At 48.8% G+C, this 57,671-nt stretch carries 28 protein-coding genes (2 of these 28 cut by a window edge); 3 read left to right on the top strand and 25 right to left on the bottom strand.

The window, feature by feature from the left end; all coding sequences use genetic code 11:
- Window positions 1-229, bottom strand: the start of a protein-coding gene (gene cysD / locus V8F51_RS19395) for a sulfate adenylyltransferase subunit CysD (RefSeq protein ID WP_337102044.1). Its footprint begins 668 nt before the window's first position; only the first 229 of its 897 coding nucleotides appear in the window; the start codon lies at window positions 227-229; its stop codon lies off the left edge, out of view.
- A 331-nt stretch (window positions 230-560) separates the two neighbouring features.
- On the opposite strand from cysD, the gene V8F51_RS19390 reads away from it, so the two are divergent.
- A complete protein-coding gene (locus tag V8F51_RS19390) occupies window positions 561-1,598 on the top strand; it encodes a LacI family DNA-binding transcriptional regulator (protein WP_337102043.1) in 1,038 nt (345 codons plus the stop codon).
- A 672-nt stretch (window positions 1,599-2,270) separates the two neighbouring features.
- On the opposite strand, the gene V8F51_RS19385 is transcribed toward V8F51_RS19390, so the two are convergent.
- On the bottom strand, window positions 2,271-2,804 hold the full coding sequence (locus tag V8F51_RS19385) for a hypothetical protein (RefSeq protein ID WP_337102042.1): 534 nt from the start codon (window positions 2,802-2,804) through the stop codon (window positions 2,271-2,273).
- 421 nt (window positions 2,805-3,225) lie between these two features.
- Between V8F51_RS19385 and V8F51_RS19380 the strand changes: the two genes are divergently transcribed.
- Window positions 3,226-3,456 carry a hypothetical protein gene (locus V8F51_RS19380; RefSeq protein ID WP_337102041.1) on the top strand — a complete coding sequence of 77 codons (231 nt, stop codon included), beginning with the start codon at window positions 3,226-3,228 and terminating at the stop codon, window positions 3,454-3,456.
- 165 nt (window positions 3,457-3,621) lie between these two features.
- On the opposite strand, the gene V8F51_RS19375 is transcribed toward V8F51_RS19380, so the two are convergent.
- The 9 genes from V8F51_RS19375 to V8F51_RS19340 all read right to left on the bottom strand — a co-directional run bounded on the left by V8F51_RS19375 (window position 3,622) and on the right by V8F51_RS19340 (window position 13,358).
- Window positions 3,622-4,467, bottom strand: a complete 846-nt coding sequence (locus tag V8F51_RS19375; RefSeq protein ID WP_337102040.1) for a carbohydrate ABC transporter permease — start codon at window positions 4,465-4,467, stop codon at window positions 3,622-3,624.
- A 21-nt stretch (window positions 4,468-4,488) separates the two neighbouring features.
- Window positions 4,489-5,391 (bottom strand): carbohydrate ABC transporter permease, encoded by a 903-nt coding sequence (locus V8F51_RS19370; protein WP_337102039.1) that lies wholly within the window; start codon window positions 5,389-5,391, stop codon window positions 4,489-4,491.
- 106 nt (window positions 5,392-5,497) lie between these two features.
- A complete protein-coding gene (locus V8F51_RS19365; RefSeq protein WP_337102038.1) occupies window positions 5,498-6,877 on the bottom strand; it encodes an ABC transporter substrate-binding protein in 1,380 nt (459 codons plus the stop codon).
- A gap of 148 nt (window positions 6,878-7,025) precedes the next feature.
- The gene (locus V8F51_RS19360; RefSeq protein WP_337102037.1) at window positions 7,026-8,294 is read right to left on the bottom strand and encodes an ABC transporter substrate-binding protein; all 1,269 of its coding nucleotides are present in this window, start codon (window positions 8,292-8,294) and stop codon (window positions 7,026-7,028) included.
- A 37-nt stretch (window positions 8,295-8,331) separates the two neighbouring features.
- Window positions 8,332-9,309 carry a substrate-binding domain-containing protein gene (locus V8F51_RS19355; protein WP_337102035.1) on the bottom strand — a complete coding sequence of 326 codons (978 nt, stop codon included), beginning with the start codon at window positions 9,307-9,309 and terminating at the stop codon, window positions 8,332-8,334.
- Window positions 9,309-11,108, bottom strand: coding sequence for a cache domain-containing sensor histidine kinase (locus tag V8F51_RS19350; RefSeq protein WP_337102034.1), 1,800 nt, complete (start codon window positions 11,106-11,108; stop codon window positions 9,309-9,311). Before V8F51_RS19350 ends, V8F51_RS19355 begins: the two co-directional genes overlap by 1 nt.
- Window position 11,109: 1 nt before the next feature.
- Window positions 11,110-12,747 carry a response regulator gene (locus V8F51_RS19345; protein WP_337102033.1) on the bottom strand — a complete coding sequence of 546 codons (1,638 nt, stop codon included), beginning with the start codon at window positions 12,745-12,747 and terminating at the stop codon, window positions 11,110-11,112.
- 177 nt (window positions 12,748-12,924) lie between these two features.
- The gene (locus V8F51_RS31610; RefSeq protein ID WP_442956463.1) at window positions 12,925-13,092 is read right to left on the bottom strand and encodes a type II toxin-antitoxin system VapC family toxin; all 168 of its coding nucleotides are present in this window, start codon (window positions 13,090-13,092) and stop codon (window positions 12,925-12,927) included.
- Window positions 13,093-13,124: 32 nt separating this feature from the next.
- Window positions 13,125-13,358: a hypothetical protein gene (locus V8F51_RS19340; protein WP_337102031.1), complete on the bottom strand. Its 234-nt coding sequence runs from the start codon at window positions 13,356-13,358 to the stop codon at window positions 13,125-13,127.
- 253 nt (window positions 13,359-13,611) lie between these two features.
- Here V8F51_RS19340 and V8F51_RS19335 point away from each other — a divergent pair, with 253 nt between their 5' ends.
- On the top strand, window positions 13,612-13,950 hold the full coding sequence (locus V8F51_RS19335) for a hypothetical protein (RefSeq protein WP_337102029.1): 339 nt from the start codon (window positions 13,612-13,614) through the stop codon (window positions 13,948-13,950).
- A gap of 69 nt (window positions 13,951-14,019) precedes the next feature.
- Here V8F51_RS19335 and V8F51_RS19330 read toward each other — a convergent pair whose 3' ends face one another.
- From V8F51_RS19330 to V8F51_RS19265, 14 genes are all read right to left on the bottom strand, one after another.
- Window positions 14,020-17,763, bottom strand: a complete 3,744-nt coding sequence (locus V8F51_RS19330; protein WP_337102028.1) for an S-layer homology domain-containing protein — start codon at window positions 17,761-17,763, stop codon at window positions 14,020-14,022.
- A gap of 206 nt (window positions 17,764-17,969) precedes the next feature.
- Window positions 17,970-26,687, bottom strand: a complete 8,718-nt coding sequence (locus tag V8F51_RS19325; protein ID WP_337102027.1) for an immunoglobulin-like domain-containing protein — start codon at window positions 26,685-26,687, stop codon at window positions 17,970-17,972.
- A gap of 785 nt (window positions 26,688-27,472) precedes the next feature.
- A complete protein-coding gene (locus tag V8F51_RS19320; RefSeq protein ID WP_337102026.1) occupies window positions 27,473-34,651 on the bottom strand; it encodes an immunoglobulin-like domain-containing protein in 7,179 nt (2,392 codons plus the stop codon).
- A gap of 596 nt (window positions 34,652-35,247) precedes the next feature.
- Window positions 35,248-39,720 (bottom strand): S-layer homology domain-containing protein, encoded by a 4,473-nt coding sequence (locus V8F51_RS19315; protein ID WP_337102025.1) that lies wholly within the window; start codon window positions 39,718-39,720, stop codon window positions 35,248-35,250.
- 124 nt (window positions 39,721-39,844) lie between these two features.
- Complete coding sequence (locus V8F51_RS19310) at window positions 39,845-40,978, bottom strand: response regulator (protein ID WP_337102024.1); 1,134 nt, start codon at window positions 40,976-40,978, stop codon at window positions 39,845-39,847.
- Window positions 40,953-44,093 carry a hybrid sensor histidine kinase/response regulator gene (locus V8F51_RS19305; RefSeq protein WP_337102023.1) on the bottom strand — a complete coding sequence of 1,047 codons (3,141 nt, stop codon included), beginning with the start codon at window positions 44,091-44,093 and terminating at the stop codon, window positions 40,953-40,955. The genes V8F51_RS19310 and V8F51_RS19305 overlap by 26 nt, the downstream gene beginning before the upstream one ends.
- A gap of 184 nt (window positions 44,094-44,277) precedes the next feature.
- Window positions 44,278-44,658: a (deoxy)nucleoside triphosphate pyrophosphohydrolase gene (locus V8F51_RS19300; RefSeq protein WP_337102021.1), complete on the bottom strand. Its 381-nt coding sequence runs from the start codon at window positions 44,656-44,658 to the stop codon at window positions 44,278-44,280.
- A 79-nt stretch (window positions 44,659-44,737) separates the two neighbouring features.
- Window positions 44,738-45,667 (bottom strand): hypothetical protein, encoded by a 930-nt coding sequence (locus V8F51_RS19295; RefSeq protein ID WP_337102020.1) that lies wholly within the window; start codon window positions 45,665-45,667, stop codon window positions 44,738-44,740.
- Entirely contained in the window at window positions 45,660-47,621 is a 1,962-nt protein-coding gene (locus V8F51_RS19290) for an AAA family ATPase (RefSeq protein WP_337102019.1), read from the bottom strand. The genes V8F51_RS19295 and V8F51_RS19290 overlap by 8 nt, the downstream gene beginning before the upstream one ends.
- 31 nt (window positions 47,622-47,652) lie before the next feature.
- Window positions 47,653-51,102: an AAA domain-containing protein gene (locus tag V8F51_RS19285; RefSeq protein WP_337102018.1), complete on the bottom strand. Its 3,450-nt coding sequence runs from the start codon at window positions 51,100-51,102 to the stop codon at window positions 47,653-47,655.
- A 175-nt stretch (window positions 51,103-51,277) separates the two neighbouring features.
- A complete protein-coding gene (locus V8F51_RS19280; protein ID WP_337102017.1) occupies window positions 51,278-51,664 on the bottom strand; it encodes a (deoxy)nucleoside triphosphate pyrophosphohydrolase in 387 nt (128 codons plus the stop codon).
- A 49-nt stretch (window positions 51,665-51,713) separates the two neighbouring features.
- On the bottom strand, window positions 51,714-52,547 hold the full coding sequence (locus tag V8F51_RS19275) for a hypothetical protein (protein WP_337102016.1): 834 nt from the start codon (window positions 52,545-52,547) through the stop codon (window positions 51,714-51,716).
- A gap of 390 nt (window positions 52,548-52,937) precedes the next feature.
- Window positions 52,938-55,346, bottom strand: a complete 2,409-nt coding sequence (locus V8F51_RS19270) for a restriction endonuclease-like protein (protein ID WP_337102015.1) — start codon at window positions 55,344-55,346, stop codon at window positions 52,938-52,940.
- On the bottom strand, window positions 55,318-57,671 hold the 3' portion of the coding sequence (locus V8F51_RS19265; protein WP_337102014.1) for an MrcB family domain-containing protein. Its footprint extends 412 nt past the window's final position; 2,354 of the gene's 2,766 nt are visible here — the last part of the coding sequence; its start codon lies off the right edge, out of view; its stop codon occupies window positions 55,318-55,320. Before V8F51_RS19265 ends, V8F51_RS19270 begins: the two co-directional genes overlap by 29 nt.

The following is a 57,671-nucleotide window of genomic DNA, read 5'->3' as shown; positions in this document are numbered from 1 at the left end:
CTCTGCGATCACGGAACTCGATCATTTCGCGAAATTTCCAGCTCGTATCGATTTGAAGCAGTGGAAATGGCGGCTTTTCAGGGTAAAAGGCTTTCATCGCCAGATGAAGCATGACCGATGAATCTTTGCCTACCGAATAAAGCATAACCGGACGTTCACATTCAGCGGCAACTTCCCGAAAAATGTAGATCGCCTCAGCCTCAAGTTTATCCAAGTGTGTCAGCGACATGTGTATCACTCCTATAATGCCCATAAAAAAATCAGCACAATTTTCATACTATTATAAGTTTTTTCGATTTGGAAAACCAGCACTCATTACGCAAACGTTTTACTTGAATAATCTCATAAGATTGCGTTCGCTTTACGCAAATCGACTTTTATTTTGCGCAAAAACGAGCTATCATAATGAGAAAAACTCCTATCGGAGTATCTCGAGGATGAGCGACCGCGTTTAAGCGGAAGTTTTTATCGCCAATCTGAATGATCTACTTTACGCTTTATCGCTGTAAAGCACTTAAACATTCTGATGTGGTCAAATAATAATAAAAGGGGGATGTCGGATGACTTTAAAGCAGATAGCAGCTATGGCAGGTGTATCTATCTCAACCGTATCGCGCATTTTGAATTCCCCTGACAATCGCTTTGCCACAAAAGAAGTGCGCGACAGAGTTTGGATGTGTGCGAGAGAAATCGGCTATATTCCGGACCAGAATGCCAGGGAACTCAAGCTTGGCAAACGTTCTTCCCGCAAGGCGTCCCCTCCTTCCATCTCGTGTATATTGGGCCGTACCAGACAATTGGACGATGATCCTTTCTTTGCGCAGATGTCTCGCGCCATCGAACAGCAAGCGCTTGATTTGGGTTATGCCATTCATCTTTCCTATTCTCTCTTTGATATCGAGACCGATGCACTGCTTGATCAGATTGAATCCTCCCATACGGGTACGGACGGCGCGATCATATTGGGCCGCTTCAGCAGCGACAGCATGAATTTTCTCGAGAAACACTACAAAAATCTGGTCTATGTAGGGCGAAACGTCATTGCGGCCAACTGTGATCAGGTCATATGCGACGGATATGAAGCTACGCAAATTGCGATTATGCATCTGATTGCGAACGGACATAAACGAATCGGTTATATTGGGGAGACGTTAAACGAGGTAAGGTATGAAGCCTACCGCGATACCCTTCACAAATACGGACTGGAATGCTCGGAAACCTTGGTGAGCAACTGTCCGCAGAACGGCCCTGGCGGCTATCAAGGTGCCGAGGAGCTTCTGGCGAAAGCCTCCCCGATTCCGACTGCCGTATTTTGCGCAACCGACATTGCGGCAATCGCCGCGTTGCGACGATTTACGGAGGCAAAAATCAAAGTGCCTGAGCAGCTGTCCATTATTAGCATGGACAATATCGAGCTGTCCGGTTACGTATCTCCGATGCTGACGACCGTGGGAATGCCCATTGTCGAGATGGGGAACTGGGCGGTGCAGCTCTTAATCGATCGGATGAACAAGCGTCACAAACTGCCTGCCAAAGTGCTGCTGCCGAACAAGCTGATCATTCGGGAAAGCGTCGCAAAGATATCGTTTACTTCTTAAAAAACAAAACTCCCGCCCCGATTAATCGAATCGGGACGGGAGTTTTTGCGTTCTTGGGATCCGAAGAAAAGAAAGTATAAGACTGGCATTCGCTGATTACGCTAACGGGTAGGATAGTTACACAAATGCAAACACCATACCTACAATAATTATTTCTAATATTTTCATAATATCTCTCCTAAAAGTAGCTATTAACGAAGAAGTGAAATCGATTGTTATGGGATGTTTTAACATAAGGATGTGGCGTCGGAGGACAACAACATATATGGATAAGAAGACTTGCATAGCAAGGCTTTTTTATTTTACCCATACAAATTCTTGTCTTTTACTCAGGACAAGAATTTGTATGGTTAGCCGATTTATTCAAGTAGAGAACCAGGAACCCATTTCAAAGACACGCGATGAATTCGACGCTGCTATTCAAGAAAACGAAGAAACAAATCAAAAATATGTGATCATGTATGAGTACCGGTTGTTTAAAACGCTTGATAAATGGGATGCATACCCTAAGCAAGTAATACTAGACGAGCTAGAATGCTTCTACGTAATGAAGTTTATCAATAAAGAAGTATATCTGATACATAAAGCAAGTATACTATTATTTCAATAAAGGCATAAAAAAGGTGTTTCTCCATTAGGAGAGACGCCTTTTTTATTGTAATATCAAACAATTTAATTGATCTTATTAATATCTAAATATTCAGCTAGATCAGGACTAGAAAGAACCGCAGCATACTCTTCTAATAGTGACCTTTTTCTTTCTTCGTACTTATCATATAACATCCCAACTTCGTGCATCTCAATTAAGAATAACAGGTGTTTCTCTAAAACATCATTAAGCATCTTAGATGTTTTACCGTCGAATAGAAGTCTTGATTCTCTTAGGAGAGACACAATTTCAAAATTCATTTCAATATATTCATCAGCTTCTAATTGAGGTTCTTTCTCAATGACAGAATTCTGTTCTATTAGAGTTTCTAAATCATTATAAAACTGAAATCTGTATTCATATTGTGCTAATTTATTCGCATCTGATGCAATTTTAGTCTGTTTATCTGCAATTTCAGTCTGTTTATCTGCAATTTCAGTTTGTTCTACTGTTATGTAATACTGTTTTACTGCAATTATAACTAATGCTAAAGTAAACAGCAGCGTTAATATAACATTCCAGTTCCAATTTTTTAACATACTCCAAAAACCATTCATTATTTTTCCTCCGTTCTAGTTCTATATGTATTCTCTCGATAAATACGTATAATATGTCAATGAGATTCATAAAATTTCTTTTATAGCAAATAAAATCTATTAGTTTGCACGAAATCAGTCGGTTCTTGCACAGACATTACATGACTATTACACAAAATGATGATAGTCTATTCGTAATCATAATAGATAGAAAAAAAACAATATGTCGCAGTACTACGAAATTGTTTAATAGAAGATAGCGCCCTTATTGAACTAACTGGGTATTTAGCGGGTTTATTAAAGAAAGAATAATAAAAAAATTAATTGAAGAAAAAATTCCAGACTACGATGGGGTTAAACTATCGGAGAACATTAGTACAAAGAATAATGAGGCGGTTAGTCGCCGTTTTCGAAGTAATTGCTATTTAAAATGAGGTGACCAATGTTGAAGCTCATAAAGCATGAACCTGAGTTTCCGCCAATCGAATTTTTTTTAACTCGTTTCTTTGTTGGCGATAATTGCTTGTTTGAACAGGAAACAAAAGTTTCATTGCCTACCTTAATAACTGGTGATGTCATTGACATTTTCGATGAAAGCTATGTCATTGTAAGCAGGCAGTTTGGTTTTAATGAGGATGCTTTTGTTACAGTTTATGATATTAAGAAACGTTAATTAGGACATTTAAACATTACACTAACGGTAGTTTAACGCCAATGAACCATCAGTGACGTTAACAGGATCGTGTAAGGCGAACGCTTAACTCCTGTCGTAGAACGTTCAATAAAACAGCGACAACCATGGACTTTATTTTCAAGTCCATGGTTGTCGCCGTTTCTGCTACTTGACCGCTCCAGCCGTAATTCCGCTGGCGATTTTCTTCTGGAAAATGATATAGACGATTAGCACCGGAACGATCGTCATGAGAAGCGCCGCGAACAGCGGACCCCATTCCGTGCGGTATTGCATTTCGGCCTGCATAATCCCAATTTCGATGGGCAGCGTATACTGCGTGGGATCGTTGATCAGGATCGTACCGACGATATATTCGTTCCAGATGTTCAGGACGTTCACGATGCCGACCGTGATCAGCCCCGGCTGGGATAGCGGCAGCATGACGCGGAAGAACGTTCCGTAATGGGAGGCTCCGTCGATAACCGCGGCTTCCTCGAGCTCCTTCGGCAACGACTTGAAGAAGCCGACCAGCACGAACACGCCGAACGCGATGACGCTGGACGTATAGACGAAGATAAGTCCGATTTTCGTATTGATCAAATTCATGGAATCCATGAGGAAAAACAACGGGATAAGCGCCAAAATAAACGGAACCATCATCGACGAAATGTAGAGCAAATATAACCCGTTGCTTCCTTTGAATTTGTACCGGGCGAGCGCATAAGCGGTCGTAGCGGACAGCAGCAGCCCGAGCAGCGTCGAGCCGCCCGTCACCACGATCGAGTTGATAAAGTACTGGTCGAAATGATACTTGTTCCAGACATAGGAAAAATTCGACCACAGCAATGGAAAATCGGGCAGCGCCCACGGCGCGTTAAGGAAAAACTGCTCGTTGTTTTTCAAGGCGTCCAGCAGCGTCCACAACAGCGGATACAGCACGGAGATGCTCCATATGACAAGAATAGCGAAGAATATTAGCTTAACGACCGGATTTTTGATCCCCATATTCATTCTTTTGTCCCCCTTTGACCTCTAGCTCAACTCGACAGCTTCATGACGGAGCAGCCGCTGCAAGATAACCGTGGTGATCAAGGACAGTACAAGAATAAGCACCCCTATGGCCGCCGCGTAGCCGAAATGATATTGCCGGAAAGCCATCTGGTACAGGTACGAGCCCATAACATGAGTCGAATTGTCCGGTCCGCCTTCAGTCATGATCCACACGATGACGAAGGAGCCGTTAAGCGTCGTCATCATGATGTTGATGATGGATACCTTCATCTGCTCCCAGATGAGAGGAACGGTGATGCTCTTGAACTGCATCCACTGGCTCGCGCCTTCCAGTTGGGCCGCCTCGAAGTAGGACTCCGGAATATTCTGAATCGCTGCGATCATGAGAATCATATAGAAGCCGATACCTGCCCAGATGGCTGGAGGCAGCAGCATATAAATCGTATGCGAGGTGAAGCCGAGCCAGGCAATCGTCACCTTCTCTTCCGTGAACAGGGAGAGAAACCCGTTCAGGAAGCCGATCTGCGGGTTATAGATGAAGTTCCACAGCACGCCGATGACGACGACGGAAATGACGTTCGGGATAAAAAAGATCGACCGGAAAAAGGCCGCCAGCTTAAAGTTGAAGCGTGTCAGCGCGACGGCGAAGAACGTTGCCAGAATCATGATTCCGACGATCTTGCCCGCGACGAGAAGGTAGTCGTTGCCGATGGCTCTCAGAACGATCGGGTCTTTGAACATATTCGCGAAGTTGTCGAAGCCGATGAAATCCTTCGTATCCGACATCCCCGACCAATCGAACATCGAGTAGTACAGCGCCTGAATGACCGGATAGATGGTGAAAATGAAGAAAAATACGAGAGTCGGAACGATGAACGTGGCGATGAACAAGTTGCGCTGAAGCTTTTCCGATACCGACTTCATGCGGGCCCGCCTTCCTTTCAAGTAAATTCGCGGAGGCATCCTTCAAGCTCGCGCCTTAGGTTTGCCTCCGCTTCCACGGTTTTTCAAATAGATAAGCTAGAGAATATTACTTGACCTTGGCGACGACGTCGGTCACGCGCTTAACCCATTCTTCCGGCGTAATCTTGCCGATCGTCAACGCATCGGTCGCATTTTGCATTTCCGTATCGACGTCCGCGTTGAACGTAATCGTCGGGATGACGACCGTGTTCGGATCCGTCAGATACTTCGCCGCATCCTTAACGAAGCTAGGCGCATTCGAGTTGCTGATGTCGCCCTTGATGTTGGAAGGAGCGCCGCTCAGCTCTGCCCACTGAGATGCTTGAGCCTTGGAGAAAACGAACTGAAGGAACGCCTTCGCCGCTTCTTTGTTCTTCGCATTTTTGGCGATTGCGACAGTAGCGGTCGACGTGTTCGCGACGACCTTGCCGCCCGGCTTCTGAGTAAGCGACGGAATGAAGCCGAAGTCGAAGCCTGCCGGAACGTCCTTCGCCATTTCGTTCGGCAGCCAGAGGCCGTTGGAGATGAACGCGTCCTTATGCTGCAGGAACATCATTTGCGAGTCGGTATGGTTGATTTGGATGGCCGCTTTGTCGATAAGACCCTTGTCGCGCATTTCCGCGATTTGGTTCAGAGCCGCGAGCACAGCCGGGCTTTGGTAAGCTTCGATCTTGTTCGCCGCCATGTCCTGCAGGATCGTGAAGTCGTCGTTATTGTTCGAGACGATCGCCGGATACAGGATCGAGCCGTTGATGTAGTAAGGATATTTGCCGGTATGGATATACGGCGTAATGCCGTCTGCTTTAATTTTCTCGCTGACTTCGAGGAACGATTGGAAGTCGGCCGGTTCGGCGTAACCCTTCTCCTTGAAGAGAGCCTTATCCCAGAAAATGCCCCACGAGTTCAGAACGAGCGGGATATTGTAGATCTTGCCGTCATATTGCTGCGGCTGTTGAGCCAGCGCGTCGAGGATCTTGTCGCCGTCGATGTTCTTAGCATCCTTCAGCCAGTCGGTCAGGTCCTCGAGCTGGCCGTCTTCGACCATCTGGCGGTCGTTCAGGTTCGGACCGTCAATGTAGACGAAATCCGGCGGGTTGCCCCCGATCCAGCGCGGTTTGTTCTGCTCGTTGATTTTCGGACCGGCGCTCTCCTTGATGTTGAGATCCGGATTCGCCGCCGCGAAATCGGCGATGACCTTCTTCCACCACTTGTCGCCATAACCGCCGACGAAGTATTGAATCTCGAAATCGCCGGTCAGCTTCGTCTCGGACGAGCCTGTGCTTGGCTCTTCGGTTGCATTTGTACTTGGCGCTTCCGTTGCATTGTTGCTTGGCGCTTCGGTTGCGCCCCCGTTATTCCCGTTGCCGTTCGAGCCGCAGCCTGCCAGCAGCGCGATCATCATGACAGCGGCAAGGAAAAGCGCTGCCCATTTTTTGTTTATCACCATATTGCAAAAACCCTCCCCGTATATGCTGGTTTGCGCCATGTTCGGCGCCTGTAACCATCATATCGGGGAGGGCTTCGCGTCTCTATCGAATATCTTCCAAATAATCTCTAGTATTTTCTTATTGTGCGGCTGAACGCCGCTCTGTCCGCTATTGCCCGCTACGGGTCTCCGCAAACTTCTGAAGCTGGTCGAGCGCGTCCTGCGGCAATAGGTTGTCGTAGAGGACGGCATCGCCCATTTTGCGGCTTATATCCATAACCGCTTGCCAGGCGGGCTCCTGGATTGGATAGAACTTGGCCTTGCCAAGCTCCTCCAAGTACTGCTTCATCGCCGAATCGGATTGAGACAGCCTGCTTCCGACGGCAGACGTAACCGGGATAAAGCCTTCCCGAACGATCATGTCCTCGTAGTTGTTGTCATCATAGAGAAAATCGAGAAACTTCATGAGCGCCGCCTTGTCCGTATGGTCGGTCTGGAAGGAGACCAGCACATCCTGAACCCCGAATGAAATCGGTGGCATCCCGTCTCTGACCGGGAGCGGACCGCTTCCCCAGCGCAGGCCGGGCGACTCGCGCGTCACGACGGACGCGAAGTAGTTGCCGGAGATCATCATGCCGAGCTTGCCGTCGCCCATGATCCGTTGCTTCTCGTCGCGGGTCGTAACCGTCGGCTCCGAATCGGTCAGTCCTTGACCGTACAGCTCCTTGAGATAGGTCAGTCCCTGCACATTCTCGGGAGAATTGATGACCCACTTGCCGTCCTTGATCCAACCGCCGCCGGAACCGAAGAAGAAGTAAGACAAGTAAGCCTGAATCTCGTCGTCCGTCAAATCCACGCCGAAGCCGTGAGCGGCGCTCGTCTCTTTGATTTTGCGCGCGTCCTCCATCAGCTCGTTCCACGTCTTCGGCGGCGCCGAGATACCCGCCCCTTCGAACAGCTCTTCGTTATAGTACAAGTTGCGAATCGACGCCACATACGGAAGCGCGTACTGCTTGTCCCCGATCCGATCCATCTGCATCAGATTCGGATACAGCTTGGCTCTCAGCTCCGGAGAAATAATTTCGTTCAAATCGTTCAGCTTGCCCGCATTGGCGAAATGGGCGTATACGTTTGTGATAAGCAGATCGGGAGGGCTGTTCTTGCTCAGCATCGACGTGTAGATGCCATCCAGCACGTTCCAGTTGGCGACCTGAAGATCAACGATAATTTCCGGGTTCTGAATCTCGAACTCCCGGACAAGCTTTTCCAGGAACGGCTTGCTCTCCGTGCTGTATTCCGCGGCGACGAAACGGATAACCGACTGCTTCTCCTCCTCGGTGACGATCGGCTGCGACTCCTTGTCCGAGCACGCCCCGAGCAGCGTTGCTGCCGACATTATACATACCAGCAATAACGCGCGAGCACTCCTCCGCTTCATTCCTATCCCTCCCTCTTCATCCCGTATATCCGAACCGCTATCTGAATGGAAACAGCAGCTTCTGGTTTTCCGGAGAGTACATATTGTCTCTCGTCACGACGATGGAATCGATATACGTCATCCTCGGAACCGTCTTGCGGTCGATTAGCTTCAGAGCCGTGCGCACCCCGAGATACCCCATGTTAAAAGGCCGCTGAACGATCATGGCGCTCAAGCTGCCTTCCTCCAGTAGCTTGATCTCGTAGAGCGAGCTGTCGAAGGCGATGAGTTTCACCGTATTCTGCTTGCCCGCTACCTCCACCGCTTTGGCCGCCCCCAGAGCCGCCGGCTCGCTCAGCGCGATGATCGCGTTCATGTCCGGTTCGGAGCTAAGAAGATTCGATGTGAGTACATAGGCGCGATCCTCATTATTGTCGCTATAAAAGGTTCCGACGAAGCTGTTCTCGTTAGCATCGATCGTCTCGCGAATTCCCTTGACTCTCTCTGCCGATACACTGGACGACTCGTAATCGCTCAGAACCGCCACACGCGGGGCTCCAGCCGTTTCCGCAGCGGCGACCTCTCCAGCCTGCCTGCCGGCTTCCGCGTAATTGCTGGATAACGTCACCCCGTCAAAATCCGAACCCATCGGCATATCCATCACGACCAGCTTGATGCCAGCTTCCCGGATGCGCGCAAGTACGCTCCTCACCCCGGCGTCCTCGATCGGCGCGACAACGAGCGCTTCCGGCTTCCGCATGAGGACGTCCTCGAGCAGCCGAACCTGAGCAGCCGCATCGGTATCCTGCAGCGAGCCCATGACCTCGAGCCGGGCACCGCTCCCCTTGACTCCCGCAACCGCACCCTCGCGAACCGTCTGCCAGAAGTCTGAGCGCACGTTGGTGGATTTCAGCATAACCGCGATTCTCGGCTCGCTCGCCGTGCCGCCCTTATAGAGCTGGAAGTAAAAAAAGGTGAATAGAGCGGTCACCAGAACCAGCAATCCCATACCTACCGTAAACCTCTGAAGCCGCATCAGCCCGCACCTCCCGATCCCTCAATCTTAGGGATGCGAATGGTCACGCAGGTCCCCTCTGCCAGCTCGCTTCGGATAGAGATTTCGTAGGCGTGTCCGAAGTACAATCGAATTCTTTCGTTCACGTTGCGAATCCCGATGCCCCCGTTTTTCCACTCTCCGTCCGGCGCTTCCCAGATTTTGTCCAGCTGCTCCTCCGTCATGCCAAGCCCGTCGTCCTCGATCTCGAATACAATGCCGTCAGGCGTCTCCATTCCTCGGATGACGATCGTTCCGCTGTCGGGCTTATTGCGAATGCCGTGATAAATCGCGTTCTCCACAAAGGGCTGAAGCAAAATCTTAAGCGTCTTGTAGCCCAGAATCGAGTCGGAAATGTCCAACCGGTAGTCGAACTTGCTTGAATACCTCATCTTCTGAATGAGCAGGTAATTGGTAATATGCTCAAGCTCGATCCGAATCGGGACAAGCTCTTGCTCCTTCGTAATGCCCGCCCGAAACAGCTTGGCTAGTGCGGAGGTCATTTCAACGACCTCCTCGTGCTTCTTCGTCTCCGCCATCCACACGATCGAATCGAGCGTATTATATAGAAAATGGGGATTGATCTGCGCCTGCAGCAGCTGAAGCTCGCTCTTGCGCTTGTTCTCGTGCGTGTCGAATATTTCCTGCATCAGGTTCTTGATCTGCCCGACCATCATGTTGAACGTTCGCGCAAGCTGGCCGATCTCGTTCATCTGCGTCACTTCGGCCTGCACGTCGAAGTTGCCTTTCTCCACCTTCCGCATGTTCCGCTGCAGATTACGAATCGGCCGCGACAGCCGGCGCGACAGCATAACGGAGATGACGAGCGAGACCGCTACCCCGCCGAGCGTGATGAACAGAAAGTTGATCAGCGTGCTTTTATAGCCGATCAGGTCTTCCGCATAGGCGACCCCGACGATTTTCCAACCGAAGCTCGTGTCCTTGACCGAATAGAAACGTTTCCCCTCACCGTCCTCCACCTTGAACGTCGTCCCGCTTCCCGCTTGTACGACCTCGGCGATCTGCTCGGAGCGCAGGTTGCTGTAGATGAGCTGCTGCTCCGGATGGTAGACGATATTGCCGCTGCCGTCGACAATGAATACGTAGCCTTTTTTGCCAAGGTTGATTTGACTGAGCAAGTCGTTAATGACGCTTAAATTCAAATCGACGAGAAAGATGCCGTCCGCCGTCATCCCGTCCGAGTTCTTCAGCTCCCGGCTCAGCGAGACGACCCAGCGGTATTCGTTCTGAATGATGTTCTGCACATGGGGCTCGGAGATAATCGATTTGCCGCCCGCCTTCTGAGCGTTTACGTACCAGGCCTGCTCCTCCACCTTCGCGTTCGGGTTCAGCGTCGTGATCCGGCGATCGGAAACGAATCGGCCGTTGTAGCCGAATACCATGATGGAAGCAATATCCTTGCGGGTGTAGAGAATGGATTGGAAAAGGTCCGAGATCCGCTTCTCATAAGGACGGCGTCCTTCGTTCCCGATGAAGCTGTTGCCGGAAATGTAATATTTCACGTCCTTATTCGTCATCGCGAGCAAGGAAATGTTCTCCATGTTATCGACATAGGACTGGATGTTCGTGTTCACCTGGTTGATGACTTCCTGAATATAGCCCTTCGAGTTTCTTTCAACGGCGTTGACGGAGAGCCGATAAGCGAACAGGCTCGTCGCCGCGATCGTCAGCAGAATCAGAACGGAGAACGCAAAGGCAATGCTCGATTGAATGCTTTTGAGAGGAAAAAGCGGGAATAACGGCCGGCGTTCTCGGAACATGTCAGCTTAGACTCTCCTTTGCCTGCTTCTCCCGGAAATCCCGCGGAGACGAGCCCGTATGCTTCTTGAACAGGATGCTGAAGTAATTCGGATCCGCGTAGCCTACCTGCGAAGCGATCTCGTAAAATTTGAGCGAGGTGGCAAGAAGAAGCTCCTTCGCTCGCTCCAGCCGTACCCGGGTCAAGTATTCGACGAAGGTCTCTCCGGTATATTGCTTGAAGAGAAGGCTGAAATAGCTCGTGCTCATCAGAGTGTGCCGGCACAGGTGCTGAAGCGACAGCTTCTCCTCGGCATAATGATCTTCGATATATTCGGTCGCTTTGGCAATCTGATTGCTGGCAACCAGATTGCGGTTATCCAGTGCCGACTCCGCTAACTCGCTCGCGATCACCTTCAGCCAGACCTCGATCTCGTCCAGCGTTTTAAAGCGATAAATGTCCGTCAGCCATAGCTGGCGTTTCCTCAAATCCTCCGCCTCATGCGCCCCGAGCTCTTGCATGACGTTCATGAGCGTCAGTACGATTCTCTGCGTCTGCAGAAATACCGCCTCGATCGGCATCCGCGAGCGTCTGAATCCCTCGATCAAGCACTCGATTTGGCGGCACGCCGCTTCTCCCGAGCCTGTCTTGACCGATGCGGATAGCTTGCGTTCCCAGTCGGCGGGCAGGGCAGCCGGGATCGCCCGGCCTTCGCTCCCTTCCAGATCATTAATGCTGAGAATCCGGTTCTTCCCCAGCTGAAATCGATAATCCAGAGCGGATTGAGCGCTCTTGTAGGATACCGGAAGCTGCTCCGGCGACGAACAGGCACGCCCAATGCCGATCGTCACGGTGAACTTCAGGTACCTCTCGATGTGGTGCCTTGCTTCCTCCGCCATTCCGTAGGCCTCAACGTATAGTTCGTCCTCTCCATCGGCTCCGTTCAGAATGACAACAAGCCGCTCCTCCCTCGTACGAAACAGAAGCGCGTTGCTGCGAGCCGAGATGACCTCTTCGAAAATGTTATAAACGGCAAACCGAAAAAATTCCGCGTCGTGACCATCGTCCATCCATGCGTCGCGTTCGCCGAAGTCGTCGATGTCCGCCAGCATAACGATGAACGGAGGCTTCAGCGCAGGCAACCCAAAGAACGCGAATTGCCCCTCGATTTCCTGCCTTCCCAGACCAAGCACTACAAGCCGCTCCAAGAACCGTTCCCGAAGCAGCGGCAAGCTCAGATGGAGTTGGCTTCGCAGCCGGCCGAGATCCTCGCGCCGCTTCGTCTCTTCGTCCATCTCCAGCCGGACTTTGACCAGCAGCGCTCTCATATCTTTCGCGGTGATTGGCTTCAGAATGAAGTCCGACACCTTGAGCCGGATCGCCTGCTGCGCATACTCGAACTGTTCGTATCCGGTCAGAATGATCATTTTGATATATGGATAATGGGTTGAAACCATTCCCGCCAGCTCTAGCCCGTCCATAAGCGGCATGCTGATGTCCGAGATAATCAGATCCGGCTTGAAGGCTTCGATCGCTTCCCATGCGTCTCTACCATTCTCGTAATCCCCGATCAGCGCGAAGCCGTACTCCTCCCACTCGATCGTTTGCTTAAGACCGTCCCTGACAACCAATTCGTCGTCCACGATAATAACTTTGTACATGGGCTATCCCTCCGCAGGGTCGATGTCAATATCACTTTCATCATACCTGATGCCCTCGGAGGGGGTAGGGGGAAAATTATCTTATGGAAAGGGTATTATTGTCTAAGCGAATCAAGGGATTAGGTCTATATATAAAAAAGCCGACTCTCCAACTAATCGTGGAAGAGACGGCTTCATTTAATTTGACTTAATATTTAAAAGTGGAATATCCAATTCGTCTTGGACAAACCCCATGTCAGAGTCTCTAGAAACTAATGTAAGTTCATAAACCGATGCTGTCGAAATAATAAGCGCATCAGGGGTTTTTAACTTACGTCCTTTATCCTTAAGATCTCTTCGAAGCATGCCGGCCAACTTTGCAATTTCTGATGTAACATCTATGCATTCCAGTCCTCACGCGATCTGTTGATTTCTTCAAGAAGCTCTTTACCTCGTTCAGGAGTCAATGAACCAGCCGCCTCCAAAAGATCGTCAACAGAGTAATCTTCCTCTTGAGCTTCAACGGTCTGCTTTTCTAGGTCAATTAATACGCGAGAGTTATTTATGTCGAGTTTTTGTAGGATGGATTTTATCGCACTCGCTGCTTGTTGATCCATTTTTTTGGGGATCATCATTATCCCTCCATTTTGTAGCTAGATTAATTCATTATAACATATGTGAAGTTGTTTCAATAATTATCATTTCAATACATTTGTGTTCGCCCACTTCACTAATCGGCCTCATGAAATTAACCCTCTACCTCATCAAGGCCAATTCAGTAGATTGAAAGTCTCGGTAACAAATATCCAATCATCGAAAGACTATCGCGCATAAAATACCAAAAATAATATGAATAGAAAAGGAAAGTGATCCGAAGTGAAACGCATGCACAAAGCACGTACTACCGCGATTCTTCCTACTGAAAGCGAAGCTTTGAATGAATCCGTTATGCCGCAAAATGCTCCTGCTGCTCCTTCCGCAGACAATGAGGTTGTCATGTCCAGTCGATTCGGCGGATTCGATGGAATCATGTCCTTGATGGGAAATGCCCAAAAATTTTTCAGCATCTTTCAGCAAATGCAGCCCATGATCAAAATGGCCGGCTCTTTTTTTGGACCAAAAGCGTTCCTATCCAGTCTACCTAATGAAAAAGTTAAAACGAAAAATAAAAAATCCGCAAAAGGATCGCGAGCAGCCTCCCATTCGCGCAAGAAAACAAAGTAAAACGAAGTAAAAAGGGTTACCCTAAAGCCGTTTGTTCCAACGGCTCCAGGGTAACCCTTCATTGTTCATCTATTTATTCAGTTGCTCCAGCATCCTCAATAGTACGGTTACCGCTTCGGCTCTGGTCGTTTTGGCATCGGATTTGAATTCATTTGCTCCTGAACCCTTCATGATGCCAATCTTCCCAATGACCGCAACCGCGCCCTTCGCCCATAACGGGATGGTCTGGTCGTCCGCGAAGCCGGTGACGGCATTCTCATCGATAGATAGCTTTAGCGTTCTTGCAACCATGACTGCCATTTCGCTGCGAGCAATCGTTGCATCCGGACGGAAGGTACCGTCGTCATAGCCGCTAATGATGCCTAATTGGACGGCTTGCGCGATCGCCTTCTTTGCCCAGTCTCCGATCTTAGCCGCATCGGTGAACGTCAATGCCGCTTCATCTCCGGCTGGCTTCAAAGCATTCATCAGCATGACCGCGAACTCCGCACGAGTCACAGTGGAATCCGGCTTAAAATTACCATCCGGATAACCCGTAACGATTCCGCTGCTGACCGCTTGCTTGATGCTCGCCTCAGCCCAGTGTCCCTTAATGTCATTTAGGTCAACGATCTCTTCGACAGCCCCGCCCACGGCCATGACAGCGAACTTCGTAAAGTGATCGACCTCTGCGGAAATATGATTGCCGTTGACGACACCCCCGATTTCCACCCATACTTTCTTGGTTTCGTCATAGTAGAACACAGCCGGCTTTTGATCATTTTTTAATAGCGCGGGATCGAAAACAAAGGTCAACGTTACCGACTTGCTGAAATTGCCCGATACGCTTTTCAATATCTCAAAGATCGGGCTTGCCAGAACTTCATCCTGTGTGAGAAGCGCCTTCGTGTCCAGTACTTTAGTGATCGTTACTTGCAATTCTTGGTTTGTTGCGCCAGCCGGAATGGATACCTTCACAGCACCATCCAAACTAACCTCACCTTTGGTTTCGATTGGAAGCGTCAATGTACCGTCGGTGGAGATGATAGGCGCTTGGATGGTGGGCTTGCTTCCGCCACCCGATGGCCCAGCAGGTGCTGCTTTTACGGCAATCGTTGCTGATCCGGATTTGCTTGTATCGAAGGTTGATGTTGCCGAAATGGTATAGTTGCCTGGCACCGCGTTTGCGGCAACCGTCACGAAACCATTCGCGTCAACGGCTATGTTCGAGTTATCGCTGCTTGTCCAAGTTACGGTTCGCGGTGCTCCGCCCACGACGGATACGGCAGCTGTCAGTTGCTGATTTGCTCCCTGAACGACTGTAGCTGTTGCCGGACTTACAGTTACGCTGGTTACAGATCCTACATTTAACTTCGACGTTGCCAGAGAAGCCAGAGCGCTTGTCGTTGCCGCTGTTCGAACTTGCAAAATGTCATTCGGAAATGCCGATACGTCAATCGATGCCGTTCCCGCCGCAATCAGGGCTGTCACGGCTTGCCAGGTTGCGCCGCCGTCTCTGCTGTATTCCATCGTTAGGTCAGCGCCTACAAGTTTCACGGCAGCCTGCCCACCGGACAAGTTCGCTGACACACCGCTTGGCGCTCCCGCTGCAGTCGCTACGTGAATCGCTGTTGTGGAGGCGCTAGCCAATTCGCCGACGGTCGCTTTCACGCGTACTTTTACCGCTTCTCCGCCAACAAAAGCGCGTGACGTGTGAGGTGCCGTTGCATTCGCCCATGTTGCGCCGTTGTCCGTGCTATATTCTTGCAGCGCGGTAGTTCCCGTTATTTGGTTAGCCGACACGTCGACTTCTATGCCGCTCGGCGCACCTGCCGCACTAGCGATAGACGCCACGAGGCGATAATTCGCCGGATGATCCGCTTCGCGAACATATAATTGGCCAGCCTCGAAAGCTACATCTGTATTCGTATCGCTTGCGCCGGGCCACGTTCCATCGGTTCCGTCCGTTGAATCCAAGCTATATTCCATAGCCTCCGACGTACCGGTGATTTGTCCGCCCAATACGTTAATGCCTACATCGGATAAGTTAAGGATGACCTTAACCGTTGCCGTTCCTATTTTCCCGGTATCCGCGGTTGATGTTGCCGTAATGACGTAGTCGCCTGCCGCTGCATCCGAGGCAACCGTCACCAAGCCGTCCGCATCAACGGATACATTCGAGTGATCGCTGCTTGTCCAGGTTACGTCTTGAGCGGCTCCGCCCGCCGTTACCACAACGGCAGTCAACTGATTCGTTTCTCCCGCAGCCACGATCGAAGCGGATGGACTTACGCTTACGCTGATTACGGCTGACGGTACCGCTGACTTAAGGTAGGGAAAGCCATTATTATAGGAAGAATTCATCCCCCACGCCCCTGTGCCTTCTGAAAAATCAAATCCGACATACGTAAAATGCTGCTTCATGGCTTCGGTTGTTACGTACGTACCAAGACCATTATCGACAGGGATGTCGTAATAGCTGTTGTTGATTGTTGATCTAACCTCGGCACCTACTAAACCGCCCATCCCCCAACCATCGGATACGCTCCCCGTCGCGTAGCTGGTAATAATGTAGCCCTGATTCAGGCCAACCAAACCGCCTATCGTGTCATTACCTCTCCCGCTTCCCGATGCATAGCTGTCTTTGATCATCCCATTCCCATAGTTCCAGCCAACCAAGCCCCCGATATAACTGCCTCCCGACAAGCTCCCCTGAGCGTGGCTGCTGCTGATTCTTCCATCATTTGAACCCACGAGTCCGCCAGCACCGCGCGTATTGGCTGTGACCTCAGCTGCGGCATAGCTGTTGCTGATCGGAGCGTAATTGTAATTCATACCGACCATTCCGCCTACGCTGCTCACGCCGGTGACGGTTCCCGTGACGCTGCTGTTGCTAATAACGCCTTCGTTAGATCCAACCAATCCGCCTACATTCGTATTCGCGTTAATCGAGACGTCTTCCAGTTTCATATTCGTAATAACGGCATACACGCTGGTACTACCGAATAAACCGACGAAATTACGGCTGGGCATGTTAATCGTTAAATTTCGAACCGTATAGCCGTTGCCGTCCAAAGAACCTTCGAAAACCTGCGTATTCGGATCGCCAATCGGCATCCAGCCCTCGCCCGAGGAGTAGCCGCTCAAATCAATATCTTCTGTCAGCTTATAATAATCGCCGATTCCCATTTCGTCCCTGATCTTAAAGAGCTGATCTGCGGTCGCAATCTCATAAGGACTGCTTTCCGTCCCTTCCCCGAATCGGATGCTATCGATAACCAGGGCCTGACCGTAAGGAACCGCGGAGCTATCTTCGAACGCCTCGGCCTCGATTCGGATCATGTTCTCCGATCCGACTAACGCTTGCTCGAATTGAATGGAGAACGTACTTGATGAAGCCGCAGCCGTTACATCCGAGACGATATCGTTCGTACCCAGCGGCGAAAAGGTTTCCTCCCCCGTCTTCTGTACGGTAATTTTGCTTCTCAAATCTTCTACCGTGCCCGCCTGTGCCGCATAAACACTGAATGTAACCGTAACGGTCCTATGATCTCCGCTGCCGTTTGCGGTCACACTGCTATCCAACTGCAAGTCGCGAATATCGCAGGTTTTTACGGTGCCTACCGCGGGATCCGTCACCGACAATCCCGTCGCGGAACAAGTCACATCGCCGGTAATGATTTTCGTCACATAGCGGGTATCCGCTCCGAATCGCAGCTCTTTCGTCCCGGAAGGGGAGCACGTTTCTCCTTCATCCGCGCAGTGCGTCCAATCGCTGCCTGCGTCTGCCGACGCAGGCAACGTAAATAAAGACGATATCAAAGAAAATACCATCAAGCCCAATAGGATTCGAACCGTAAATTCTTTTATTAGCCTTTTCGGTGAACCGGACCATCTCATCCTAACCATCATTCCTCTCGCTTCTCATCTGTTCTACTAGATAGATTTATTATAAAAACCGCCAATGAAAGAAAAATAAAAGAATAGCAAGAAATAAAGAAGAAGCCAGGGATCACTCCCTGGCTTCTTCTCTAAATCGCTTAGTGTAATTGCGTATAGATTCGATACAAGATAACTGCTGCTTCTGCGCGTGTCAGGTTGCCCTTCGGATTCAAGTTGTTGTTGCTGTTTCCTTGGAGTAAACCGACGCTAAGCAGATAAGCCAAGCCTTCTCTTGCATAGGACGCTGTCTTTGCACCGTCCTTGAAATCGTCGATTGACTTGGACGATACGTTCGGCAGCTTGTTATGCAATTGATCAAGTGCACGCTTAATGATTACGGAAATATCTTCTCTGCTGATTTCCGTATCAGGCGAGAACTTGTTGCCGCCAACGCCCTTAACGATGCCTAGAGCGCGGCCGATTCCAAGCTCCTTGTAATAAGGCGAGCTTGCATCCACGTCAGCAAAGTTGTCGGTGAATGCAGCGTCCAGCTCAAGGAGTCTGATCAATTGCGCGAGGAATTCCCCTCTGCTGATTGCAGTCTTTGGATCGAAGGTCGTTGCCGACGTACCTTCAATTACGCCTCTAGCCGCCAACGCTTCGATTTCCTTGGCTGCCCAAGCTACACGCGACAAGTCGCTGAACTTAGGCGCTTCGTATACGACTGCATACTGGCTAAAGTGCGAAGTTCGGAACACAATTTGGCCAGTTGCGCTGTCATATCTGCCATTAGGAACAGGCGTTGCGTTGCCTTCGCCGTCTACGTACCAGACAACAAGCTGATCGGCATTTTGTTTCTCCGATGCCGTCGGTGTATACGGCACCATGATTGTAACCGGCGCTTCGGTATTGCTCCACGCGACTACTTTGTTGTCGAACATGACCAACAGATCCAATGCCGGGTGATCGCCAATCTCATCGATAAGCTGTTGACTCCATCCGCTCTTATCCGCTTGGCGAACAACGATGGTTACGGTTTGGCCGGCGCCTTGCAATTGAGCTGCATTCAACATCGCGCCGGACACGACAACCGAGCCAAACGGTGTTTCGATAACGACAGATTTATCGGAGTCTCCCTTGAACCAGGAGGTCGGAAGCCCTAATGCGTAACCCTTCGCATTCTCGATGCCGGATAATTTCACTTTAATCCGTTTCGAATCTCCCGTTGCCCGTCCGAATGCATTCTCAAGCTCGGTTTGGGTCAAAATGGTTTGCGCAAGATTGGACGAGTCATTCATCGTTGGCGTCGCGCTAACCGTTACGTTTCCGCTGCTATCTACACTAATTGTAGTTGACGGTACCGAACCGTTGCCTGAATTGCTCGGATTTTTCGGAATAGCCGTATACTGCGCTACAACGTTCAAATCCGACTTCACATTCGTGAATGCGACGCTCCATCCCGTGAAATTGTACCCCGTGCGCGACGGCTGCGTCGGAGCGGTCGCATCCTGTCCATGATTCACCGTTTCCGTCTTCAGGACCGTTCCATTCCAATCCTTGAATGTGACGGTATAGGACACGGCGATCGCATCGATCTGGTTCTGAAGATTCGTCTTTGCTTCGCCGGCTGCCATAATAGCAACAAAGTTGCGAGCCATGGCGATATCGGCAGCTAGTTCAGACGCGACAGCCTTCGAAACGGCAGCCGTTGCCGATGCTTCAAGCCTTTCGTTGTATTCGCCCTCGCTTAACAGATACAAATCCGTAAACAAGCTTGAATTTTTCAAGTGTCCGGCTATCACTTCGAATGTCGCTCTGGAACCGTCCGATTCATTCGAGCCGTCCGACTCGTTGAGCATCGTCGATATTCCGATTCTTCCGTTCGCAAGCTCCGTTGCAGGATTATTAAGAACCGTATTAAAAGGAATTTTCAAATCGTAAATCGTCGTTTTGGCAACTTCATCTCTCGTCACCTTTGCCACGATATCCGTTACCGGAGCCGTCGGCGCATTGCCTCCCGTAGGACGAGTCCAAGGGAATACGACAACTTGGTTATCGTTGGTGAGCGTGAAGCCCAATTCATTGCGCGTCGTACTGTTGTTTACAGGGTTGCGCAAATCGATGCCTAACTGCAAGCTGTCCTCTCTCCAAATATTCACGCCGGACTGGTTATTGTAGTGCACGTCGTCTGTAACGACAATGTACGCATACAGGTTACTGTCGTCCCACGCGAAATGCGATTGCGCGCTGAGGTCTTGCGGACCATCCCACGTCCCCATCGTTACATAATCCTCGGTGTCCATTGCAAATGCCGGAGTTGCGGCATTTTTCGCCGGATTTTCCGAGCCGACAGAGCTCACCTTTTCAGCGTAAGCTGCGTCATATTTGGCCGTATAGGTGTAGACATTTCCGTCTTCGAGACGGAGCTCGAAGGTCATTAGACCTGCAACATAATCCGGTAAATCGACGGTTACGGATTCGCCTGCCGCAAGCGCGTCGAATGCGACCGGCGTAAAATCATCCCCATAAACCGCCGGGGAAACGATGGACAACGTCCCAGGCGCAGAAGCTCTGCCTCCGACATTATACTTGAAGCTGATTTGTTGTTGATCGCCGTTGTCGGTTAGGTTAAATACGAACGGCTCCGCCAGCAAATCCGATCCGTAAATGCCGTACGGATTGCCCGCCGGGGTGCTGTTTCTCAGCCCGGATGCGTAATAGTTGTTGCTAAGCTCTATCGACGTGCCGCTATCACGCAGCATCGCATACACATTAGTATTCTGACCGTCTTTGGACGGCTGGAAATAAGAAGAGTATACATGCGCTTGGCCGCCTTGTACGTCGATACCCGGATTGTTGCCCGGCAGCTGAGTAAAGTTAGCTTGCTGGATACGAACGATACCGTTATTTACGATCGCTCCCGCCACGGTCGGGCTTCCCCAGAACGCGCTGTTGTATAGGACAAGCTCGGCGTCAGGGTGGATTTTAGCAGTATTCGCAACATCGCCCATTCGGACATACGCTCTGTTCGGCTCCGTCGCGATGTTCGTATTCACCAATTCCGAGTTGATCGCGATAATTTGGGTATGTTGGTCCGCGTCTTCCACATAAAGAGCGTACGTGGTTCCGTCCGAACCGTGACCGATCATCGTCATTTTGCCCGGGAATGCGAATTCGCCGTTCCCCAAATCTCTCTTCAGGAAGTGGATGCCGTATACCGAACCGAACACGAAATTGTTGAAAATCGTCTGGTCCTCCACATCGGAGAACTTGAGCGCGCTCATGTATCTTTGCACGAATCCGTACAGATCGCCGGAAGGCGCCGTGTAGCCTTGACCTCCTGGAAGACGCAAGGCGTAATGCGGATTGAATTGCATGTTTCTAATAAATCCGCCTTCCGCTCCGCCGCCGACCCAGATGCCTGCTCTGAGGAGCGTGCCGCCCAAATAATCGACATAGTGACCGTCGGTGCGATAGGATGCAAGGTCGATGCCTTTATCGCCTATCGGGATCGTTAAGTTGATGGCATATACGCCTGCACCTTGCCCCTGTACCAAAAACGGCGTTTTCAGCGTTTGGTCAGGATTATCGAGATTGACGCTAGTGATGTTCGCTTGCGTAAGGTTAAGGCCTCTGATACCTGCGTTCGCCTTAAGCTGGATGAGAGAAGGACCGTTCTCTCCCTGAGCGCCGCCGGTGTAAGCCGTGAATATCGCCGTGCCGCCGCCTTGCGTATGATGCTGTACGTCCCATGTTCCTCTGAGTTCAACGCCCTCGGGAACGATAACAGGATTGTTCAGTCTGTATCTTCCGCCTGGCAGATAGATCGTGCCGCCGTCGTAGTTATCTTTGATATAGTCAAGAGCTTCCTGCAATCTTGCGGATATATCCACGGTCGGCGCGTTGCCTGTCAACGAGCGCGGGAAGTCAAGTCTAAGCACGGCGTCTGATGCCGGTCTCGGATGTACGTCGATATCTGTTTTTACGTCTTTCGGAATAGGTTCAAATAGATAATCAACGTCATTCACGAGCTGTACGGTCGTGTTGCTGCCGTCAGCCTTAACGTCAAGATCAAGGCCATCGATGTGAGCGGCAAGATCGGCGCTCTCGATGTTAAGGTTGTAACCGGAGTTGACCGATTTGAACGTTCCGAAGTTGGCTCCGAGCTTGGCATGTTTGTCAGCTTGTTTGAAGTTGCTCTGACTGACCAGTGCGTTGCCACGGTTAAGGAAGTTCAGCGCATAATCGTCATACTCGTCGAATGTACTATCCTCGAACGATATCACTCCGCCTCTGGCGTTGCTTACGATTGGACCTTTGAAGTCCACGCCGTTGAATTGAACGGAAGTGTTGAAGCGTTCGTCGAACTGTACGGCAGTATCGCCGCCGAATTCCGAATTCGAGATCAGTAGACCGAAGCCGTTAACGTTGTCAATATACATGCCTGTTTGACTGTCTTCGATCTTCACTCCGTAGAACTGCGCGTTCGGAGCTTCGTCGCCGCCGGGTTCTCTTCCGATCCACATCCCCGTTTTGTATCCGGAAATGTTCAATCCCGAAACGTATTCCCAGTCGGAGCGGTGCATCATGAAGCCGGTAGCGTTCGCTCTTGTGTAATTTCTCACTTCGGATAGCGTCGGTGCGCCTTCAAGTCCCGAGTTCGCCCAGTATTTCGGGTTCATGTTCACGTCCTCGATACGTCCGATATCCGTACAGGTGTGAACGACGATGCCCTTGTAGAGAGCCGTCATATTGCTGTTCACCACATAATGCATTTCGCTCGGCAGGGAAATGAAGCCTCCCCAAGCGTTGACTAGCGTAACGTTATCAAGCGTCGCGCTGTTGCCGGTTCTCTGATAGAACGTCCACGGATACGGAATTCCTTTGATATCCTCGAATTCCCCTGTCTTCTGACCGTCTTCGTTCCTCTTCTCAACCGTGGTCGTAGCCGTAATATCCTGATTCGGATACCATACGGAAAGGTTCGTTACGCCCGTGCCCTGCTCCATGTCTATGAAGCGATCCGACACGTTGGCTACTTTTTTGCCGCCTGTCTGATTTTCTCGCTCGTCAGAGTCGACGTACGTGTCATAGTTGGCGGAATTATGTCCGGCATATACGGCGAGAATCGTTCCGTCGATTTGACCGTCGTAATCCTCCGCGTCCGGGTTATCCCATTCGCCGCGGAGCTGTACGCCCGCACGCAAATTCAATACTTGCTTATATTCGTAGGTTGCATTGCCGGTCGTGCTCTTCACGCTTATCGTGCCTGTCGTTTCCGAATAGAACGCATACGTTCCTGCCGGAATGTAGACGACGCCGCCGCCGTCATTATAAGCCGCGTCAATCGCCGCCTGGAAAGCCTCTCTGTTATCGAAATTAACTAAGCCTTCCGTATCTGCCATCTCTACGGACTTCGCGCCGAAAGCGATAACGTTAAAGTCGGAGATCGCCCAATCCTTTGCATCGTTTTCCTGAGCGATTGCCTCTCTCATATGTTTCGCGTAATCATAGCGATTCGGAACGGTAAGTACAAATGACTTAGTCTGGGTTACCGGATCGGCTACCGGACCTCTCTTGATCGTTGCCGTAAGCGTTACGTTACCGCCGCCGTCCGGACGGTTCGTCGGTATGACGCCTGCAGCGGTGATGAGAGTAGCAGCGGACGTCTCCCATGTAATATCCGTCATATTGTCGCCCATGGACGGAAGAACTAAGTTCGTCGTTACATTATCCTCGGAAGCATTCACGCCTCTGATTAAACCCCATGTCAGCTTGTTCACCATAGCATTCACCGCATCCTCGTCGGTTCCGGTACCTGTTCCGCGAACGACGATCGTAAAGGTTTTTACAACCGGTGCTGCCGTACCTTTGCTTATTGTCGCCGTGAGGGTTACGGCTTCATTGGCTTGTTGACGAGCTACTGTGCCGGTGTCGCTATTAATGACCGTCTCATTAGTAGACGTCCACGCAATGTGCGTTCTCGCCGAACCCGCCTCGGCAAGCGTCAAATCCGTTTCAACCAGATCTTGTCTCGTATTGGCGCCCTTGATCGCGTCCCAAGTCAGCGCGTCCGAAGCAAGCTGGACCGCTTGATCATCCGTTGGAGGAATTTCGGTTATGCGAATGCTCTGAATGATGGCTCCGGCCGTACCGATACGGAGGTGCGCTCCTTGATTCTGTGCTCCGATCGCAAAGTTAGCTCCGTTAAGCGCAACTTTGGAAGTTACCCAAGCGTTGCCGCTTCCTGTCGCCGGGATACTCGCTGAGCGATAAGCTTCGAACCCGGAGAAGTTGCCGGCATAGATCGTGTTATACTGCAACGAAATACCGCTGGCTGCGCTCGGTCTCCAGTATTTGACCTCTAATTCGACCATGTTGGCCAGCTTAAGCTGAGGGTCGTCCGCAATGACGTATATGAAGCTGCCAACCCTAACAGCATTTACGCCGTCTTGCGTCACTCGCTCCACCGCGCTGCCGTCACCGGTGAGGCTAATGCCGATGCCATCGCCTTGAAGGCCTGGATACGGTCCAGCCGGATCGCCGCCGTCGCCGAACCCGCTTCCGATTTCATCAACTTCTTCAAAGCTTGCGGCATTGTTGAAATCAATGAACACTTCAGCAAGCTCGTTAGTCGTACTGGCTACTGTCAGAACGAAAGCTTTAGTAACCGGTGCTGCAGCACCTTTGGTAATGGTCGCCGTAAGGGTTACTGCTTGATCTTCGTCTGCGTCACGGGTTACATCGCCCGTTGTCGTATTAATGATACCTGTCGGTGCAGCCGACCATGCGATAGCCGTACCATTTGCGCCTGTTGTCGGCAGAGTCAACGCCGTTCTTACTTCGGATTGAATCGCATTCGAATTTCTGATCGTGTCCCAAGTCAGCTTCGTTTTCGCATCCGCTATCGCTTGATCGTCGTCCAGATGCTCCACTTTCACTCTCGTATGCGTTCCCGCAAAAGGATATTGCGTATTTTGAGCCGTACGCGCGAAAGTGTAGTAAGTGTTGCCTGCGGGTTTGGTGAATGCCGCGGAATACACGCCTGCACTTAGCGTCCCCGTCGTCCAATCGCCGACTGCAGGAGCGCTGCCGGTGGTGTTGATCGCGAACTGCACAGCTTGACCGTTCGCCGGCGCTGCTGACGATACGGTAACGTTATTCGATACCTCAACAGATGCAGGGATAGGTCTCGGCGAATCCACGTTATTCTGGAAACGCGGGTTCTTCACATAGATGTCGCCTTGAGGCACGGCAGCCCATTGCATTTGCAATCGCCCTGACTCTACCGTGTTCAAAGTAACGGGATTGAAGCCATTCGGAGAATTTGCCGTCGATAATTGCGCATAGACCGTCATCCATTCATTGACATGTCCATTTCTCATTTCGCTGACATTCAGGTTAAGACGCGAATTGGTATCCAGATTGTTACCGCCGGACGCGATAGCGACCCAGTTGTTGCCGCTGAAATTCAGAAGGTCCGCATGCGTAACGAACATATCAAATACCAAAAATTGATTCGCGTAACCTAATAAATCCTGGTTGCCGCCGCTATTAATAAAGCGGGCATCCCACAGCCGTTCAGCGCCTGCGCCGATTTTCCCAGCGCCCAGCTTAACCGCGTTATTTCCGTCCGGCGCAACCGCGTTGTTCGTTCCCTCTTCTATATTAGGGAAATACGTCGCAGCCAGAGCGTTTATCGCCGCCGGCACGGCTTTCACAGTCACAGTAATCGATTTCGTAGCACTTGCTGTACCCTTGGTTATAGTCGCCGTGAGTACGACGGTTTTGTCTGCTTCTCTATTCAATAGACGATTTACGCTTCCGGTGCTGCTTATCGCCGCATTGTCCGAAGACCATGCTACGTTCGTCGTTCCTATAGCCGTCGGAAGGATAAGCTGTGATTTGACATCGGTATTCGAAGTATTGCTGCCTTTTATCGTATCCCATGCCAGAGACGCCGCCGCGTCATCTACCAATGTTTGTTCGTCAATAGACGTTACCGTAATTCTGGAAGATGGACCGATGAAGTTGTAATTGCTGTCAGCTTTCGCGCGAGCGAATACATAGTAGGTATCTGCTGTAGGCAATGAGGCGAATTGATGCGTATACACGTCATCGATATTAACGCCATCCACCCAACCGGATGCTGGAGCGATACCATTTTCGCTAATTGCGAATTCCACAGCTTGGCCGCTAGCAGGTGCGTCCGCCGTTACGGTTCGCGTTGCTACGTCAAGCGAGGGAACCGTTGAAGGGGAACCCGGAACGCCTAACGCGCTTTTCTGGAAACGCGGGTTTTTGATGAAAACAGGGGTGCTAGGGACACTCGTATCCCATTGCAGATGCATGGCCAATCTGTTTACTTGGTTTAGCCAGGCGTCATTGAAGCTGCCGGCTACGGTGCTTGACGAAGACAACTTCGTATAGACCGTCGCCCAAGTGCCCACCTCTCCGTTCGTGACACCGCTTATATCAAGCTGGAGACGAGAATTGGTATTAAAGTCATTATTACCGTCGCTCACGATGACGAGCCAGTTGTTTCCTTGCATATTTTTGAAGCTCGCACTCGGAATATACATCTCGAACGCGAGGTAGCCGTCTTTGTAGGCGGATACATCTCTTAGAGGCGCCACATTCGGCGTGAAGAGATTATCCCAAGGACCTCCGGCCTTCGAGGTTCCGGTGTTTAAACTCCACGCTGTCTGTCCGTCCGGCGCAACGGTTTCTGTCGCCGTATTTCCATCCGCGCCCGCATTTACGGTCAAGAGAGTTAAGTCATCTCCCCATGCCGCACTGACCGTTCTAGGCGGAGAAAACAAAGTAAGTAGCATCGCTGTCACAAGTAAAGATGCTAATAACCGTCTTTTTATCATGCTTAAATTTCCTCCATGCATTAAGTAATTAGGTTTTGAAGAGATCCCATAACTCTAACCTCTATACGATTAGCGCAACAATTCATAATGATTGAACCCCTCATGTGTGGCCTGTCAACACTTTCCCGCTTGTATGCCCGCCACCGCATCACCTCTACTCTTCCGTATGTAAAATATTTAAAAAAGCGCATCCGTCCACAATCGATCCGATGTTAGCGTTTTCACGAGCTCAAAAAAATAACAGGATTCAAAGAGCGATAAGCGTACGTGCAATAACGTAATCTCACTACTTCTTCTTATCCTGCAATCATTTCCCGATCACACTCTGTAAATATGTGGACTGATATTATCATACGAGTGTTGCAATAGAGTTCCAATGAGGCAGTCTTATCCTTTACGGGGGCAATATTACCTTCATGAACTTTGAGTGCGAATTTGCAAAAAGGGAGAACGTATTGGCTTGGAGAAAGTCGAGGCTCTGACATGCTTGCTCTTCGCTAGTGGTTGGTAACTACAAACTTCCACAGCGGACTTTCACCGCCTAGTTATCGCCATGCATGGCGCACAAGCGTAAACGGCTATCGCCGTCCTTTGGCGGCGTAAGCAATCGTTTGGCGGATGAAATATAAGCCTAGTATAAGAGTACAATTTTATACTTTCTTATATTTCAAAAAAATCCCCGGCGCATATAGACACCGGGGATTTCATTAGTGCTTGATGTAACGGTTGGTTTTACTCAGGTTCTGGCTTGGCTGGGAAGACACCATGTAGATTTCACAGCTTTGCTACGGAAGTAACGCCAGTAACGCTGTCTTAGCTTGGCCGTTTGGCATAATCGCGATAAAGTTACGTGCCATAGCGATATCTGCAGCTGATCCAGACGTGACAGCTTTATTGACGGCAGCGGTTGCCGATGCCTCAAGCATTGTATTGTATTCGCCTGCGGTTAACAGATGTAACGCTGTAAATAAACTTGAATTCTTCAGGTGTCCACCTTCAACTTCGAATGTGGTTCTGGTACCGTCAGACTCGTTCGCTCCGTCAGAATCATTCAGCATAACCGATACGCCGATTCTTTTGTTCGCGAGCAGCGCTGCAGGAGCATTATGAAGCGTATTGAACGGAATTGTCAAAGCGTAAATCGTCGTCTTCGTAGCTTCATCTCTCGTAATATTGGCCACGATATTCGAGATCGGAGCAGTCGGTGCATTGGAACCTGTAGGACGAGTCCATGCCCATACGACGTTACCGCCGCCATTGCCTCGCGCGAATCCGAATTCATTCCGCGTCGTGCTGTTGGTCGCAGGATTGAGTAGATCAATGCCTAACTGCAAGCTATCCTGTTTCCATATGTCTCCACCAGTCTGGCTACTATAGTGCACATCGTCCGTGACGACAATGTACGCATATAGATTGTTGTTGTCCCATGCGAAACGCGACTGTACGCTGAGGTCTTGCGGTCCACCCCATGTTCCCATCGTTACATAATCTTCGGTGTTCATTACATAGGCCGGAGTTGCAGCAATCTTCGCCGGGTTGTCTGCTCCGACAGAGCTTACCTTCTCGGCATAAGCCGAGTCAACTTTGGCCTTATACGTATAGGATTTGCCATCGTTGAGCTGTAGCTTGAAGGTGACCAAGCCTGCAACATAATGAGGTAAATCTACCGTTACGGATAGGCCTGCCGCAAGACCGGCGAATGGAACCGGAGTGAAACCTCCAGCATACCCAGAGGGGGAAGCAATCGTTAATGTCCCCGGTGCAGAGGTTCTTCCTCCGACATTAAACTTAAAGTTTAATTGCTTTGCTGCTCCATTTTGAGTGATGTTGAATACGAACGGTTCCGCCGCCAAATCCGCACCGTAAATACCGTACGGGTTATTCGCTGGGGCACTGTTTCTGAGACCAGATGCATAATAGTTATTGCTTAGCTCGATCGATATGCCACCTTGGCGCAGCATGGCATACACATTGTTATTCTGACCGTTCTTAGACGGCTGGAAGTAAGAAGAGTACACATGTGCTTTGCCGGCAGTGACCTCTATACCCGGATTGTCGCCAGGCAACTGAGTGAAGTTAGCTTGCTGGAATCGAACGATACCGTTATTGACGATCGCTCCCGCTACGGTCGGACTTCCCCAGAACGCACTGTTGTACAGGACAAGTTCCGCGTTAGGGTGGATTTTGGTCGTATTCGCAACATCGCCCATTCTGACATACGATCTGTTCGGCTCTGTCGCGATGTTCGTATTAACCAATTCCGAGTTGATCGCGATGATTTTGGTATGTTGGTCCGCGTCTTCCACATAGAGAGCGTACGTCGTTCCGTCCGAACCGTGACCGATCATCGTCATCTTGCCCGGATATGCGAACTGGCCATTCCCGAGATTTCTCTTCAGGAAGTGGATGCCGTATACCGAACCGAACACGAAATTGTTGAAGATCGTCTGATCTTCCACATCAGCGAATTTGAGCGCACTCATGTATCTTTGTACGAATCCGTACAAATCTCCTGAAGGTGCCGTGTATCCTTGACCTCCTGGAAGTCGCAATGCGTAATGCGGATTGAATTGCATATTGCGAATAAATCCGCCCTCCGCTCCGCCTCCAACCCAGATACCTGCTCTGAGGAGCGTACCGCCTAGATAATCGACATAGTGGCCGTCGGTTTTGTAGGATGCGAGATCTATCCCTTTATCGCCTATAGGGATCGTTAAGTTGATCGCATATACGCCTGCCCCCTGTCCTTGTACCAAGAACGGAGCTTTGAGCGTTTGCTCAGGGTTAGTGAGATTGACGCTAGTGATATTGGCTTGCGTAATGATAAGTCCTCGTAGACCTGCATTTGCCTTAAGCTGAATGAGAGAAGCTCCGTTCTCTCCCTGAGCGCCACCGGTATAATTGGTGAATATCGCCGTGCCGCCGCCTTGTGTATGGTGCTGTACATCCCATGTTCCTCTGAGCTCAACACCCTCAGGAACAATGACTGGATTATCCAAGCGATATCTTCCGCCTGGCAGATAGATCGTGCCGCCGCCGTGATTCGCTTTAATATAGTTGAGCGCTTCCTGCAATCTCACAGAGATATCCGCGGTCGGTGCGCTGCTTGTTAACGAGCGCGGGAAGTCAAGTCTGAGCACTGCGTCTGATGTCGGTTTTGGATGTACGTCAATATCTGTTTTGACATTCTTCGGAATCGGTTCGAACAAATATTCGACGTCATTGACGATCTGTTTGGTCGTGCTACTGCCGCCACCGTCTACGTCAAGGTTCAGGTTACTGATATGCGCGGCAAGGTTAGCGCTCTCGATGTTTAAGTTATAGCCTGAGTTCACCGATTTGAACGCCCCGAAGTTGGCTCCAAGATTGACATGGTTGCCAGCCTGCTTGAAGTTGCTCTGACTGATTAGTGCGTTGCCTCGATTAAGGAAATTCAGCGCGTAATTGCTATATTGATCGAACGTACTGTCCTCGAACGATATAACTCCGCCTCTGGCGTTGCTTACAATTGGACCTTTGAATGCAACACCGTTGAATTGAACCGACGTGTTGAAGCGTTCGTCGAATTGTACTGCCGTATCGCCGCCGAATTCCGAATTGGAGATCAGCAAACCGAAGCCGTTGACGTTGTCAATGTACATACCAGTTACACTATCTTCAACCTTCACTCCATAGAACTGCGCGTTCGGAGCTTCGTCGCCGCCAGGCTCTCTTCCGATCCACATCCCCGTCTTGTAGCCGGAAATGTTCAATCCCGATACGTACTCCCAGTCGGAACGATGCATCATGAATCCGGTCGCATTCGCTCTTGTGTACGTTCTTGCGCTCGCTAGAGAAGGTGCGCCGCCCAGTCCCGAATTCGCCCAGTATTTCGGATTCATATTAACGTTCTCGATCCGCCCAATGTCCGTACAGGTGTGAACCACGATGCCCTTATACAGAGCCGTCATATTGCTGTTCAGCACATAATGCATCTCGCTCGGCAGGGAGATGAAACCTCCCCAAGCGTTGACCAAAGTCACGTTATCCAGCGTCACGCTGTTTCCGGTTCTTTGATAGAACGTCCACGGATACGGAATGCCTTTGATGTTCTCAAATTGTCCTGTCTTCTGACCATCTGCGTTTCTCTTCTCAACAAGGGTTGTCGCATCTATATCCTGATTCGGGTACCATACGGACAGGTTAGTTACACCTGTGCCTTGCTCCATGTCGATGAATCGATCGGATACGTTCGCTACTTTTTTGCCGCCAGTCTGGTTCTCACGCTCGTCAGAGTCAACATACGTGTCATAGTTAGCGGAGTTATGTCCGGCATAGACTGCGAGAATCGTTCCGTCGATTTTGCCATCGTAACCAACCGCATCCGGGTTATCCCATTCGCCGCGGAGCTGTACGCCTGCTCGCAAGTTTAATACTTGTTTGTATGAGTAGGTTGTATTGCCTGTCGTGCTTTTCACGCTGATTGTGCCGGTAGTTTCCGAACGGAACGCATAGGTCCCCGCTGGAATATACACTACGCCGCCGCCATCATTGTAAGCCGCATCAATCGCCGCTTGGAATGCCGCTCTGTTATCGAAGTTAACTAAGCCTTCTGTCGCTGCCATCGCTTCTGTCTTTGCACCGAAAGCGAGTACGTTAAAGTCAGAGATCGCCCAATCCTTCGCGTCGTTCACTTGATCGATTGCCGTTCTCATATGTTTCGCGTAATCGTATCGATTCGGGACTGTCAGCATGAATGACTTAGTCTGGGTTACAAGAGCGCCTGCCAGACCTCTCTTTACCGTTGCCGTAAGCGTTACAGTACCGCCGCTGTCTGGACGGCTGGTCGGGATTACGCCTGCTGCGGTAATGAGATTAGCCGCGGATGTCGTCCATGTAATATCCGTCGTATTCTCGCCCGTCGACGGAAGCACTAAGTTCGTTGTCACATTACTCTGAGATGTATTTACGCCTTTGATTAGATTCCATGTCAGTTTGTTGATCATATTAGCTACTGCACCCTCGTCGGTTCCGATACCTGTTCCGCGAACGACAATATTAAAGGTTTTAACAACCGAAGTTGCCGTACCTTTGCTTATTGTCGCCGTAAGGGTTACGGATACATTATTTGCTTGGCGATTAACAGCGCCGGTGGTGCTGTTAATAACCGTATTATTGTTAGATGTCCACACAATGTTCGTACCCGCCGAGCCTGATGAGGCAAGAGTCATATTGGTTTCAACCGAATCTTGATTGGTATTCGCGCCTTTGATTGCGTCCCAAGTCAGCGCGTCTGAAGCAAGCTGTATCGCTTCTGCATCCGTTGGAGCAATTTCGGTTATTCGAATGCTCTGAATGATTGCTCCTGCTGTAGCGAAACGTAAGTGCGCGCCTTGATTTTGTGCGCCTATCGCGAAGTTAGATCCGTTAAGCACAACTTGTGAAGTTACCCAAGTGTTGCCGCTTCCTGTCGCCGGAAGGCTCGCTGAGCGGTACGCATCATACCCGGAGAAACTGCCAGGATATATGGTGTTGTAGTGTAACGAAATACCGCCGGTTGCGCTCGGTCTCCAGTATTTGACCTCTAATTGGACCTTGTTGACTTGCTTAAGCTTAAGGTCATCTACAATGACGTACATGAAATCGCCTACCTGCGCAGAGCCTACACCACTTTGTGGCGCGACTACCACCGGGGTAATGTCTCCGCTCAGGCTGATGCCAATGCCGTTGCCTTGAAGTTTGTTGCCCGATTGAACGAATGTGTTCGCATCGTTGATGTCAATGAACACTGTAGCAGGCTCGGCAGCCGTACGGAGTACGGTCAAATTAAACGTTTTTGTAACAGGCGTTCCGCTGCCTTTGGTTATTGTCGCCGTAAGGGCTACGGCTTTGTCTTGGCTAGCGTCGCGAGTTACACTGCCAGTTGCTGTATTAATGATACCTGTAGGTGTAGCCGACCATGCGATAGAAGTACTATTCGTACCTGTTGTCGCAAGCGTCAACGCCGTTTTCACTTCGGATTGAATGGTATTCGCATTTCTGATCGTGTTCCAAGTCAGATTAGCGGCTGCATCCGCTATGGCCTGACTATCGGCATTATACTCGACTTGAACTCTTGTATGCGTTCCTGCAAAAGGATACTGCGTACTTTGAGCCGTACGTGCGAATGTATAGTAGATGTTCCCTGCTGGTTTCGTTAATGTCGCGGAATACACGCCTCCACTCAGAGTACCCGTCGTCCAATCCCCTGCTGCAGGAGTGCTGCCAGTTGTGTTGATCGCGAACTGCACAGCCTGACCGTTCGTCGGTGCTGCTGACGATAACGTTACGTTGCTAGCCGTCACAACAGCTGCGGGAATCGGTCTCGGTGAATCCGTAGTGCTCTGGAAGCGCGGGTTCTTAATGTAGATGTCGCCTTGGGGCAGAGCTGCCCATTGCAATTGCAATCTTCCTGATTCGACCGTGTCCAGATTAACGGGATTGAAGCCATTCGGAGAATTGGCTGCTGATAATTGCGCACGTACCGTAATCCATCCGTTAGCAGGTCCATTTCGCATTTCGCTAACGTTAAGATTAAGACGCGAATTGGTGTCAATATTATTGCCGCCAGCCGATATGGCAATCCAGTTGTTCCCATTGAAATTCAATAGGTCCGCATGCGTAACATACATATCAAATACAAAATATTGATTTGCGTAACCTAATAGATCCTGGTTGCCGCTACTGTTAATAAAGCGAGCATCCCAGATCCGTTCGATGCCTGCGCCGATTCTTCCAGCGCCCAGTTTGAACGCATTGTTGCCGTCCGGTGCAACAGCATTTGCTCCTTCATTCGAATTAGGGAAGAATGTCGCAGCCTGAGCGTTGACCGCCGCCGGTACAGCTTTTACCGTCACAGTGAAGGCTTTCGTAGTACTTGCAGTGCCCTTCGTTATGGTCGCTGTGAGTACGACGGTTTTGTCCACTTCTCTATTCAACAACCGATTAATGCTTCCAGTGCTGCTAATTGCCGCATTGTTCGAGGACCATGCGACGTTCGTTGTTCCTATTAGCGTCGGAAGACTAAGTGCTGATTTCACATCCGTATTCAACGTATTACTGCCTTTAATCGTATCCCATGTCAGAGACGCTGCTGCATTATTAACCACTGTTTGATCGCTAGTAGATGTTACCGTAGTTCTTGTAGATGCGCCGATGAAGGGATAACTGCTGTTTGCTTTCGTGCGCGCGAATACATAGTAGGTAGTTACCGAGGGTAATGTGGCGAATTGATATGAATACACGCCACTATTGAGAATTCCATCTGCCCAACCGGATGTAGGAGCATTCCCATCTTGGCTTATTGCCAATTCCACCGCTTGCCCGCTAGCCGGTGCATTCGTGGATGCTGTTCTCGTTGCTACGTTAAGTTCGGGAACTGCTGATGGTGAAAGTGGAACGCCTAAATTGCTTTTCTGGAAACGAGGGTTCTTGATGAACACCGGAGTGCTAGGGACACCTGTACCCCACTGCAGGTGCATGGCCAGTCTGGTTACTTTGTCCAGCCAGGCGTCATTGAAATTGCCGGCTACGGTACTTGTCGACGATAACTTCGTATAGACCGTCGCCCATGTACCAACCGCCGCATTCGTGACACCGCTTAGATTAAGCTGGAGACGAGAATCATTGTTGAACTTGTCACTAGAGGGATTGCTGTCGCTTACGATGACGAGCCAGTTATTTCCTTGCATACTTTTGAAGCTCTCACTCGGAACGTACATCTCGAATACAAAGTAGCCGTCCTTATAAGCAGATACATCTCTTAGAGGCGACACATTCGGCGTGAAGAGGTTGTCCCAAGGCGCTCCGTTCTTCGAGGTTCCGGTATTAAGACTCCATGCTGTCTGTCCATCCGGCGCAGCAGTTGATGTCGCCGTATTACTATCTGTACCTGCATTTACGGTCAAAAGATTTACGTTATCTCCCCATGCTGCGCTTACTGTCATAACCGGAGAAAACAAAGTAAGTAGCATCGCTGTCACAAGTAACGATGCTAATAACCGTCTCTTCATCATTATAAAATTTCCTCCATACTTCATATTTTTTAGGTTTTGCAGAGATCCCTTAGCTCTTTAGCCAACATTTAAGCTAGCAACTACTAAACCTTTCATGCGTTGTCTATCTACTCTTGATCAGCCCCCTGTGTGAGAATCATTTTTTACCGATCTTGGTAAAGCGCGTCCGTCTACAGCCGATACAATGATAGCGTTTTCAAAAACTCAAAAAAAAACAACAGGATTCAAAGAGCGATAAGCGTACGTGCAATAACGTAACCTTACTACTTCTTTTCATCCTGTCATCATTTGCCGAACACACTCTGTAAATATGTGGACATATCCTATCATACGAGTGTTGCAATAGAGTTCCAATGAGGCAGTCTTATCCTTTACGGGGGCAATATTACTTTAAGTGCTTGCACCAAAAAAAATAAAACGGCACGGGGATTCTCCCGTGCCGTTTCAGATTCCATTTTCATTTCCGCTTATATCTTTTAGCTTAACTTATGACATTGTTCTGTGCCCTCTTCATTACGCTTTAGGTTTTAGATAAGATCCGACTGCTTAAGCAGTCTTTGGATCAGCGTCGCCACTTCGGCGCGGGTGACAGTGGCTTTGGCTTCGAGCTTGCCGTCGCTACGGCCGTTGATCAGCCCTGCCTCTGCGGCTAACGCGATGCTGTCTGTTGCCCACGCGCCCATATTGGCGCTGTCGGCAAACTTGCCAAGCACTGCATCCTTATCGGGCACGCCCGTTTCCTTGGCGAGACCCGTCAGCTTCATCGCCTGGGCGATGACAACCATTGCCTGCTCGCGCGTGATCTTGGCGTTCGGCTGGAAGGTGCCGTCCTCATAACCCGAGACCAGGCCGTAGTCTAAGGCTGTCTGAATGGCGCTCGCATACCAAGCGTCCGTTGCGACGTCGCTGAAGCTATGCGCTCCCTCACCCAGTCTCAGTCCCAGTCCGCGCACGATCATCGCCACGAACTCGGCGCGGGTGATTTCCGCGTCCGGATTGAACGTTGTCTCGTTCACGCCATGGATGACGAGACGCGACCCCATGTCGTTCGCTGCTTCCTTAGCCCAATGCTTCTCCACATCGGCAAAGGCAATTGGATGCCAAACGACCGCGTAAGTGCTGTTAGTCAAACTATTGATTTTTGCGTAAGGCTTGCCGTCAATCATTACGATCTTGGTCGGTACGTGCCGAACCGTTCCGTCCGGATCAACGACGACGCCCGTTGTAATTCGGTTCGGGTCGATGCCATCAGGTAATGCGACCATGCGTTCAACATAGACGTTATATGCCGTAACCTCGACGGTTTTCCCGCCGTAGGTGGCTGTGACCGTGAAGTCAACTGCGGGCACGACAACAGAGAATTCGCCCTCCGACGCTGCGCTCTCGACTACCTTGGCCATCGTGTCGGTCGTTTGCGCAACCGTGACTTTCAGCTGAATGTCCTCCAGCTTCACGTTGCTGCCGAGCTTGCCGGCTAATTCGTCGATGTTAATCTCCTTCGCCGGCAATGAATAGGCGCCCTTGTCCGTCTGCAGGACGAGCGTTGCCAAGAGATTCTCCATGTTTTTGACCATCTGGCCGTTCAACTCGCCGACAATGACGTTGGACGCCGACTTGACCGGAATGGTGACGACGGCATTCACGCCCTCCTCATCCAGCTTCGACTGAAGCTTGGCCGGGTCGACGACGACCGTCGTCGTCTTGATGCCGCCCGATTCTGTCGTTGTTGCTTTGCCCGCATTTTCAACCTTGCCGTTAACCAGCACGTCGACCGACTCTTCATTTGGATCGGTCGATGCTTCGTTAGTAGGCGGTGTAACCGACTGTTCGGCGATAACACGCGCTGTCGTATGACCGAACTTCACGACTTCGCCCAGCGCGTTTATCTCGGCTACGCCGATCTTGTCGCCGTTCGCCGCCGGGATCAGGCGGTCGCTTGGTACGGTCAAGTAACCGCTAAGCGTGTCGCCGACATTCGGTACGTCTACAATGCCGCTGCCGAAGTTAAAGTAGACCAGCCTGTTCGCGCCGTCGATGGAAGGCGTTACCGCAATTCGGGTTTTGCCATCGTTTGCCGCACCTCTAGCGTCTACGGAGGTCACCGTCAAGCCTCCTGCCGGAACGGAAGCATTCGTCGTGAAGATCAGCGTAGCGGCCGGTCCCGCCGGAATGGAGCCGCTGGCAGCCACCCGCACCTGAACCGTATGCTCGCCGCTCAACTGCGGCATGTTGGTTCCGTTATATCGGACGTAAGCTTCACCGTCGACCGAGAATTCCATCGTAGTGTCCAGACCGATAATGACATTGCCCGTATCGTCGGCACTCACATTCGGCTCCCCTGGAATGGTCGCATCCGTGTCATGGATGGTTGCCTGAGCGGGGATAGAGGCAAATGCCGATTCTGTTGCGGCTACTCGCACATAATAATCGCCAGGCGCTAGTCCGACAACCGACGATTCCGTTATATTCGTCCATGTTTCCGTATTCTCTATTTTAAACTCCATCGTAGAATTTACGTTGAGAATAGAACCGTCATTCGCTCCGTTGTAGGTAATATCCGTCACCGTTATATCAACCGGAGCTGCCGGGCGGGACGGCAGGCTCAGCATCTGCGCCTCGCTGTCGGCTGTCGTCGTGCCGTTGCCCTTCTTCACCACGTTCACGACTTCGCCCAACCAACTGTCGTCGATCGCTGCTTTGCCGCTGTCGTCCGCCGTCACCTCCGTACCGTTAATGGAGTAGGCTGAGTTCGGCTCCAGTCCCGTCAGCTGTTCCGCCGCGTAATCGATCACCGCCTCTGGTGTCGTCTCCGGAGGCGAGATGAACGCCGCGATCGTTACTGTCTGTGCATCAGATGCGAAGGCCGAAGACGTTGCTTTGACGCGCACGTAATACGTATCCGGCGCCAACTCCGAAATGTTCGTACCGGTTACGCTTGTCCAACTGCCAGCCGTCCCCTTCTTGTACTCCATCGCAGACGTCACGTTCGTCAGCGTGCCGTTGTTGCCGCTAATGGATGTCTCGTCCGTCTTATCTGCGGCCGGCGTCGCTGGGCGGGACGGCAAGCTGACTGTCTGCGCCGTGCTGTCGGTCGTCGACGTGCCGTTGCCCTTCTTCACCACGTTCACCGCTACGCCCAGCCAACTGCCGTCGATCGCTACCTTGCCGCTGCCGTCCGCCGTTACCGGCGTACCGTTAATGACGTAGTCGCCGCTCGGCTCCAGTCCCGTCAGCTCTTCCTCCGTGTAGTCAATCTCCGCCTCCGGCGTCGTCTCCGGCGACCCGATGAATGCCGTGATTGTTACTGTCTGTGCATCAGACACGAAGGCCGAAGACGTTGCTTTGACGCGCACGTAATACGTATCCGGCGCCAACTCCGTAATGCTCGTACCGGTTACGCTTGCCCAACTGCCAGCCGTCCCCTTCTTGTACTCCATCGCCGACGTCAAGTTCGTCAACGTTCCGTTGTTGCCATTTATGGACGTCTCGTCCGTTTTTCCTGCGGTCGGCATAGCCGGGCGGGACGGCAAGCCCACTGTCTGCGCTGTGCTGTCGCTCGTCGTCGTGCCGTTGCCCTTCTTCACTACATTCACCGCTACGCCCAGCCAGTTGCCGTCGATCGCTACCTTGCCGCTGCCGTCCGCCGTCACCGCCGTACCGTTAATGACGTAGTCGCCGCTCGGCTCCAGGCCCGTCAACTGTTCCTCCGTGTAGTCGATCTCCGCCTCCGGTGTCGTCTCCGGTGACCCAATGAATGCCGCAATCGTGACCGTCTGCTCAACAGATGCGAAGGCCGAAGAAGTTGCTTTGACGCGCACGTAATACGTATCCGGTGTCAACTCCGTAACGCTCGTACCGGTTACGCTTGTCCAGCTGCCGGCCGTCCCCTTCTTGTACTCCATCGCCGACGTCAGGTCGATCAACGTTCCGTTGTTGCCATTAAAGGACGTCTCGTCCGTCTTTCCTGCGGCTGGCATAGCCGGTCGGGACGGCAAGCTAACTGTCTGCGCCGTGCTATCGGTCGTCGAAGTGCCGTTGCCCTTCTTCACCACATTCACCGCTACGCCCAGCCAACTGCCGTCGATCGCTACCTTGCCGCTGCCGTCCGCCGTCACCGCCGTACCGTTAATGGTGTAGGCGCCGTTCGCCACCAATCCCGTCAGCTGTTCTGCCGCGTAGTCAACTCCCGCCGTTGGCGTCGCTTCAGGAGAAGTCGGTGCGGTTACCGCAACCGAATTGGAATCCGTGGAACTGGAGCCCGTTGCCGCAATATTCGTCGCTTTAACCGTGAACGTATAGTCTCCTACTGGTAGACTTGGGACCGTAATCGGGCTGGAAGTGCCCGACGCGGTAATGTTACCCGGCGAGGAAGTGACCGTGTACTTCGTAATCGCGGCACCGCCGTCATCTGCCGGAGGAGTAAAGTATACCTTCGCCTGGTTAACGCCACCTTCAGCACTAACGTTCAATGGGGCGCTAGGAGCCGATAGGTTGTACAGTTTGAATTCATATATTCGAAAATAAGTATCGTAATTAGCGCTAATAACAAGTCTGACATATCTCGCAGTAACTGGTGACGATAAAGGTTTCACGCCCGAGTCATAATACGAGGTTGGAGTCATCGTAGCCGAAGCGTTAGGATCGTTGATAGGAGTGAAGTTTACGCCATTCGAGCTGATTTGCAATTCGATCCCCATAATGTACCACCCACGATAAATTTCCCATGCATTAAAGGTCGTCGGTGTGCCTAAATCGACCGTTAAATGGCCCCCTGTAGTTGTATTGTTTTGAGACCAGAAAGTACCGTTAACGCCATCTACTGCATTACTTCCCACGTAGCTGCTAAAAGTACCGCTTACCGTCACCGGCTTGTTCAGCGCCAGGTTCGTCGCAGCCGCATGCGTCTTTTGCCAATCTACAAAGAACGAAACGTTAAACATCAGCAAAAAAGCCAAAGTTGTTGAGATGAATTTTTTGAGCTTAGAATTTTTCGGAACCATTCAAGTGCCTCCCTAGTTGTTTTGATGCACGCTATGGTGACATTATAACGGGAGCGATGTTGCAAAATTGTTGCAAAACAAAAAGAACCCGCTTCGAAATGCAGGTTCCTTCGTGAGATAGGTTTCAATTCGTGAAGGCGCGAAGCAACGCGGCAAGCGTGTCGCCCGGAACGGCTCCCAGTTCGGTCTGAATCAACTCGGCATATGCTTCATAGTAGGCGGCCGCGCGCTTGGAACCGCCAATGCGATACTGCAGCTTCAGAGCCGATTCCCGCAGCGATTCGTCGTAAGGGTCATGTTCGACCAGCAGATCTGCTAACCGCATTGCCTTGAGCGGCTCCGCCTCGGCTCGCTCGTAATACAAGAGCAGTTTCTTCCCAAGGTGCAGGAAGTACTGACGATACTGCTTGCGGTAAGGCTCGCACCAGGCGCCGTCGAACTCCTGCAGGAACGGTCGGCTACAGCGGAGTACGAGCTGTTCGACATAGGCTAGATTGTCCGGGATCGGCTCGACGGCATCCAGCACGAACAGCTCCAATTCCGCCGCGTCCACCGATGGCGCTTCTTCGGACACAACCAGCCTGTAGCCGTTTCTGACGGAAGCCAGCGCCATTCCCGAACGGCAATCCCGTAACGTCTTGTTGATTCTGCTAACCGTGCTGCGAAGGTTGATGCCCGCCTTCTCCTCATTCTGGGTCGGCCAGAGCGCATCGAACAACTCCCACTTGCTGACCTCTTTGTCCAAAGGCTGCAGCAGCATATACGCGAACAACTCCGCGCACTTGGCCGTCACCCAGCGAACCGGCTCGAGGGCATCATCCATATGCAGCGCGAACTTGCCGAACAGCGCGGCAACGGCCGTCTGTTGTCCTGTGCTGCCGACCGCCACTCCGCGATGCTGCCGTCTCTTGCCGACGCGTTCCAGCGTACGCTCCAAATCCTCCTCCATCACCGGCTTTAACAAATAATCAAGAGCATTCACTCGGAAAGCGTCGATCGCGTATTGATTGTAGGCGGTAATGAACACGACTTCCATGTCGAGCTTGTCCGCATAGACCCGCTCCGCGATTTCCAATCCGCTCAGCTCCGGCATTTCGATATCGAGAAACAGGACATCGGGCTGCAACGCTTTGGCCATGCCAAGCGCCTCGTGAGGATTCACGCAGCGCCCCAACACCTTCACGCCGGCTTGAACCAACATTCTGTCCACTTGCTCGGCAACGAGCAGCTCGTCATCTACGACAATCGCTTTTATCATCCTGCATCGTCCCCTCTTCGTCAGATCCGGCCTTCCCCACGCTGGAAGGAATCAAGAAGGCAACGGTCGTTCCCTTGCCCTGAACGCTCTCCACCAGCAAGCCTTGCCCGAACTCGTTCATTAGCCGCTTATGTACGTTAATCAGACCGATGCTTCCTTCCAACCGCTCCGGCTTTGCGATTCGATCCAGCTGTTCCTCGGACATGCCGACCCCATCGTCCAGTACGGCCATACGCAAGCCCTGCGGCTCCAGCTTCGCCCGAATGACCACCGTGCCTCCCGACAGTCGCTTCATGATGCCGTGACGAATCGCGTTCTCGACCAATGGCTGCAGGAGCAATGCCGGAATCAACGTCTCCGTTCGGACATCCACATCCCATTCCACATTCAGACGCGAGCCGAAACGCGCCATCTCCAGCTCGACATAGGATTTGGTGAGAGACAGCTCCCGCTTCAGACTGACCTTGGCATACCGGGGGTCCAGATCGAAGCTTAGCCGCAAATAGTTGCTGAATTCGCCCAGCAGCTTGCCTGCCCTCGGGCCGTCGCTATAGCATAACGAGATAATACCGCTCAAGGCGTTGTATATAAAATGCGGCTTGATCTGCGATTGCAGAAATAACGTCTCCATGTGAATGGCCTGCCCGACGGCTTCCTTTAATTGAAGCATCGTCTGCACCCGAGCCAGCAGCTCCTTGCCGCTGAACGGCTTCACCAGAAAATCGTTAGCCCCCGCCTCGAGCCCCATCGCGATATCAGCCGGCGAGCTGCGTACCGTCAGCAGGATAACCGGCAGCTTGTAGAGCGGGTGCTCCTCCCGAATTCGCCTGCACACTTCATACCCGGAAAGCTCGGGCATCATCACGTCGAGCAGGACAAGCGACAGATCGCCGCGATGCTCCTGAATCAGCTTGAGCGCGTCCGCTCCGTTATAAGCCACGAGAACGTGATAACGACTAAGCGCGAATAACTCCCGCAATACCTTGATATTGGAGGCATCGTCATCTACCAGCAAAATCTTCATCTTTGGAGATCGATCCATCGCGTGCGGAGACGATTCTTCAGCCGCCAGCGAGCTTGCCCCGGATAGCAGCGGCGGTTCCTCGCCGACGGCGGCTTCTGCCCTGGCGGCCTCCATTTCCCTTTGCGCTGCCGACGCCTCCGGCAGCCGCAGCTCGAACACCGAACCTCTTCCTCGCTCCGACCACTTCAATTCCAGACCGCCGCCCATTTGTATCGCAAGAGCCTTCGATATTTTCAGACCTAGACCGGATGATTGAAACATCGAATTCGTCGGTTGTTCGCCGCCTTCGTACAGGCGGGCTTTGAATAGCTCCCGCTGCCGATCCTCGCTCATCCCGGCACCGGTGTCCGTGAACGTCAGGCTCAGCCAGCCCTCTCGCGACTCTGCGGCCACCGACACGCTTCCCCGCTCCGTATATTTCAACGCATTGCCGACTAAATTTACGAGTATTTGCTTCAGGCGGTTCTCATCGGTGAACAAATAGTAGGTTCCCGGAGGCACCTGATTGACCAGCCTCACTTGATCGTTCCTGCGCATAATGGTTAACGCTTCGAGCGTAGCCTGCACCGTGCCGCTGACGTCGAAATGCCGATTGTGGAAAGCCAAGCTCCCTAGCTGCAAGCTCTGAAAATCGATAATATCGTTCACCAGCGTAGACAGACGGTTCGCTTGGGCAATGATGAAGCTCAAGTTGTCGCGATGCCGATGCGCCATCTCTTCGCCGCTCTGGTCGATGACCACCTGCGCCAGATTAATAATGCCGTGCAGCGGCGTTTTGAACTCGTGGGAGGTGTGGATAAGAAATTCGTCTTTTTGGCGATCGTACGCAATAAGCTGTTCGGCCAATCGCTCGTTCCGCACGAACGCGTCGCGCATCCGGTCCGACATGAGAAACGATTGCGATAGAACGAGAAGCAGCGGCGTGACGATCATATAGTACGGGTTGTCGAGCGCCAGCTGATAGCGCGTCTGAGCATACACCCAGCTAATAATAAGGAAGAATAGACCGAGCAAAATATAGTAAATCTGAACCCCGCCATTCCGATTAAGAAAAATCCAGCGAATCATGAACGCGAAGGTGACCAATTGCAGAACGATCCCGAGCCAAAGCATATCGACCAGGTAGTCGTTCGGCAGAGCAGCCAATACGATCAAATAGACGTATGAGACCCTTCTCAGCCACTTATATCCCGTGCTCTCCTTCAGGTCCAAGTACAGATAGACATAGAGAGTAAACGAGAAGACGGATACGTAAGGCAGGATAAAGAGCATTTTCTGCAGCAACAGAAAGGATATGCCCGGGAACAGAGTTGCCATGACGATTTCGTTGTCGATGCTGAAGAACAATCCCAATGACAAGCAGAACAAACTGAAGCAGACGAGATAAGGCTCTTTCTTCCATTGCTTGAACGTACCTGCGAAATAAACTCCGAATACGAGCAGCGCGGTGATGACAATCATATCTGCTAGACGGGCATTATCGCGCCTGGCCATGACATCATCCGTTAATCCGAATTCCGGCGCTTGCACCAATCCGCCTTCCAAATAGCGGTAGCTAGCTATCTGAATGATAACATCAATGGTGCCGGTATCCGCTTTGATCGTGCCGAACACCGGAAGATTGCTTGGTACGAATCGATCCGCCGACAAATCCGGTTTTCCGGAACCGCCTAGGTCCAATCCATCCATATAGATGCGGTTGGACATGCGAATTTTTTTGCCTCTAAGGCTATAAAAATCAGGCTCGCCAACCTCGACTCGCAGACGATACGTACCCGCGCCATACCCGCTGCCCGAGGAAACGACTCCCTTCCACCCTCCGGGAACGCTAACGATTCGGCGCTCTGCTTCGAGTGTATTGTCGCTTGCGTCAAAATCTTGCGGAGTCAGCAGCTTGTTCTCGTAAAACTCCCACTCTCCCCGCAGCGGTACAATTCCTTGCTTCGTAAAATCCCAATGTGTGGCGTCCAGCACCCCTCCTCGCGCTTCCGGGTACTGAAACGTAGGATTCACCCATTCATAGATGAATAGCGATATAACGACGGTAAAGACAACAACCATACCGATTAGAACTGTCAATTGCTTTCTCATTGCGTCCATTTCCCTTTTTCCCAAAATCTTCATTAGCACATTGACCTAAATATACTACACCCTGCGTTGGTTTTTCACTTTTTTTAGCCATAGAGTTCCAAAAAAAAGACTCCCCATACGGTAGACAAGTTTCATATTTCACCTGTCTACTATATGGGGAACCTATCAATTCAGCGGCAACCTTTTATTTATTCAACATTCTCAAAAACGGAACATCCGCCGGAGCAAACGTATACTCCGCGAACTCCTCCGCCCTAACCCATCGATAATCATCATGATCCGTCTGCACGATCTCACCGCTCACGAATCTCGCTTTATATGCGATGAGCTTGATCGTCACCGTCCCGTAATCATGCTCATTGGCGCCGACATACGCATAGGGCTCGATGGTGATGCCCATCTCCTCCAGCAGCTCTCTCCGCAAGCAGTTCTCGGGCGATTCGCCCGGCTCCAGCTTGCCGCCGGGAAACTCCCACATGCCCTCCTGCGACTTCCCTTTGGTTCGCCGTGCAACCAGTATTCGACACGCTTCGTCCTCAATAATGGCAGCCGCCACTTCAATCATTTCCGTTCACATCCTATTCGGAGTGGCTCATTTCCTTTAAGCGCCGGATGATGCTCATTTCCTTGCAATATATCAGATATCAAATCGCCCCAGCACCTTTATGCTGGACGTATTGTTGCAACTGCTCATAAATATCCCTCTTCAGCTTGGCCAAAACCTGCTTTTTCATGTTCTCCTTTTGCAGATAGTTTCCAAACAACCTGTTCTGGATCTCGTCTTCGCTTTTAAATAAACCCGGGAAGGCTTTATGCACATCCTCTCGATACAAATCGGAGTAAAGTCTGAACCTCTGCAATATCTCGAAGGCTACATCGTTGTGAGTTTCATACAAACTTTTTAAACCTAACACGTCTGCATTACGTGTTACGCTCGGGTCCTCAGTAAGTGAGACGGACAACAACTTTTCATCTAGAATCGACTTTACGTCCTTAATATTGAAATGGATTCGAAACAAGTTTTCCATATCCTTATGTTCATCGTAGGGGGAAGCGTCTATGTCATCTGTCCCTTTCGTATGATTGCAGCTCGGGCACGAAGGGATTAAATTAAAGAATGACATAGCCAAAAACGGGTACTTCGACTTACTATGAAAATGATCGAGTTGACATGTTCGTTTTCTTCCACGCGCTCCTCTGTCAACATTGCCTATATGATTCCGATTGCATAGCGGGCAGACACGAATACCAAGACGGTCTGTCATAGCAAGAGCATTATACCCATTATTTCCGATAGATTCTTTCCGTAAAGAGAAGTTATTCTCGTACATATTTACCAAGTATTTAATATAATCAGGGTAAACACCTGGAACTCCACACTTATTCCGTATCTCTAAAAGCTTTTTTGGCTTAGCGGTGATTACCAACTCTAAATTATAACTGCTGTCAAAGCTGCCAAACCAGTTATCGAACATATCCGTTTTATATTTTCGGCTTTTTCCAATATGGTCGGCAATTTCATTATAATGTTCCTTAGCCAGCTGGTCTTGTTCCGTATCATAGATGTTAATCATTCCGCTCCTCCGAAATACCAAGACGTTTCATTTCTTGCTTCCAAAATTCGTACTGTTGCCTCGTGCGCTCCTCTTGTCTGCGTTCAGGTAATAAGTTGTTATACATCTCCAACAATTTCCCCGAAAGTACAGGCTCGCCAATCAATCGAATTACGTCAAGTAAAGGCTCAAGCTCTGCTTTCTGCAATGGTTGCACTTGCTTTTCTTGCATGTGCTGTTCATACTGCTTATCCTCCATTTTCTTGAGGTCCCTGATCACACCGTTAATTTTATCCTGCGCGAACTCACCGAAAGTGGATTTCATAAAGAATCCTCTCTTGTACAAATCGTGAATATTGGCGGCGAATGTTGATTTCATCTCATCCCCATAAAGTCCATCCGATACAGTCGTTTTCTCTCCATCGCGTTTCAAGTAATTGACACTTGAGGCTGGCAAATCGGAAAGCAGGAATGGGGAATGCGAAGTAATAATGATCTGGACACGTCGATTCGGTCCATAAATGGCCGACAAGAAACGAATTAGGCTATTAATAAAGACTCGCTGCCATTCCGGATGGAAATACAGCTCTCCCTCATCAATTAGCAATAATACATTTGGGGTAAGGTAGACGTTGCTACCGAACGGTTGTCCGTCCGCTCTTGTATACAATCGCGAGAGCAGGTTCAAGAAGGCCTTCTCACCGGAACTCAACGGCCAGTCGAAGTCCAAGTAGGGAAACGCTTGATAAGAACCACGGTACAACTTAATAAACCGGTGAGATTCACTCGACTCAACGGACTGAGCCCGCACCGGAATCGCGAAGGTTGAGTCGGTCCAATCTTTAGGATCGACCGCGTGTGAAAACTCAGTGAAAACATCGACCATTCCATTAAGGTGATCTATCCAAGTCCTATCATCTAACGACAATAACGAAGTTCTATTATACATAGCTTGAAAAAAAACTTTAGAATATTCTAAAAATGATCTCTTACCAGAAATAACGCTTGTAAAATCCAAAAGAGAATCATCTTTCTTTAACATATTCTCGTTCATGTAAATCGATAATTCCTTCAAAAAGCTACGAAATAAAGCCCGATGGGCTCGGTACTTGAATAATTCCCGTTTCGCCAATATCCGATGATCTTTTGAAGATTTCTGTTGAATTGATTGCGCGATTTCGATCAGTTTATTATCGACATATTCATGTAACTGACTATAAAAATGAGCAAATCTTCCTAAGCTTTTGTCGTCATTTGCATCGAACTCTCTGATCCTAACGATTAGCTGTTTTGGAATTCGAACGGGTAGAGGTTCTTCGAACGTATTCGGGAACTCATGCACAAGAATGACTTGCCGATTCAAATCCTCGTCCCGATGCACGTCGAGCAAGTGTTGCTTCTCCAAGTCCATTCCCTCCTCCATCCGTCGGACTTTATCTTTACGGACAAGGTAGTTCGTAGATAAGTTATAGTAGTTATTTAACTGTTCTTCATATGTATGGTCAAATATACCCGAATAAAATATTACCGAGCTATCTGGCAGCTTAAGTGAACTTTCCGCCTTCCTATACTGCTGCGCGTTCGAGAGATGGCCATCAGGATCCTTCACTTGCAATCGAGGGATAACAGAATCATCGTACAAGATGATGACATCGTTTCGAGCGTCCCGGAGCACGACCAAAGCTTGGTATACATCCCTGTTTTGTGCTCGAACCAGTACATTTTTTATATAATCAAGAAAACGCGTCTTTCCAGTTCCGTTCTCTCCAACGATTGCTGTAATATTAGATATGACGGCCGAATCTTCCGCGATTTTATCCTTATGTCGGAAAAATCCCGGTATGTATTCAGGATTACGTGAAACAGATAGCAATCCATCATTTGCATCGAATTCAAATCTCAGTTGGGCATCCAACTGAAAACCCTGTTTCTGAAAGGGCCCGTAATCATTAAACCAAATATATAGAATCTCCATCTTGTTCCTCCATACCGTCTAGTTAGAACTTTTATTTTTGCGCCACAAGCATCCGTTTTTCTAGATCTTCTTTAATCTTTTCAATCATTTCGAGTACTTTGTCTCCTCGGAAAATTAATGAGGTTTCATAGCGACACCACTGACTATTAGGTTTTCGAACAGCCGAGAGCCAATTAAACGAACCTTCAATTAGCATATCCCTGTCGACCCAGAGGGCTTTACTATGCACTCGCTTCGTAATCACAACTTGTACGCCCCATGCGGTTAACATTTCTGTTGCCCTTATGAAGTGTGGGAATAATAGGCCATGGCGTTTATTCAGTGCCTCATCGGTATAAACCACAATTTCTATCCCTCTTCCAATGGCCTCCTTGCATACTGCTTCCAGTCCATCAGCATCCAATGCATTCGAAGACAAAAATGGAGAAACAATATGAACCTCCTTATTGGCAGTACGAATACTGTTAGCGAGTATGGTTCGATGCCCTTCTAGATCTTGAATATGATCAACAGGCAATGCAAGGCGCGTTTTGAAGTACAATGGCATCTCCACGTTTTGGATTTCCTGTTCTTCTGACGTAAACAGATAACGGGCTAATAGACCTGAAGGCGTATTAGCTAACGGATCGAAGATACGCATATCCCCAAACACTAAAAAGCTATCTTGTGCGCGAGAGACAGCCACATTCAACATGTTTACACCTGCATCAAAAAAGAGAGAAGATGCGGAATTCCCATCATAGACGGGAGAAAAGATAACTACGGGTCTTTCTGCACCTTGCAGTGCATGTACAGTCCCGACCGTAATATTTTTCATAGCTTTTAGTTCGGTTCTAGCCAACTTATCCAGTATCAATTTTTTTTGTTGGAAAAATGGCGTGATAATGGCTACAACCTGATCTATTGATTTCGATTCCGTTCCGTCCTTAGCATAAGGTTCAACCAAGAGATCCTGATTGCGATGAATCCAACTTACAATAGCATCTGCCTCTATCTCGTTATAATAGCTCCCATTTTTTCTCTTCGCGTCACCTGGGATATGGGCATATCCCATATGCGGCAAGTGGTAAGAAGACAGTGATGGTCTCTTTGGTTCAAGTCTTCCTTTGTATGCCAGTTCATTACAATAGTTAATAATATCCGGAACGCATCGACGATGCTCCACAAGCCACATCCCACCGTCGTGTTGAGATAACGTATATTTCGTCTTTCTTCTAGCTGCCAACATAACCGAACCGCCAGACGCCGTAATTCCTTTCTCGCTACTAAAATCAAATGCAACTTGCTCATTATTGACGACGCCGTATTCCATGAGATTCCCTACGTCTATAGCAACAGGAATATTCCAAATCGGTTCAATTTGTAGAATGTCACCTACAATCAACGCTTTCTTTGCCAGAGCAAATGACGCACCTGCCAGTTCCGGCGTTACTTGCCCAGCCTCGTCGATAATCAATGTATCTATGAACTCGTATAAATATCGGTCGCTTCCCTGCCAAGCTTTAAAAAAGGAAGGCACCATAAATAACGTCGTTACGAAGCACGGAGTGAGCTTAGCATAACGTCTCCATAGCTTTTGCTGACTATTGATTCCTTTCGTTTGCTTAAAGCTAGGATCATTTAACATGTCTCTTGTCTCTAATATCCAACGTCCTTCCCAGTAGTGAACGGCAAGCTTGAATGCTTCATATCTTAAGGTTCGATCCAGTAATGCTAATGGATCGTTATCGAGTCTGCCTTGCCCTTCTTCATCAGGAAAGTACATTAAGATTTCATCGATCATTTGATTTCTATGCTGATCTGAGCTTTGTCTAATAAGAGACAGTTGTTGCTCTTCTTGCTCAGCTACTCTACAGCTATCTTCGATATTCGAAATAACCTGTTGAAGATTGGCTATTGTTTGATTAAAGTAAGTTCTAACTTGTTCCTCACTAGCCGCATCATAGATTCCTTTAGATTCAAGAAACTTCCGATCTCTGTCGTTTTTGATCTTTCTAACGATTGGAATGAACAAAAACCATTTAAGCGGCCATTTGTTCATATAATCATTACATTCCGCGTGTAGTTCCTCCGTCGATTTTAACCCCAATTTATGTTTGTTAATTTGCTCTGCAGCTTGTTCTTTAACGACTGCTATGCCTTCGGGATACTTATTGTTTAGCTCTCCTTCGAATTGAAGTAGTCGATCATAAGTATCAATAATTTGCTCCATACGGTTCACACAATCGACTAGACTTTGATGAAGAAAATCAACTGCATCTTCTACTTTTACGAATTGTATACCGCTGAATCTAGTTGCATGCTCTAAATACTCGTAGGCAGCTTTAGATACATCATCTAAATTTTCTATACTTGCAAGTAGACCTTTCTTGCCAGAAGAGTCCATTTTAATTGTTTGCCAATGGGGTTTTAACTCTTTTTCTTTTTTTATGCTGGAAGCCAAATACGATCCGTATCCCTCTACTTGAGGTATCCACCGTCCTGCTAGAGGATGCTGAACCTCTTGTATTTTGGCGAAGCTTTCAATGACATTGGTTACGGGTTGATTATTAGAAGATGAAACCACCATAATTGGAGGCTCGCTCTGCTTTAACGCTGCTTCAATCCATGAAGTAGAAATGACACTCTGCAAAAAAGTCGTTTTTCCTGTTCCTGGTGGTCCATTAAGGGCTAATAACTCTCCACTTTCAATATTAACCCAGTTATGAATGGACTCTCTTTGTGATGCTGATAACGGGTATTGCTGACCCATCTGCCCATAGTGTCTGGATGATGTTCTAAAGGAATTCTCTAAGGACTCGGCTATTTGTTGAGGACGGTCTTCTATTGAGGCAAAATGGTTCAGCAGTGTCGTCGTCGGCTTGTTCTCTCGAATATGATCGTAGAGCAACTGTACAGCCGCAGTCGCTCCTGACATCTGCTCATTACACAAAATATAGGACTCTGTAGTTGGAATGTATTGCTCATGATTAAATTCATTTAGATCCATATCAGTTAGCTCAGAGAACATCTGAACGGTATGAGCCCAGTAGTCCTTCCAATTATCGGCTTTAAAAGGTTTTTCCGTAAGAAACTGATCGACTGCACTAAGTGTGCTAATAGGAAAAACGCCACTCAAACAAGGGTCTAAGTAGTCCCTTGGAATCCATGGATTTTTCTTATTCGCTACTAGTAAACAACCGTCCTTATTAAGAAGGGCTGGTACCCATAAGGGAGTCAGCGTTTCTGGGTGATTGCCTTTGCTTCTGCTGTGTTCTTTTTTGATGTAAGCAATAATGGGACACAAGAGAACCGGAATTGAAGATATTTGATTATTTTTATAATTTTGCCCAAATAGTTTAACTGTGGTTTCGTGGGGAACTGTCCCAGTCTTAATATTATCCAAATCTATTAAAATAGAACTTTTTTTCATATTATCGAAATTCGGATTCAATCGGTCAGCATCGGCTAAACTGTTGCGCCAGTAATCTAATGTGTTCATCGTTTATTTAACCCATCCCTTATTTAGGTAAAATTACCCTTATGGAAATTAAATTCTCCACCGTTCTACACAATCCTGCAACTACTGACAAAATTGGAAAAGCCGCAGCTTGGAGCTGCGGCTTAAATCACTAACTCATCTATATTCTTTACTTTCTTCATGTGTTGATTGTTACCTAATGTTTGCAATTCAACATCCTCAAAAACGGAACATCCGCTGGAGCAAACGTATACTCCACGAACTCCTCCGTCCTAACCCACCTGCAGTCATCATGATCCGTCAGCATGATCTCCCCGCTTACAAAGCTCGCTTTATATGCGATGAGCTTGATCGTCACCGTTCCGTAATCATGCTCATTGGCGCCGACATACGCATAAGGCTCGATCGTAATACTCATCTCTTCCAGCAGCTCTCTCCGCAAGCAGTCCTCCGGCGATTCGCCCGACTCCAGCTTTCCGCCGGGAAACTCCCACATGCCCTCCTGCGACTTCCCTTTGGCTCGCCGCGCAATCAGTATTCGACCCGCTTCGTCTTCGATAATGGCAGCTGCGACTTCTATCATTTCCGTTCACATCCTATACAATCACTTTGTTAGCTATCGGCACCAGCATCTAATCTTTATGAATATTTATGTCATACATTGGAGGTACTTTATTATAGTTTTTTCTTACACTAAATAAACCATCCCACTTGAATAGAAGTTTCGGAAATATTTTGTTCATAGATTTTCTTAATAAGCTTTGCTTTATATTTGATGATAAAATAATATACTGCATATTAAACAAAGCTAAAAACAAACTTGCCAATACACTCATTACAAAAATTATTAAACTAATAACCCAAAAGTCTTTTGGAAAGAGCCCCAGCCCAAGTAACCTGAAAAAACCTGAGAAATAAAGAAGAATTGCGGAAGTAACAATAGCTCCATTTGCTGTTTCATGTAAAAATTTAATGGATTCAAAATATAATTTCATCCAGTAAGGTTTTGCTTGAATATACTGCTGCCACTTGAAATCACGATATAATAAATTCACAGAATTCATATATCCAGATTTCACCTCATAAAAGATTACTTCTTCGAATTCATACCAAACATCTTTCCAAACACTTGAATCCCGTGTTAGTTTGAATTGTTGATACTTATTGCTCAATTCATAAAATGATTGCATTAGACCTAAATTGCCCAATTTATAAACAGAAGTAACATCTGAGGCGTACTTATCAAAAAATGAATCCATCATCTTTTCCCTGTCTATTGGTTTTACCATTTTAGATATAATTCTACTTATTTCATGAAACATAGGGCTATATACTTCTTTCAGACTCTCTTGAGTTAATTGCATTATTCTATCATTTTTCTTACTTCTAACGCCATACATATAGCCAAGACTAACAGAAATTACTGCTGCTAATACAGGTAGGTATTTACTGAAATCTATTTCCATACATCAATCACCTTGACTTTCAAAATATCTCAGAAGTTTAATTCCAATTAAAGCTCTATTCATAATAATCAATAGCGAACGGAAACTTCCAGTTGCGAAAATCATTCCGGCAGACATTTTTTCTTAATCCAACTGGCTACAAAGAATATTCTGACTTAATTATCTCTAACAGTTGTTTTGCCGTTTGTTCGTCTAATTGTAAGGTCTGGCTTACTGAATTGGTGTGTACTCGTTCCTTTGAACCGTAAGTATTAATTTGAATATACTTCTTCCCATTCTGGACTACAACATTGTAAGTAGCTTCTGCCTCTGATTGCAATCGGGAATTTCTTGAGATTTTGCTTAGGTTCCTGATTAATGCCATGATATTTCCTCCAAGTTAATATATTTTTAATCCCTTAAACGAACCCCCATAACCGTCGCCAAATCCACTTGTTCATGATCTAACTCCACTTTAACGGCGCCTTGTCGCCTCTGCTCACGCCATGCTGTTAGATCTTCATCCGATTCTAGCTTAAGCTCGGCAATTTCTAGTGCTCGATCAAATATATATTTGGATGTGTACAGTAATGAGTATATTCCCCTGCCTCCAGGGGCAATGGGTTGCTCGCGTTTGACCCAACTCTCTACTGTGAACTTCACATACAACTTTTCCTCTGTTCCCCTTCGAGCAGGCCGTTCCAATATTTCCTTTCGTTTCAGGACCCGCCAATTAACCACTTTGCCGTACCAGTTCACACCTACGTCTCCTCGAGCAAGAAACTGATTTCGTGACTGATAGAGGGCTACATATTCTAGCTGTGTTAATAGGGTATGATCGGAGATGTTCTCCAACGGAACGTGATAATATCCGTATTTCAGCGCATCTTCAAGCTGTGACACTTCTCTGAGCGACCCAACCAACATATTTTTCCCTATAAGTTTATTCCGATAATATTCCTTCGTTCCCCTCGGACGAGTCGAGCGTTCATAAGCCTTTTCTGGGCTATCCATAATAATTTCATCTAAGAAATCCTCCATGAGTTTCGTGGAGTTAGGCAAAAATGGGAATGCGCCAACGTTAATCATCTCAATACTCTTATAAAACCGATGTTCTCGGAATTGTTCCTCATTATGATGAGGAAACAACACGTATGCACCAAACATACTTCGTTCGAGTTCACGACTCTGCGCGTCGGTATATACAATCGCATCTCGGTAGCGATGCATCGTGTTAATATCATCTTCCTCTGGACCCGGTATCTTGTACTTATTGTAATAAGGCGTACCCTCGTAAGCCGGATTCAGACGATACTTAGCATCGAATATATATTTATATTCGGCTGCGGAATCATTTTTTCTAAGCGTAAGGACATTATCCGGCTTCTGCCCCAATGTCTCGCTATGATCGCCCTTCGGTAATGCATTATAGTAAAGGGTGAATATCTCACCGTTCTTTGGATTTCGATAAACCATCCTTGCCTGCTGTGACTTATCCAATGTCACGAATACTCCTGTTCGGTTTACCTTAATGATGTCTTGCTTCAACAACTCATATTTCCGACCGAGGAGATCATGGATCTTAAGGAAGCACCAATATTCATACAATTGAGCTAAGTCTTTCATAGATAAACGGAACAAATCACTTTGAATGGACAAGCCTTTCATCAACATTAAATAATTTCGATAGACCTCTCGATACCCCGGAGCCATCTGTAACACAAGGGATACCGAAAGTTGTCTCATCTCCCCGACATTCAAGAAATCCAATCTCATAAGTCGTTGCAATTGCGTTTGCATAGAATTCAGGCGTTTAGCCAATAGCGGATCTTGGAGACGATTTTTTTCGGTTAGACGAACTTTTAAATCTTTTAGTTTCTTGGAAATACGTAGCAGTACCCATCGGACAAGCCGATTTTCCATCGTGTCGTAATTGACCTGACGTTTCGTCTCAAGCACATGACTTGGATAAAACTGCTTATTGTTCAATGGAATAAACCCGAGCTTTTCATCCTGCACAAGGAGCTGTGGCCGCTTGGTTAGGTAGGCTATATTCTCCCTGCCGGCTTTCTTCACCCGTGCTGCTTCCACTACCTGCTTCTCGTGCTCAAGCTTAGAATGAGGTGCAGTTTGGATTCGCTCCACAGCATGGACCAGTTGATCGAACACATGCTGAAGAATAGTAAAAAACTCGGTTAAGCTTTGGTTGCGTGTTTCCTTTAACCCAGTGAGATTGTAAGTCTTCCTCAAGAAATCAAAGGACAGATTATAGATTTGTTGATTCACATCGGAAAGAATCATTTGATAGTCCTGCTTATAATCGATCTTTGAAGGAAAAACTTCAAGTTGCAATTGAAATATGGACAGCCCATTTAAACGAAGCTCCAGCTCTGTGAGTCCAACTTCGTTTTGAAAATTCAACAAACCGGAAATAATCATTTTCCCTAATGGTTTAACGGCCTGCCGAAGATAGACATTATCATGGTGAAAGGATAATGCCATATCTTCTTTTTTCTCGATCACCAACTCGTAACTTTGTGTTTCAAAAAAGATAGGAAAACTCTGATCTCCAGTTTGCCAGTTTGATAGCTCTCTTAGCTCCGGATTAAATACAGAAATGCTCTCAATAGTTAGGGATGATGAAAGAGAGGATACCTGTAACCCGGCAGCCACCCATTTCTCCTCACTTGTTCTATGTAATTGTAACGACTCCACTGTTGGATGGAACGGCTTGCCTTGAATATACAAATTAAAAAGACTCGTCTCCACACGTAGAAGTTCGACACTTGGATTATGAGAGCCAGTATGAGGTGAAACCATCTTCCTCTAACCTCCGCAGCATAAACGCAATTTTCCGGGCAGTTTGCGGATGTTTGGCCGCTTCTTCCGTCTGGCTTGCACTCCATTTCATATATAGATCTGAGGAATCTTCCATTAGCTCTGCTATCGGTAAAGTCTTTCCCAGTGCTCCCTGCATCAATTGTAACAACACGCGTTTTACAGAAGAGCTACTTCCTTGAACACGAGGCAAAATCTTCTGAAGCAGTTGCAAATCAAATGCCGCATCCTCGCTTAACAACTGGAACCGTTCATTGTAAATCATGTAAAAGCAGACCGCATCCCGAATCCTAAATCCGACATGGGAATGAATCTCTTCTAGAATACTGTTAATTTTAACTAGCTTTTCAGTTGTTTTCTGGACCAAATCTTTGTAATCTTGATAAACATCAATCAACTGCAGGTACTCACTCCTTAAGAAGGAATTACCTGCTTGAGATGCTCCTGCGACATTCGAGAAACCGACTTCATCTGGAAACTGACCTAGATTAATGTAATTAAACTCAATCGTATTCGCGCGATCAAGCACCTTTTTGCTGAAAGGATGCGTGGTCTCATCCATATTCACAGTTCCAATCAAATAGACGTTATCCGGAAGAGACAAATTTCCATATAGTGATTGATCTTCATGCCTTAGAGAATCCTTATGGATCAAAGGGGAGGTTACAATATGCTCGTTTTGCCATTCTTGGGTCTCGATAATACTCAGCATATCGCTGAAATAATGCTCCACTCTAGCCAAATTCATTTCATCCAGACATATAAAATACGATTTATGGCGATTGCCTGATTTTGATGCCTCAACCAGTACATCTGCCAATTGTCCCGGACGATATGCTCCCGATAAATCTTTGTAGCCCAGCAGATCGGACGGATCGCTCCAATCCGGCCTTACAGGGATAAGTGAGAACTGTTTATTTAGACTAGTGGCACCTAGAGCCTCTGCGAATAACTTAACAAGCTTAGTTTTCCCCGTTCCTGAAACACCGGCGAGAATAACAAAGGGTTTGGTTTTAAATGACAAATAGAGGTTCTCGATTAATGATCCTGGATAATGAAAACCTTTCTGAGCGATATAATCTTTGATGTGCTCAATGCGTTCAGAAACAGTTAATGTATCCAACGTCTCATTCTCCTTATCCCCTTGAATAATGTACTTGTCTCCCTGTTTCTGAACGAATGCCAACTCTTCTAGCCAATTCAGCATGAATCTAGATCTATTCTCTTGGGTGACCTTCCCCCAGTCTTCCTGCAATTGCATCTCAGAAATAAACTTCTCGTTAAATTGTTCTAAGGAAAATTCACTTAAGTTTCGGGCGATTATTATTGCCATATTTATTGCTTTAATTAGGTTGCTGCTACTGCTCACATCGTTATTGTTATCAGCTAGAATCTGTCTAAGAAGCTCGACTTGTTCTGAGCTAAGCCTCCATGGATTAGAATCCATGGCGTTAGCATATTGGATACCTAAGGGTGTAAAAGAATAATGACCATTATCAATACGAATAAGACCGAGCTCCAATAATGCCCGACCAATATGTTGGATCCGCTCTTTTGGGTGCTTCACATCATCTCCCGAAATCAGAACAGATGATTGATTGGCTGTTAATTCATCTAACGCGATAGAGGTCGGAAATTCTTTTCCGAGATAGGCGATGATTCCTTGGGACAAATAGAGATGAGCCATTGTGTATTTAAATGTTGCAATTGATGGCGATACCGGATTTGACATCTTTTCTACGTAAAGTTTGTAATTGGCCATCATATTTTCCAAATCTGCGATTAGTTGTTCTTCATCAGGGATATGATTGCGCTCATATCGTAAGTATGCAATAGTAGACACTTGGTAATCCCGTCCCAGACCACTAGATGTCAGGTGAATATGTTCATCCTTTTGCATGTTTTCAAGTGGCAGGAGCTCACGAATTTCCTGGACTTTTTGTTGAAGGTATTGATACCCCTCTCTCTTGCCACGATCTTTAAGCGGAACGGTAACCCCTTGAGCCAACGTCAAATAGACCGAGCTCATATCCTCGGCAAACAAATAAACCACATATTCACCATGCTGTGTGGTATCAGTAATACGCTTATCCAGAACTGCAAGCCAGGGAATATTGGCCCAGTTCCCCTGACCAATAGAACCTTGTACCTTATAGTTATCATCAATGAAGGATAGTTTCTTCAAATTTGTTGGAAGGGTTTGTCTGAGTAATGTACCGAGTTGATGACTTGAGAATGGCTGTGTTTTTGCACTTATGTAACCATTCATAATTTGAGTTAGTGATTGATTAAGTGATACTGGTGCAG

The sequence above is a fragment of the Paenibacillus sp. YIM B09110 genome (genome assembly GCF_037167145.1).
GTDB lineage: Bacteria > Bacillota > Bacilli > Paenibacillales > Paenibacillaceae > Pristimantibacillus.
This window is presented reverse-complemented; position numbering and strand designations above follow the sequence as displayed.

Excerpts from the sequence above, each read along its gene's own strand:
- V8F51_RS19390 (WP_337102043.1), top strand. The coding sequence starts at position 561 with ATGACTTTAAAGCAGATAGCAGCTATGGCAGGTGTATCTATCTCAACC.
- V8F51_RS19385 (WP_337102042.1), bottom strand. The coding sequence starts at position 2,804 with ATGAATGGTTTTTGGAGTATGTTAAAAAATTGGAACTGGAATGTTATA.
- V8F51_RS19380 (WP_337102041.1), top strand. The coding sequence starts at position 3,226 with ATGTTGAAGCTCATAAAGCATGAACCTGAGTTTCCGCCAATCGAATTT.
- V8F51_RS19375 (WP_337102040.1), bottom strand. The coding sequence starts at position 4,467 with ATGAATATGGGGATCAAAAATCCGGTCGTTAAGCTAATATTCTTCGCT.
- V8F51_RS19370 (WP_337102039.1), bottom strand. The coding sequence starts at position 5,391 with ATGAAGTCGGTATCGGAAAAGCTTCAGCGCAACTTGTTCATCGCCACG.
- V8F51_RS19365 (WP_337102038.1), bottom strand. The coding sequence starts at position 6,877 with ATGGTGATAAACAAAAAATGGGCAGCGCTTTTCCTTGCCGCTGTCATG.
- V8F51_RS19360 (WP_337102037.1), bottom strand. The coding sequence starts at position 8,294 with ATGAAGCGGAGGAGTGCTCGCGCGTTATTGCTGGTATGTATAATGTCG.
- V8F51_RS19355 (WP_337102035.1), bottom strand. The coding sequence starts at position 9,309 with ATGCGGCTTCAGAGGTTTACGGTAGGTATGGGATTGCTGGTTCTGGTG.
- V8F51_RS19350 (WP_337102034.1), bottom strand. The coding sequence starts at position 11,108 with ATGTTCCGAGAACGCCGGCCGTTATTCCCGCTTTTTCCTCTCAAAAGC.
- V8F51_RS19345 (WP_337102033.1), bottom strand. The coding sequence starts at position 12,747 with ATGTACAAAGTTATTATCGTGGACGACGAATTGGTTGTCAGGGACGGT.
- V8F51_RS31610 (WP_442956463.1), bottom strand. The coding sequence starts at position 13,092 with ATGCTTCGAAGAGATCTTAAGGATAAAGGACGTAAGTTAAAAACCCCT.
- V8F51_RS19340 (WP_337102031.1), bottom strand. The coding sequence starts at position 13,358 with ATGATCCCCAAAAAAATGGATCAACAAGCAGCGAGTGCGATAAAATCC.
- V8F51_RS19335 (WP_337102029.1), top strand. The coding sequence starts at position 13,612 with ATGCACAAAGCACGTACTACCGCGATTCTTCCTACTGAAAGCGAAGCT.
- V8F51_RS19330 (WP_337102028.1), bottom strand. The coding sequence starts at position 17,763 with ATGGTATTTTCTTTGATATCGTCTTTATTTACGTTGCCTGCGTCGGCA.
- V8F51_RS19325 (WP_337102027.1), bottom strand. The coding sequence starts at position 26,687 with ATGATAAAAAGACGGTTATTAGCATCTTTACTTGTGACAGCGATGCTA.
- V8F51_RS19320 (WP_337102026.1), bottom strand. The coding sequence starts at position 34,651 with ATGACAGTAAGCGCAGCATGGGGAGATAACGTAAATCTTTTGACCGTA.
- V8F51_RS19315 (WP_337102025.1), bottom strand. The coding sequence starts at position 39,720 with ATGGTTCCGAAAAATTCTAAGCTCAAAAAATTCATCTCAACAACTTTG.
- V8F51_RS19310 (WP_337102024.1), bottom strand. The coding sequence starts at position 40,978 with ATGATAAAAGCGATTGTCGTAGATGACGAGCTGCTCGTTGCCGAGCAA.
- V8F51_RS19305 (WP_337102023.1), bottom strand. The coding sequence starts at position 44,093 with ATGAGAAAGCAATTGACAGTTCTAATCGGTATGGTTGTTGTCTTTACC.
- V8F51_RS19300 (WP_337102021.1), bottom strand. The coding sequence starts at position 44,658 with ATGATTGAAGTGGCGGCTGCCATTATTGAGGACGAAGCGTGTCGAATA.
- V8F51_RS19295 (WP_337102020.1), bottom strand. The coding sequence starts at position 45,667 with ATGATTAACATCTATGATACGGAACAAGACCAGCTGGCTAAGGAACAT.
- V8F51_RS19290 (WP_337102019.1), bottom strand. The coding sequence starts at position 47,621 with ATGGAGATTCTATATATTTGGTTTAATGATTACGGGCCCTTTCAGAAA.
- V8F51_RS19285 (WP_337102018.1), bottom strand. The coding sequence starts at position 51,102 with ATGAACACATTAGATTACTGGCGCAACAGTTTAGCCGATGCTGACCGA.
- V8F51_RS19280 (WP_337102017.1), bottom strand. The coding sequence starts at position 51,664 with ATGATAGAAGTCGCAGCTGCCATTATCGAAGACGAAGCGGGTCGAATA.
- V8F51_RS19275 (WP_337102016.1), bottom strand. The coding sequence starts at position 52,547 with ATGGAAATAGATTTCAGTAAATACCTACCTGTATTAGCAGCAGTAATT.
- V8F51_RS19270 (WP_337102015.1), bottom strand. The coding sequence starts at position 55,346 with ATGGTTTCACCTCATACTGGCTCTCATAATCCAAGTGTCGAACTTCTA.